General features: G+C 68.9%; 56 protein-coding genes, 2 tRNA genes and 2 pseudogenes (2 of these 60 only partly in view). 42 read left to right on the top strand and 18 right to left on the bottom strand.

The features are described from left to right. The 8 genes from AB0J93_RS25675 to AB0J93_RS25640 all read left to right on the top strand — a co-directional run. Positions 1 to 662, top strand: partial view of a cytochrome P450 gene (locus AB0J93_RS25675; protein WP_363924879.1) — the 3' end only. Its footprint begins 691 nt before the window's first position; only the last 662 of its 1,353 coding nucleotides appear in the window; the start codon falls outside the window, past its left edge; it ends in the stop codon at positions 660 to 662. Next, on the top strand, positions 662 to 1,561 hold the full coding sequence (locus AB0J93_RS25670; RefSeq protein ID WP_363924878.1) for a terpene synthase family protein: 900 nt from the start codon (positions 662 to 664) through the stop codon (positions 1,559 to 1,561). Before AB0J93_RS25675 ends, AB0J93_RS25670 begins: the two co-directional genes overlap by 1 nt. Further along, a complete protein-coding gene (locus tag AB0J93_RS25665) occupies positions 1,558 to 3,153 on the top strand; it encodes a prenyltransferase/squalene oxidase repeat-containing protein (protein WP_363924877.1) in 1,596 nt (531 codons plus the stop codon). Before AB0J93_RS25670 ends, AB0J93_RS25665 begins: the two co-directional genes overlap by 4 nt. Before the next feature lie 185 nt (positions 3,154 to 3,338). Continuing rightward, complete coding sequence (locus AB0J93_RS25660) at positions 3,339 to 5,729, top strand: nitrate- and nitrite sensing domain-containing protein (protein ID WP_363924876.1); 2,391 nt, start codon at positions 3,339 to 3,341, stop codon at positions 5,727 to 5,729. A gap of 17 nt (positions 5,730 to 5,746) precedes the next feature. Next, positions 5,747 to 6,157, top strand: coding sequence for a roadblock/LC7 domain-containing protein (locus AB0J93_RS25655; protein WP_363924875.1), 411 nt, complete (start codon positions 5,747 to 5,749; stop codon positions 6,155 to 6,157). 8 nt (positions 6,158 to 6,165) lie between these two features. Continuing rightward, positions 6,166 to 6,543, top strand: coding sequence for a DUF742 domain-containing protein (locus tag AB0J93_RS25650; protein WP_363924874.1), 378 nt, complete (start codon positions 6,166 to 6,168; stop codon positions 6,541 to 6,543). Next, entirely contained in the window at positions 6,524 to 7,132 is a 609-nt protein-coding gene (locus AB0J93_RS25645) for an ATP/GTP-binding protein (RefSeq protein ID WP_363924873.1), read from the top strand. The genes AB0J93_RS25650 and AB0J93_RS25645 overlap by 20 nt, the downstream gene beginning before the upstream one ends. 576 nt (positions 7,133 to 7,708) lie before the next feature. Continuing rightward, positions 7,709 to 8,107, top strand: coding sequence for a hypothetical protein (locus tag AB0J93_RS25640; protein WP_363924872.1), 399 nt, complete (start codon positions 7,709 to 7,711; stop codon positions 8,105 to 8,107). Between the two features lie 5 nt (positions 8,108 to 8,112). Here AB0J93_RS25640 and AB0J93_RS25635 read toward each other — a convergent pair whose 3' ends face one another. Both AB0J93_RS25635 and AB0J93_RS25630 read right to left on the bottom strand, forming a co-directional pair. Further along, positions 8,113 to 9,840, bottom strand: coding sequence for a hypothetical protein (locus AB0J93_RS25635; RefSeq protein ID WP_363924871.1), 1,728 nt, complete (start codon positions 9,838 to 9,840; stop codon positions 8,113 to 8,115). 108 nt (positions 9,841 to 9,948) lie between these two features. Continuing rightward, positions 9,949 to 10,281 (bottom strand): metalloregulator ArsR/SmtB family transcription factor, encoded by a 333-nt coding sequence (locus AB0J93_RS25630; RefSeq protein ID WP_363924870.1) that lies wholly within the window; start codon positions 10,279 to 10,281, stop codon positions 9,949 to 9,951. A gap of 63 nt (positions 10,282 to 10,344) precedes the next feature. Here AB0J93_RS25630 and AB0J93_RS25625 point away from each other — a divergent pair, with 63 nt between their 5' ends. After that, on the top strand, positions 10,345 to 11,472 hold the full coding sequence (locus tag AB0J93_RS25625; protein WP_363924869.1) for an NAD(P)/FAD-dependent oxidoreductase: 1,128 nt from the start codon (positions 10,345 to 10,347) through the stop codon (positions 11,470 to 11,472). Positions 11,473 to 11,508: 36 nt separating this feature from the next. Here AB0J93_RS25625 and AB0J93_RS25620 read toward each other — a convergent pair whose 3' ends face one another. Continuing rightward, a complete protein-coding gene (locus AB0J93_RS25620; RefSeq protein ID WP_363924868.1) occupies positions 11,509 to 11,883 on the bottom strand; it encodes a metalloregulator ArsR/SmtB family transcription factor in 375 nt (124 codons plus the stop codon). 715 nt (positions 11,884 to 12,598) lie between these two features. Between AB0J93_RS25620 and AB0J93_RS25615 the strand changes: the two genes are divergently transcribed. From AB0J93_RS25615 to AB0J93_RS25580, 8 genes and pseudogenes are all read left to right on the top strand, one after another. Beyond that, positions 12,599 to 13,993, top strand: a complete 1,395-nt coding sequence (locus AB0J93_RS25615; protein WP_363924867.1) for an NAD(P)-binding domain-containing protein — start codon at positions 12,599 to 12,601, stop codon at positions 13,991 to 13,993. Continuing rightward, the gene (locus AB0J93_RS25610) at positions 13,993 to 15,270 is read left to right on the top strand and encodes an MFS transporter (RefSeq protein WP_363924866.1); all 1,278 of its coding nucleotides are present in this window, start codon (positions 13,993 to 13,995) and stop codon (positions 15,268 to 15,270) included. The genes AB0J93_RS25615 and AB0J93_RS25610 overlap by 1 nt, the downstream gene beginning before the upstream one ends. A 227-nt stretch (positions 15,271 to 15,497) precedes the next feature. Beyond that, entirely contained in the window at positions 15,498 to 15,854 is a 357-nt protein-coding gene (locus AB0J93_RS25605; protein ID WP_363924865.1) for a hypothetical protein, read from the top strand. Beyond that, positions 15,851 to 16,747, top strand: coding sequence for a MerR family DNA-binding transcriptional regulator (locus AB0J93_RS25600; protein ID WP_363924864.1), 897 nt, complete (start codon positions 15,851 to 15,853; stop codon positions 16,745 to 16,747). The genes AB0J93_RS25605 and AB0J93_RS25600 overlap by 4 nt, the downstream gene beginning before the upstream one ends. Beyond that, on the top strand, positions 16,728 to 17,072 hold the full coding sequence (locus tag AB0J93_RS25595) for a rhodanese-like domain-containing protein (protein ID WP_363924863.1): 345 nt from the start codon (positions 16,728 to 16,730) through the stop codon (positions 17,070 to 17,072). The genes AB0J93_RS25600 and AB0J93_RS25595 overlap by 20 nt, the downstream gene beginning before the upstream one ends. Further along, positions 17,072 to 17,521 (top strand): MerR family transcriptional regulator, encoded by a 450-nt coding sequence (locus AB0J93_RS25590; protein ID WP_363924900.1) that lies wholly within the window; start codon positions 17,072 to 17,074, stop codon positions 17,519 to 17,521. The genes AB0J93_RS25595 and AB0J93_RS25590 overlap by 1 nt, the downstream gene beginning before the upstream one ends. Continuing rightward, entirely contained in the window at positions 17,518 to 17,787 is a 270-nt protein-coding gene (locus tag AB0J93_RS25585) for a hypothetical protein (RefSeq protein ID WP_363924862.1), read from the top strand. The genes AB0J93_RS25590 and AB0J93_RS25585 overlap by 4 nt, the downstream gene beginning before the upstream one ends. A gap of 112 nt (positions 17,788 to 17,899) precedes the next feature. Then, a pseudogene (locus AB0J93_RS25580) lies at positions 17,900 to 18,244 on the top strand (hypothetical protein); the annotation flags it as partial. 487 nt (positions 18,245 to 18,731) lie between these two features. Here the strand turns inward: AB0J93_RS25580 and AB0J93_RS25575 are convergent. Both AB0J93_RS25575 and AB0J93_RS25570 read right to left on the bottom strand, forming a co-directional pair. After that, positions 18,732 to 21,266, bottom strand: coding sequence for an FtsX-like permease family protein (locus tag AB0J93_RS25575; RefSeq protein WP_363924861.1), 2,535 nt, complete (start codon positions 21,264 to 21,266; stop codon positions 18,732 to 18,734). Next, a complete protein-coding gene (locus AB0J93_RS25570; RefSeq protein ID WP_363924860.1) occupies positions 21,263 to 21,973 on the bottom strand; it encodes an ABC transporter ATP-binding protein in 711 nt (236 codons plus the stop codon). Before AB0J93_RS25570 ends, AB0J93_RS25575 begins: the two co-directional genes overlap by 4 nt. 917 nt (positions 21,974 to 22,890) lie before the next feature. On the opposite strand from AB0J93_RS25570, the gene AB0J93_RS25565 reads away from it, so the two are divergent. After that, complete coding sequence (locus AB0J93_RS25565) at positions 22,891 to 23,553, top strand: response regulator transcription factor (RefSeq protein WP_363924859.1); 663 nt, start codon at positions 22,891 to 22,893, stop codon at positions 23,551 to 23,553. 254 nt (positions 23,554 to 23,807) lie between these two features. Here the strand turns inward: AB0J93_RS25565 and AB0J93_RS25560 are convergent, their stop codons facing one another. Continuing rightward, positions 23,808 to 25,196, bottom strand: coding sequence for a monooxygenase (locus AB0J93_RS25560; RefSeq protein WP_363924858.1), 1,389 nt, complete (start codon positions 25,194 to 25,196; stop codon positions 23,808 to 23,810). A gap of 2 nt (positions 25,197 to 25,198) precedes the next feature. Here AB0J93_RS25560 and AB0J93_RS25555 point away from each other — a divergent pair, with 2 nt between their 5' ends. From AB0J93_RS25555 to AB0J93_RS25525, 7 genes and pseudogenes are all read left to right on the top strand, one after another. Then, on the top strand, positions 25,199 to 26,620 hold the full coding sequence (locus AB0J93_RS25555; protein ID WP_363924857.1) for a phosphatase PAP2 family protein: 1,422 nt from the start codon (positions 25,199 to 25,201) through the stop codon (positions 26,618 to 26,620). Further along, the gene (locus AB0J93_RS25550) at positions 26,617 to 26,841 is read left to right on the top strand and encodes a hypothetical protein (protein WP_363924856.1); all 225 of its coding nucleotides are present in this window, start codon (positions 26,617 to 26,619) and stop codon (positions 26,839 to 26,841) included. The genes AB0J93_RS25555 and AB0J93_RS25550 overlap by 4 nt, the downstream gene beginning before the upstream one ends. 242 nt (positions 26,842 to 27,083) lie before the next feature. Beyond that, positions 27,084 to 27,731, top strand: coding sequence for a hypothetical protein (locus AB0J93_RS25545; RefSeq protein WP_363924855.1), 648 nt, complete (start codon positions 27,084 to 27,086; stop codon positions 27,729 to 27,731). Then, a complete protein-coding gene (locus AB0J93_RS25540; RefSeq protein ID WP_363924854.1) occupies positions 27,647 to 28,843 on the top strand; it encodes a glycosyltransferase in 1,197 nt (398 codons plus the stop codon). The genes AB0J93_RS25545 and AB0J93_RS25540 overlap by 85 nt, the downstream gene beginning before the upstream one ends. After that, positions 28,840 to 29,487 (top strand): DUF998 domain-containing protein, encoded by a 648-nt coding sequence (locus AB0J93_RS25535; RefSeq protein ID WP_363924853.1) that lies wholly within the window; start codon positions 28,840 to 28,842, stop codon positions 29,485 to 29,487. The genes AB0J93_RS25540 and AB0J93_RS25535 overlap by 4 nt, the downstream gene beginning before the upstream one ends. Then, a complete protein-coding gene (locus AB0J93_RS25530; RefSeq protein ID WP_363924852.1) occupies positions 29,478 to 30,020 on the top strand; it encodes a hypothetical protein in 543 nt (180 codons plus the stop codon). Before AB0J93_RS25535 ends, AB0J93_RS25530 begins: the two co-directional genes overlap by 10 nt. Beyond that, a pseudogene (locus AB0J93_RS25525) lies at positions 29,986 to 30,276 on the top strand (MMPL family transporter); the annotation flags it as partial. The gene AB0J93_RS25530 and the pseudogene AB0J93_RS25525, both read left to right, overlap by 35 nt. A 58-nt stretch (positions 30,277 to 30,334) precedes the next feature. Here the strand turns inward: AB0J93_RS25525 and AB0J93_RS25520 are convergent. The 5 genes from AB0J93_RS25520 to AB0J93_RS25500 form a co-directional block, all read right to left on the bottom strand. Further along, complete coding sequence (locus tag AB0J93_RS25520; protein ID WP_363924851.1) at positions 30,335 to 31,786, bottom strand: HAMP domain-containing sensor histidine kinase; 1,452 nt, start codon at positions 31,784 to 31,786, stop codon at positions 30,335 to 30,337. Continuing rightward, entirely contained in the window at positions 31,783 to 32,466 is a 684-nt protein-coding gene (locus tag AB0J93_RS25515; RefSeq protein WP_363924850.1) for a response regulator transcription factor, read from the bottom strand. Before AB0J93_RS25515 ends, AB0J93_RS25520 begins: the two co-directional genes overlap by 4 nt. Before the next feature lie 344 nt (positions 32,467 to 32,810). Further along, a tRNA-Arg gene (locus tag AB0J93_RS25510) sits at positions 32,811 to 32,883 on the bottom strand. A gap of 35 nt (positions 32,884 to 32,918) precedes the next feature. Next, positions 32,919 to 33,009, bottom strand: a tRNA-Ser gene (locus AB0J93_RS25505). 508 nt (positions 33,010 to 33,517) lie between these two features. After that, positions 33,518 to 34,291, bottom strand: coding sequence for a hypothetical protein (locus AB0J93_RS25500; RefSeq protein ID WP_363924849.1), 774 nt, complete (start codon positions 34,289 to 34,291; stop codon positions 33,518 to 33,520). A 52-nt stretch (positions 34,292 to 34,343) separates the two neighbouring features. Between AB0J93_RS25500 and AB0J93_RS25495 the strand changes: the two genes are divergently transcribed. Beyond that, complete coding sequence (locus AB0J93_RS25495) at positions 34,344 to 35,069, top strand: hypothetical protein (RefSeq protein WP_363924848.1); 726 nt, start codon at positions 34,344 to 34,346, stop codon at positions 35,067 to 35,069. 217 nt (positions 35,070 to 35,286) lie between these two features. On the opposite strand, the gene AB0J93_RS25490 is transcribed toward AB0J93_RS25495, so the two are convergent. Continuing rightward, entirely contained in the window at positions 35,287 to 36,057 is a 771-nt protein-coding gene (locus tag AB0J93_RS25490; protein ID WP_363924847.1) for a CPBP family intramembrane glutamic endopeptidase, read from the bottom strand. A 154-nt stretch (positions 36,058 to 36,211) separates the two neighbouring features. Between AB0J93_RS25490 and AB0J93_RS25485 the strand changes: the two genes are divergently transcribed. Further along, the gene (locus tag AB0J93_RS25485) at positions 36,212 to 37,333 is read left to right on the top strand and encodes a globin domain-containing protein (protein WP_363924846.1); all 1,122 of its coding nucleotides are present in this window, start codon (positions 36,212 to 36,214) and stop codon (positions 37,331 to 37,333) included. A gap of 159 nt (positions 37,334 to 37,492) precedes the next feature. On the opposite strand, the gene AB0J93_RS25480 is transcribed toward AB0J93_RS25485, so the two are convergent. Then, the gene (locus AB0J93_RS25480; protein ID WP_363924845.1) at positions 37,493 to 39,007 is read right to left on the bottom strand and encodes a peptide deformylase; all 1,515 of its coding nucleotides are present in this window, start codon (positions 39,005 to 39,007) and stop codon (positions 37,493 to 37,495) included. A gap of 357 nt (positions 39,008 to 39,364) precedes the next feature. Here AB0J93_RS25480 and AB0J93_RS25475 point away from each other — a divergent pair, with 357 nt between their 5' ends. Then, on the top strand, positions 39,365 to 40,081 hold the full coding sequence (locus tag AB0J93_RS25475; RefSeq protein ID WP_363924899.1) for a hypothetical protein: 717 nt from the start codon (positions 39,365 to 39,367) through the stop codon (positions 40,079 to 40,081). 12 nt (positions 40,082 to 40,093) lie between these two features. On the opposite strand, the gene AB0J93_RS25470 is transcribed toward AB0J93_RS25475, so the two are convergent. After that, a complete protein-coding gene (locus AB0J93_RS25470) occupies positions 40,094 to 41,761 on the bottom strand; it encodes a hypothetical protein (protein ID WP_363924898.1) in 1,668 nt (555 codons plus the stop codon). A 363-nt stretch (positions 41,762 to 42,124) separates the two neighbouring features. Here AB0J93_RS25470 and AB0J93_RS25465 point away from each other — a divergent pair, with 363 nt between their 5' ends. Next, entirely contained in the window at positions 42,125 to 42,835 is a 711-nt protein-coding gene (locus tag AB0J93_RS25465; protein ID WP_363924844.1) for a class I SAM-dependent methyltransferase, read from the top strand. Between the two features lie 117 nt (positions 42,836 to 42,952). Here AB0J93_RS25465 and AB0J93_RS25460 read toward each other — a convergent pair whose 3' ends face one another. Beyond that, positions 42,953 to 43,486, bottom strand: a complete 534-nt coding sequence (locus AB0J93_RS25460; RefSeq protein WP_363924843.1) for a YbhB/YbcL family Raf kinase inhibitor-like protein — start codon at positions 43,484 to 43,486, stop codon at positions 42,953 to 42,955. Between the two features lie 149 nt (positions 43,487 to 43,635). Between AB0J93_RS25460 and AB0J93_RS25455 the strand changes: the two genes are divergently transcribed. Beyond that, entirely contained in the window at positions 43,636 to 43,794 is a 159-nt protein-coding gene (locus tag AB0J93_RS25455; RefSeq protein WP_363924842.1) for a hypothetical protein, read from the top strand. Between the two features lie 12 nt (positions 43,795 to 43,806). Here the strand turns inward: AB0J93_RS25455 and AB0J93_RS25450 are convergent, their stop codons facing one another. After that, positions 43,807 to 43,995 carry a hypothetical protein gene (locus tag AB0J93_RS25450; RefSeq protein ID WP_363924841.1) on the bottom strand — a complete coding sequence of 63 codons (189 nt, stop codon included), beginning with the start codon at positions 43,993 to 43,995 and terminating at the stop codon, positions 43,807 to 43,809. A gap of 269 nt (positions 43,996 to 44,264) precedes the next feature. On the opposite strand from AB0J93_RS25450, the gene AB0J93_RS25445 reads away from it, so the two are divergent. From AB0J93_RS25445 to AB0J93_RS25430, 4 genes are all read left to right on the top strand, one after another. Then, a complete protein-coding gene (locus AB0J93_RS25445) occupies positions 44,265 to 44,495 on the top strand; it encodes a winged helix-turn-helix domain-containing protein (RefSeq protein WP_204009039.1) in 231 nt (76 codons plus the stop codon). Between the two features lie 410 nt (positions 44,496 to 44,905). Then, on the top strand, positions 44,906 to 45,583 hold the full coding sequence (locus tag AB0J93_RS25440; RefSeq protein WP_363924840.1) for a hypothetical protein: 678 nt from the start codon (positions 44,906 to 44,908) through the stop codon (positions 45,581 to 45,583). A gap of 32 nt (positions 45,584 to 45,615) precedes the next feature. Then, a complete protein-coding gene (locus AB0J93_RS25435; RefSeq protein WP_363924839.1) occupies positions 45,616 to 46,776 on the top strand; it encodes an XRE family transcriptional regulator in 1,161 nt (386 codons plus the stop codon). Positions 46,777 to 46,921: 145 nt separating this feature from the next. Continuing rightward, entirely contained in the window at positions 46,922 to 48,250 is a 1,329-nt protein-coding gene (locus AB0J93_RS25430) for a HEPN domain-containing protein (protein WP_363924838.1), read from the top strand. Here the strand turns inward: AB0J93_RS25430 and AB0J93_RS25425 are convergent. Further along, positions 48,247 to 48,942 carry an HAD family phosphatase gene (locus tag AB0J93_RS25425; protein WP_363924837.1) on the bottom strand — a complete coding sequence of 232 codons (696 nt, stop codon included), beginning with the start codon at positions 48,940 to 48,942 and terminating at the stop codon, positions 48,247 to 48,249. The genes AB0J93_RS25430 and AB0J93_RS25425 overlap by 4 nt on opposite strands. Then, positions 48,939 to 49,805 (bottom strand): GntR family transcriptional regulator, encoded by an 867-nt coding sequence (locus AB0J93_RS25420; RefSeq protein WP_363924836.1) that lies wholly within the window; start codon positions 49,803 to 49,805, stop codon positions 48,939 to 48,941. Before AB0J93_RS25420 ends, AB0J93_RS25425 begins: the two co-directional genes overlap by 4 nt. 598 nt (positions 49,806 to 50,403) lie before the next feature. Here AB0J93_RS25420 and AB0J93_RS25415 point away from each other — a divergent pair. The 8 genes from AB0J93_RS25415 to AB0J93_RS25380 all read left to right on the top strand — a co-directional run. Further along, on the top strand, positions 50,404 to 50,646 hold the full coding sequence (locus tag AB0J93_RS25415) for a DUF6284 family protein (RefSeq protein ID WP_363924835.1): 243 nt from the start codon (positions 50,404 to 50,406) through the stop codon (positions 50,644 to 50,646). Continuing rightward, the gene (locus AB0J93_RS25410) at positions 50,646 to 51,020 is read left to right on the top strand and encodes an RRQRL motif-containing zinc-binding protein (RefSeq protein WP_363924834.1); all 375 of its coding nucleotides are present in this window, start codon (positions 50,646 to 50,648) and stop codon (positions 51,018 to 51,020) included. The genes AB0J93_RS25415 and AB0J93_RS25410 overlap by 1 nt, the downstream gene beginning before the upstream one ends. Beyond that, complete coding sequence (locus AB0J93_RS25405; protein ID WP_363924833.1) at positions 51,017 to 51,892, top strand: ABC transporter permease; 876 nt, start codon at positions 51,017 to 51,019, stop codon at positions 51,890 to 51,892. The genes AB0J93_RS25410 and AB0J93_RS25405 overlap by 4 nt, the downstream gene beginning before the upstream one ends. Positions 51,893 to 51,983: 91 nt before the next feature. Then, positions 51,984 to 52,451, top strand: coding sequence for a DUF3307 domain-containing protein (locus AB0J93_RS25400; protein WP_363924832.1), 468 nt, complete (start codon positions 51,984 to 51,986; stop codon positions 52,449 to 52,451). Positions 52,452 to 52,473: 22 nt separating this feature from the next. Further along, positions 52,474 to 54,699: a cell division protein FtsK gene (locus AB0J93_RS25395; protein WP_363924831.1), complete on the top strand. Its 2,226-nt coding sequence runs from the start codon at positions 52,474 to 52,476 to the stop codon at positions 54,697 to 54,699. A gap of 142 nt (positions 54,700 to 54,841) precedes the next feature. After that, positions 54,842 to 55,090 (top strand): hypothetical protein, encoded by a 249-nt coding sequence (locus tag AB0J93_RS25390; RefSeq protein ID WP_363924830.1) that lies wholly within the window; start codon positions 54,842 to 54,844, stop codon positions 55,088 to 55,090. Then, positions 55,087 to 55,377 carry a hypothetical protein gene (locus AB0J93_RS25385; RefSeq protein WP_363924829.1) on the top strand — a complete coding sequence of 97 codons (291 nt, stop codon included), beginning with the start codon at positions 55,087 to 55,089 and terminating at the stop codon, positions 55,375 to 55,377. The genes AB0J93_RS25390 and AB0J93_RS25385 overlap by 4 nt, the downstream gene beginning before the upstream one ends. Further along, positions 55,377 to 55,631, top strand: partial view of a hypothetical protein gene (locus AB0J93_RS25380; protein ID WP_363924828.1) — the 5' portion only. 42 nt of this gene lie beyond the right edge of the window; 255 of the gene's 297 nt are visible here — the first part of the coding sequence; it begins with the start codon at positions 55,377 to 55,379; its stop codon lies beyond the right edge, outside the window. The genes AB0J93_RS25385 and AB0J93_RS25380 overlap by 1 nt, the downstream gene beginning before the upstream one ends.

Genomic DNA, 55,631 nt, shown 5'->3' with positions numbered 1-55,631 from the left:
ACGGCCAGCCGTTGTCCGAACGGCAGATGCGCGACGACCTGGTGTCGATGGTGGCCGTCACCACGGAGACGAGCTACGTCGTGTTGACCTGGCTCTGGCCGGTCCTCGCCAACCACACCGACGTCGCAGATCGGCTCTACGCAGAGGTCGATCAGGTTGTCGGTGCCGGGCCGGTGCGGGCGGAGCACCTGCCTCAGCTCACCTACACCCAGATGGTGCTCAACGAGCTCCTGCGCTTGTACCCTGCGGGTTGGATCGTCCCCCGACGCGCGTTGGCTTCCGACGTGCTGGGCGGAGTGCGGATAGACCAGGGCGCGACCGTCATCCTCTCCCCGTACGCCACGCAGCGGATGAAGGCTTACTGGGGATCAACCGCCGAATCCTTCGACCCGGAGCGCTTCGCTCCAGGCCACGCCGAGGCGGAGACCCGCCGCCGCCATGCCTACTACCCGTTCGGACTCGGCATGCACAGATGCCTCGGAGAACACCTGTTCAACGTGGAGGCTCTGTTGATCGTGGCGACCTTGATCTGCAGGTTCCGCTTCACGCTGACTGACCCGACAGTGCCCGCACCGCGGGTCGCCGCGTCACTCCGTCCTCGTCGACGAGTCGAGCTGACCCTGTCCCGCCGCGATCACTCCGTCATCAGTAGGAGCCACTGATGCACCCAGACACCCTGGCCGCCACGCTCGAGCACACCGCCGAACAGGGACGAATCTGTTCCGTGGCCGCGCGAGGGCAACGCGACCTGCAGGGCCGGGTCGCCAACTATCCCACGCTGTTTCCCGATCCTCCCGTCGATGCGGCCATGCTGAGCGCCCTGGCGCTGTCCACCGCGTTCATCGCCCCTTGGTGCACCGCCACTGAACTAAGAACCGCAAACCGTACGTCACTATGGGTGACAGCCGAGGACTGGCGGATCGACTCGGAGATCACCTCTCTGGAAGAAGCCACCACGACTGTCGCCGCCTGTATCGCGGTAGCGGCGGGCTCCGCCCCTGCCGACGACGACCAGCTCACGCAGTTCCTGGCCGACATCCGCGACGACCTCGCGACTACGCCACTGTTTCCACGCCTGGGTCACCTGTGGCAGGACGAGTTGCGCCGCATGCTCGACGCTGAATTGCGGGAGTGGCAGTGGCGAACAGACCGGAACTCGAGCAACGCCAGCCTGCCCTCCGCCAGTGACTACCTGGCCAACGCCGCCGGCTATGGCGCCACCTGGGTCAACATCTCCCATTGGATCGCCACCAACGCGGTGGAGACTGAGGATCACCTGACCGCGCTGGTCACGGCCAGCTACGAGGTGGAGAAGGTGCTGCGGCTGGTCAACGACCTGGCCAGCTACGACCGTGACGTCAAGGCCGGCGATCTGAACATCCTGATGTTGGGCGTCGACGAACACGAGGTGCGCCAGCAGGCAGTCGACCTGGCCGACCGCTGCCAGCAGCTGCTCGACCCGCTGGCCGAGGTCAGCCCGCAGCAGGTGACATACCTGCGGCGCGTGCTTGGTTTCACAGCCGGCTTCTACCACGGGACCGACTTCTGGGCACCCCGGTGACAACGGTCAACGGGCAGAGACCGACCGGAAAGACCGCAGCCGTACGTGGGCAGGTCCGCGACCTGGTCGCCGAGATGATGCGCGATCCGGCTGGTCGCACATCCCCCTCGCCGTACGAGACCGCCCGGCTGGTGAGCCTCGCCCCGTGGCTGGTCGGACACCGCGACCGGGTGCGCTATCTGCTCGACACCCAGCGGCCGGACGGCGGCTGGGGGCCGCCCGGAGGCTACGGCCTCGTCCCCACCCTGAGCGCGACAGAGGCCCTACTGACGGTCCTGCGGTCCAACCCACCAGCGGACATGGCGCGTCTCGCGCATGCCGTCGACCGTGCTCTGGTGACCCTGACCGGGCTCATGAGCGGCACCGGCCCGTTACCCGACACCCCGGCCCTCGACCTGATCGTCCCCGCACTCGCTGACCGCATCGATCAGCACCTCCACCACCCGGCCGTGCGTCCGCCAGCCGTGCTAGAGCGGTGGCAGCGCTCCACTCCGCTGGGCCTACCACCTGGCGTGACCCGACAGCGACTCACCGCCGTACGTCACCTGGTGGTCACTGGCGCACCGATTCCCGACAAGCTGCTTCACGCGTTGGAGGTCGTGGCCGACCTCGCTCCCGCAGCGGGCGGCGTCACACCAAACACCTCGGGCACGGTGGGCGCCTCGCCGGCCGCCACCGCCGCATGGCTCGGCAAGCCAGACCGCCCCGGCGGCCACGAGGCGGTGGCCTACCTGGAAGGCACCGTCGGTCGCTACGGCGGTCCCGTGCCGTGTGCAGCCCCGATCACCGTCTTCGAAAGGGCCTGGGTCATCACCATCCTGGCTCGCGCTGGCATCAATCTGACCGCGTCCACGGGGTTGGTGGACAGTCTGACCGCCGACCTGGGCGCGGCTGGTACGCCGACCGGCCCTGGGCTGCCGACCGACGCTGATACCACCGCAGTGACCCTGGCCGCGCTCGGCCGGCTCGGCATCCCGGTGTCAACCGACTGCCTCTGGCCCTACGAGACACCCGAGGGCTTCGCCACGTGGCCCGGTGAAGACGGTTTCAGCACCACGACCAACGCCCACGTGCTGGACGCTCTCGGCCAGCGACTGGCGGAACAGCCTGGCGCACAGCCTCGCCATCGCACTGCCGTTCGACGGCTGGTGGCGGCCCTGCTGGACCGTCAGGAACTGCAGGGCAGCTGGGCCGACCGGTGGCATGCCTCGAACTACTACGCGACTGCCTGCTGCGTGCAGGCCCTGGCAGAGTTCGGGGACCCGTCGACAGTGGCGAAGCCGCTCACTCGTGCCGTCGACTGGACGCTTGCCGCCCAGCGGACCGACGGCGGCTGGGGCACCTGGACGGCCACCGCCGAGGAGACGGCTTACGCACTGCACATCCTGCTAGCCAGCGACACCCGGGCACCCAAGGTGATTGACGCGGTTCGCCGTGGGCACGCCTATCTGTGTCGACACGACGGCACAACCGGTCCGGCGCTGTGGCATGACAAGGATCTGTACCAACCCACTCTGATCGTTCGCGCCACAGTTCTGGCAGCCCAGCACCACGCCGGAAGACTGCTGACCTCCCTGTCCGAATGCGCGTAGGTGTCCAGCGGTCACGGCTGACAGCAGTCGCCTCGGGACACCCAGTTCCTTTGTGGACGTAACCCATAGTGATGGTCTTGAGTCAATAGTCAGATAACTGCTAGCGTGCGTCGGTCTGCCTACACCGGCGGCTTGGTCGGCATGCCTCTGCCGACAAGTTCCTCTGCTCGGCATCGGACGGTTCAATGCGGTCTCGCAGCGCCAATCTGCGCACCAAGGTCATCGCGCTCCTCGCCTCGCTCGTCGCCCTCTGGGCATTCGCCGCCTGGGTCACCCTCCGAGACGGCGTCAACCTCCTTGGCGTTCAAGCGATCGACAGCCAGATTGTCTCACCCAGTGAGCCGCTGCTGCTGGACCTCCAGGTCGAGCGACGGCTCGCTGTCGCCTACCTCGGCGGTCCCAGTGCCGACCGGAAGAACGCACTCGACGCCGCCCGTCTGGCTGTCGACAAGAACGCCACAACCTTCAAATCGACCGCACGTAGCTGGCTGGCCCGACTGACGGCGGGTAGCGAGGCTGAACAACGTGTCGATGAGGCAATCGCCGAGCTTGATCAGCTGCCGGAGGTCCGCTCGTCCATCGACAATCGGTCGGTCGACCGGGCAAGCACCATCAGCACCTACAGCACGCTCGTTGAGTCGCTGTTCGCTATCTACGATGTCGTCGGCACGCTCGATGATCCCGAGATCCAGCAGGACACCCGGAACCTGATCGAGCTGTACCGCCTCCGTGAGATCATTTCGCAGGAGGACGCCCTGCTCACCGGCGCTCTCGCCGCCACACGGCTCACCGCCGGTGAACAGTTCCGGTTCACCGAGTTGGTCGTCTCGCAACGGTTCGTCGCGGATCGGACCCAGCTGAACGATTCCGACCAGGCCGCCTTCAACCAGGTCGTCAACGGAGATGCGTTCAGGAGCCTGCGTCAGGTCGAGGAGCGGGTGATCAGCGCCCGAGGATCGGCCCGTCCGGACGTTACCGCCGAGGAGTGGAACGAAGTCGCCGACGCCGCGTTGACTCATCTGCAGGAGATGGTTCTCGGTAGCGGCGACAATCTGGTGCAGCGCGCCGTCCCTGTCGCGGTCGGGGTGATCCTCCGGCTGGTCCTGGCCGCCGGCCTGGGTCTGCTCGCGGTCATCGCGTCGATCGTTGTATCCGTCACCACTGCGCGCGCTCTCGTGGCTCAGCTACAACGGCTCCGCGACGCGGCCCACCAGCTCGCCGACGAGCGACTCCCCGCAGTTGTCGAGCGCCTTCAGCGCGGCGAGAAGGTGGACGTCGCCGCCGAGGCACCGCCTCTCGACTTCGGCTCCGACGAGATCGGGCAGGTCGGCCAAGCCTTCAACGCCGTCCAGGAGACGGCTGTCCGTACGGCCGTCGAGCAGGCAGAGCTACGCCGCAACGTACGCGACGTGTTCCTGAACCTGGCCCGGCGCACCCAGGCCCTCGTCCACCGCCAGGTGACCCTTCTCGACGAGATGGAGCGCCGGCAGGAGGATGCCGACGAACTCGAAGATCTCTTCCGCGTCGACCACCTCGCCACCCGTATGCGGCGCAACGCCGAGAACCTCATTGTTCTCTCGGGCGCGACGCCCGGCCGTGGTTGGCGCCGCAACGTGCCCATGGTCGACGTTGCCCGCGCCGCCGTGCAGGAGGTGGAAGACTACACGCGGGTGAAGGTCATGCCATTCGGGTCGGTCGCGCTCGCTGGCCGGGCCGCCGGTGACATCATCCATCTGCTCGCCGAGCTGATCGAGAACGCCCTGACCTTCTCGCCGAAGAGCACGCCCGTCGAGGTACGCGGGCAACTCGTAGCCAATGGCTTCGCCATCGAGATCGAGGACAGAGGTCTCGGCATGGCCGAGGACGATCTGGCCGCCGCCAACACAGACCTCGCCACCGCCGCCGAATTCAACCTCGCCGACGCCAAGAAACTGGGACTGTTCGTCGTCAGTCGTCTGGCCGCCAAGCACCACATCGCGGTGCGGTTGAAGCCGTCACCATACGGCGGAACGACCGCAGTTGTGCTCATTCCCAAGGACCTGGTCACGACCGCCGATCCGATCGGCGCAACTTCCTCACCGGCTGTGGGCATGTCCAGAGACGCCGGCGCCGCCGGCGACGCCCAGCGCCTCACCACCGTCCGGCAGACCTCCCTGGCCGTCGCCGAGCCCGCACCTGTGCATGGCGAAACGATGGAACTGCCAGCGGTGCGTCCACTGCGTGCCGCCGCTGACGCCGCCGCCACCGTCACCGAAGGGCCCGTCAAGAGCGCGCCCAGTGTGAGGCAGCGGCCCGAACCTGCTGCCGAACACACCGAGCACACTGAGCACGGCCTACCCATGAGAGTCCGCCAGGCCAACATCGCGCGACAACTACGCGACTCATCACCAGGCCAAACACAGCCACCGGACGACGACGAGGCGGGGCGATCCCCCGACGATATTCGCAGGATGATGGCCTCCTACCAATCCGGCACCCGCCGAGGGCGCGATGACGCCGCACGTCTCGTCGACGCCGACGACGACGAGCAGCGCAACGCCGCCGACGACACGTCGGCGGCCGAAACCGACCGGTAAGAAAGAGGAACGGGCAAGTGCAGCAGAATTCCACGGGCGATCTGGCCTGGCTGCTCGACGACCTGGTCGGGCGCGTTAAACAGGCTGAGCATGCCATCGTGCTCTCCGCTGACGGACTGCTCATGGCTGCCTCCGCCCAGCTCAGCCGAGACGACGCGGAACATCTGGCCGCGATGGCATCGGGCATCCAGAGCCTCGCGAAGGGTGCCAGCAAGCGATTCGGCGGCGGACCCGTGCAACAGACCATCATCGAGATGAAGTCGTCGTTCCTGTTCGTCACCGCGGCCGGAAACAACGCATGCCTGGCCGTCCTCGCGGCCGAAGACACCGACGTCGGACTTGTCGCATACGAGATGGCAATGGTCGTTGCGCGAGCCGGCAAGTTCCTCGCCTCCCCGACCCGGCCGAGCCAGCACACCAACAACTAGGGGCCGCCATGACGATGCCCGACGAAGAACCGGTCTGGTTAGATGACGAAGCCGGGCCAGTGGTCCGGCCATACGCCGTTACCGGCGGACGGGCTAAACCAGCCAACAGCTTCAATGTGGTCGCTCTAGTCCTCTCGACCCGATCTGCCCCGCCATCCGAAGTGGGGATAGCACCAGAGCAGGCGAAGATCATTCACCTCTGCCAACGACCGCTTGCCCTCGCAGAAGTGGCCGCACATCTCAGCCTGCCCCTTGGCACCGTCCGAGTACTGCTAGACGGACTGATCGCTCAGGGATTCGTCCAGGTCAACGACCCTCGCCAAGCCGCCACCCTTCCCGACGACAGCGTATTCGAGGCGCTCATCAATGGACTACGTCAACTCTGAGCGGACGGGCCAAGCGACCCTTCCCACCGCCATCAAAATCCTCATCGCAGGTGGCTTCGGCGTAGGCAAGACCACCCTCGTGGGATCCGTCAGCGAAACCAAGCCCCTACGGACCGAAGAGGTGCTCTCCGAGCAGGGCGTGGGTGTCGATGACCTCTCCGGCGTCGAGACGAAATCGACAACGACTGTGGCGATGGACTTTGGCCGGATCACCATCAGCGAGGAACTCGTTCTCTACCTGTTCGGCACCCCGGGCCAAGATCGCTTCTGGTTCGTCTGGGACGAACTCACCATCGGCGCCCTGGGCGCCGTGGTCCTGGCAGACACCCGGCGGCTCGCCGACTGCTTCCCATCCGTCGACTACTTCGAGCGGGCGGGGCTGCCGTTCATCGTGGCCGTCAACTGCTTCGAGAATGCCCGCCGGTACAGCCTCGACGAAGTGCGACTGGCCTTGGACCTCGACCCGGACGTGCCAGTCATGTTGTGCGACGCGCGGCAGCGGCAGTCGTCAAAAGAGGTCCTGGTAGCGCTGATCGAGCATGTGAAGAGGCAAGGGCTGACCCGCAGACCTGAGCCGGTAGGTCATTGACGGCCGACCTGCCGCAACTCACCCTCGCACCCACCTGCGGAGTACCCGAACCAAGTCCACAGATGTCCCGCTGGTCGACGTTCGATCCGGCAGCAGGCCCGTGCCGCCTGCCCGCAGCTGTTCGGCTCCCGCACCGCAGCGGCGCTCCAGGCCCCTGGGATAGCCCGACGCCCAGCCTGCCAGGGTTGGCACAGGACGCCTCCCCGGTGGCACGGAATGACAACATCGTCGCCTCCACACGGCGCAAAATTTGATCGACGGGCAACGCCGAGGCTCGAGCGAGGATTCGCCGAGACGGGGGTCGACGGGGTCTCGCAGGCGCCGGATTCATGTGGCCGCTATCGCACACCGGCGCGTGGCCTGTCAGCAACGGTCCCCGCGCCGGGCGCACCACCTGGGGCGGGGACCGTGGCAGTCGACTGGATTCGGCCAGATTCGCCGGGGTCATGAAGGGGATCTGAGCCTGTGCCAACGCGGTGAACCACGGCCCCGGCCGGTCCAGCCACGCCTCCAGCGACGAGACAGCGCGGGACGCTTGGCGCAGCGGATTACCGTAGCGGTCGCGGATCAGCCGGAGTGCATGTCGTCACCTGCTGGAGGGCTGCGATGTCGGGGATCGAACTCATCGCTGCGGCATTGGCCGCCGGAGCCCTTGCCGGCGCCACCGGGGTGGCTGGTGACGCGGTGCGGCAAGCCTACGAGGCGCTGAGCGGCCTGCTCCGCGTCCGACTCACCGGTCGGCCGGGGGCCCAACAGGCCCTCGAGTTGCCCGAGCCCAACCCAGACCGATGGGTCGCCGCGATCGGCGATGATCTGGCCGCAGTCCGGGCCGATCAGGACGAAGACGTGCTCGACGCGGCTCGGGCACTGCTGGGCGTGACCCAACCACACGGCCGTCAGCAGGTGCACATCCACAACAGCAAGGGTGTCGTCGTCGGCCATGACAACACGAACTACTTCACGTTCAACGGCTAGCCGCGTCACCTGACCCGAATCGGATCGATCCGAGTAGTGCGGCTCCAGGTCACCGCCGGATCGATTCCTAGCGCCACTCCCACGCCATGCCTAATGATCAGTGCGCCGGCCCGCCCACGGACCTGGGGCTGGCGCGTCCGGGCAGCCAAGGCGGCAATCTCATCGCCGGAGACCAGTCTACTTACGTCGATCGCCCGCACGGCTTGTGCCACGGTGGTCGGCAGCCGGTGCCGGGCCTCCTGCGCACCCTGTGCGTTCTCCGGCGAGTCGTCGCGACATTGCGCCAGATCGGCCCGCACCTGCGGGTCGCGCAGTAGCGGTACGAGATTCACCGGACACGACGTCAATCGATGGACATAGGTCAGGTTCACCATGTTGCGGTCACCGACGGTGATGCCGGTGCAGTTCCAGACATTGGCCCAGAATCCGTGGTGCAGCGATGTCTCGGCCACTCCGCCTGTCGCCGGGCCGTGGTCGGACGTGTGCGTCGGGTTGAAACGCCAGGCCGACCAGTTGAAGACCGGCTCTCCGTCGTCCATCTCGATCAGTTCGGCCAGCTCGATGACGGGGCTCTCCACCACACAGAGGTGCTCGACATTCAGTCGATTGTGGGCGCCCCACATCACGCCCACCGAGTCGCGGACCTCCACCTCCATGACCGGTCCAGCCGGCATCCGTCCGTCGATGTGGCCGCGTGCATCCGGCGCGACCACCGCTTCTGGCAGCAGGCGTCCCGCCTCGGTAGCGAGCGCGTCGAGAGTCGCCGTCCATCCGTCGAAGCCGTCCCTGCCATCTGGCGCTGATCTGAGCTTGAGGACCTCGGCCAGCAGATGACTGACCGTGTGTAGGCACGAGTCCGGGTCGGCCAGCCGCAATGCGTCCAGTTCCTCGCCAAGATCGGGGTTGACGCGAACCACGGGCAGGTTACGTACGCGGTGGACCAGATGCTCGACTCGCGACATCCGCTGTTCCAGGAGCCGATGCCACTGCGTGGTGAGGTCCAGTTCGGCGACGACACCCGCAAGGGTCTCCTGTAACGCCGTGTCCACCAGGGCTGGATATGGTTGCTCACCGCGAGGATATTGGCTCTGGATGAAGCCCTCCCGCCGATGCGTCGGCACGGCTTCTTGGGGCCTATCCGTGTCCGGCGGGTGGCTGAGGTCCAGTTTCTCACCGTCGGCCGACGCGGACTCCTTCTCTGAGATCTGCTCAACTCGGTGGTGTGCCCGCCGTGGGTCGTCTGATCGGCCGTCGCGGTGGGCCTGTGCCGGCTTGGTCGCCACGCTGGGGATATCGTCGCCAGCTGCGAACTCCGCGGGGTGGGTACCGGGCAAGTCCTTGTTCTGGTCCGACCGCCTGCCGTCGACGGTCGGCGCGTCGCGCTCGTCGGTCCGGTTCGCAACCTCGCGATCGCCAGGCTCGTCCGCTGCTCCCAGGTTCTCGTCTGGCAGGTGGTCCGGTGCACCGTCGGCGGCCACGCGATGGTGCGACGGGCGACGCCAGTCAGGTGCCGTAATGCCACCGAGCCCCGACTCCGGGGGGTCATTCGGTGAACCGTGGGAGGTCAGGTGGCGGTGCAGCGGGTCGGAGAAAACGGTAGGCGCGACATCAATAGGCCGGAGCAGTGGTTGTTCTCCGTCGATGCCATACCGAGGTGAGGGGAGCAGCGGCATTTCTGGGTGCTTGGGCGTTTCCGGATCCTTGGGCTTTTCCGGAGAACTCGAGAATTCCATCGCCACCACACCCCTCACCCATCGATGTGCTTGCGTACCTCGACACTAGCTTGCGGCTGCACTGCAGTGCCGCCGTAGATCGGATAGCACGTCGGCCTCTCAGGGGTGTCAGCAGCAGGTGTTGAGGTACGACTGCAGATCCACCAGGGCGGCGAGGGCGCCGTCGCGGTCGGCCCGGTAGTACACCGTCTTGCCGTCGCGTCGGGAGGTAACCACTCCGCCACGCCGCAGCAGGGTCAACTGCTGCGACGCGGTGGCCTGACTGATGCCGACCCGCTCGGCCACCTCGCCGACGGAGATCTCGGCACCGCGGGCGAACAGCAACATGATCCGCTGCCGGGTGGGGCTGCCGAGGGCCTTGAGAAACTCCTGCGTCTGCGGCGCAAGTCCGAGGACGGCGCTCGGCAGCCCGGTCGGCTGGTCGTCGGCGGTCTGACTCATGGGCACACCCTTACCTTCCAGGCATCATATTGTCATTAAACGAAATGACGTTATGATCGAGACGTGGCTACTCAAGTTGATCCTGTGATCATCGTCGGCGGCGGCCAGTCCGGCCTCGCCGCCGCCCACGCCGCCGTCGCCGTCGGCCTGCGTCCGGTCGTCCTGCACGCCGGCGCCGAGCCGGTCGGCTCCTGGCCGGGCTACTACGACAGCCTGACCCTGTTCTCGCCCGCCCGCTACAGCGCCCTGCCCGGATTGGCCTTCGACGGGGATCCCGACCACTACCCCCACCGCGACCAGGTCGTCGCCTACCTGCGCCGCTACGCGGCAACTCTGGACGCCGAGATCCGCACCGACGTCCGCGTCGCCGAGGTACACCCGCACGCTGGCGGCGGGTATCTGATCCGTACCGATGTCGGTGACGAGATCGCCGCGGCCGGTGTCGTCGCCGCCAGCGGCTCCTTCGGCAACCCGTACCTACCCGACCTGCCTGGCCGCAGCGACTTCACCGGAGCCCTGCTGCATGTCGCCGACTACCGCCGGCCGGAGCCGTACGCGGGCAAGCGGGTCGTCGTCGTCGGAGCAGGCAACTCCGCAGTGCAGATCGCCTACGAACTTGCGGCGCAGGCGCACGTCACCCTCGCCACTCGGGAACCCGTCCGGTTCCTGCCGCAGCGCATCGGCGGTCGGGACCTGCACCACTGGCTGCGCGTCACCGGCGCGGACCGACTACCCCACCGGGTCCTCACCCGTCTGATCCGGCACGCTGCCGTGCTCGACACCGGCGTCTACCGCAGGGCCGTCACGTCCGGGCAGCTCGCACGCCGGGGCATGTTCACCGCCTTCACCCCCGATGGCGTCGTCTGGAGCGACGGCACGGCCGATGCGGTGGACACGGTCATCTTCGCCACCGGCTACCGCCCCGACGTGGGCTACCTGGAGCCTTTCGGCACCGTCGCGCACGGCAGGCCCCGACAGGTGGGCGGGCTCTCCACCACTCATCGAGGGTTGGCCTATGTGGGGTTGGAGTTCCAGCGATCCTTCGCCTCGAACACGCTGCGCGGCGTCAGCCGCGACGCCAGCCACGTGATGCGTGCCCTGGCCGGGCACGTATCCGGGCGACGCAGGCTGCCACGCTCGGCCGGCGTCCCGAGGTCCGCGCCGACCGGCCGGGTTGGCGCACCACGCTGACCTCTCCGAAGTGGGCGTCCCGCAGGGCGCCTGGCGTTACGACCCGGTCGGGTCGACAGTGAGCAGGGCCGCCAGCTGGCGCAGAATCTCCGGACGCGCCCGGTAGTAGACCCAGGTGCCGCGCCGCTCGGCCGTCACCAGGCCCGCCTCACGCAGCGCCTTCAAGTGGTGCGAGATCGTGGGCCCGGTCAGGTCGAACGCCGGCGTCAGGTCACACACGCACGCCTCACCACCCTCGGCGGAAGCGATCATCGACATCAGCTGAAGCCGCACCGGATCGCCCAGGGCCTTGAACGCGGGCGCGAGGACCGCGGCGGTCTCGGCCGGCACCCGGCCGTGCGCCAGCGGCGGGCAGCAGGGCGCTTCGGCGTTGAGGTCGATCACGGCGAGCGGCGCAGCTTGTTTCGACATGCCTCTAGGTTGACATCTCTCTAATCAGCGTGCAAGTCTCTGTTTAGACAGACGTCAAGACAAACGTCACCAGGAAGGAGTCGTCATGCCCGGAAGGCTCGGCGGCCATCGGGCAGCCCCGACGGAAGTGCCGTTCGCGACTCATGGGCCGAGATGCCCACCGCAGCCCAAGCCCAGCGCGCGCAGCGCCGCCACGAACATGCCAGCGCCACCGTCTACCCCCTGATCAGCTCTCGATATTCCGGAAGGGACACCCCTGATGAGCGCAAACACCCAGACCGCCGGCGATCCGGCCGCCGCCCACGCGGTCACTGGATCCGGCTCCTGCTGCGCAAGCCCCGCCCAAGCGGTCGGGTCGACCCTCCCGCCCGCCGGCGAGACGGCGGCTGCCGACCCCTGCTGCGGCACGGCGGAGGCCGCCGACGCCGCCGGCTCCTGCTGCGACGCAGAGGCCAAGGCCGAAGCCATTAACGCAGGACGGGGGTGCTGTGGATGACCCTCGGCCGTACCGGCAAATCTGCGCTGCCAGCTCTGCCGCCCGCGGATGGAGTCTGCTGATGGCCGAACTCCTCGTCCGCCCGATGACGGCCGATGGCGAGAGTGACCCTCCTCAGCCGTCGCAGCCCTGCCATCAGCCGAAATCCACCGTCGGCGCGGTGACCCGGTGGTCCGCGACACCCGCAGGTTCGATAATTCTCTACTTAAGGAGTTTCTGATGAGCGACCTGGACCAGCTGCCCGTCGCCGTCATCGGTGCCGGGCCGGTCGGCCTCGCCGCCGCCGCCCACCTGCACGAGCGCGCGCTGCCGTACACCGTCCTCGAGGCGGGCGACGGTGCCGGCGCCGCCGTTCGGCAGTGGGCTCACGTCCGCGTCTTCTCACCCTGGCGGTACAACATCGATCCGGCCGCCCGCCGCCTCCTCGACGAGGCCGGCTGGGTGGCACCCGACCTCGAGGCCCTACCCACCGGCGCGGACCTCGTCGAGAATTACCTTCAGCCCCTCGCGAACCTGCCGCAGCTCAAGCCACACCTGCGTTACGGCGCGCGGGTCGAGGCGATCAGCCGGCTCGGCTACGACCGACTGCGTACCACCGGTCGGGAGAATGCTCCCTTCCTGCTCCGCCTCACCGACGGACAGGAGATCCTCGCCCGGGCCGTGATCGACGCCTCCGGCACCTGGGACACCCCGAACGTGCTCGGCGCCTCCGGCCTGCCCGCCCAGGGTCAAACCGACGCCGCCGCTCACCTGGAACACGCGCTGCCGGACGTCCTCGGCACCGACCGGGCCCGCTTCGCCGGCCGACACACCCTGGTCGTCGGCGCCGGACACTCGGCTACCAACACCCTGCTCTCGCTCGCCGAACTCGCCTCCGCCGTACCCGGCACCGAGGTGACCTGGGCCATCCGATCGCTGTCACCGACGCGCACCTACGGCGGCGGCGACGCCGACGCACTACCCGCTCGCGGCGCGCTCGGCGCCCGCCTGCGCGCCCACGTCGACGCCGGCCATATCCGCCTGCTGACCGGCTTCTCCGTCCACGCGGTCACCCCCACCGACGGTCGGGTCGCGGTGACCGTTCGACGCGGCGACGCCCAGGAACAGGTCACGGTGGACCGGATCGTAGCCGCCACCGGCTTCCGGCCTGACCACGCCATCGCCGCCGAGCTGCGCCTGGACCTCGACCCGATCATGGGTGCCACCCGCGCCCTCGCACCGCTCATCGACCCCAACGAACACTCCTGCGGTACGGTCCCCCCGCACGGCGTCGACGAACTCGCCCACCCGGAACCCGGCTACTACGCCGTCGGCATGAAAAGCTACGGCCGCGCACCCACCTTCCTCATGGCCACCGGCTACGAACAGACCCGATCCGTGGTCGCCGCCCTCGCCGGCGACTGGCAGGCCGCCCGCGACGTACGGCTCGAACTGCCCGAGACCGGCGTCTGCAACAGCAACCCCGCCGACTCTGTCAGCGGCGGCCCAGCTTCCGAGCAGACCGGCAAGGGCCTCGCCACCGGCATCAGCGGCGGCCTACTCACCACACCGCTGAATCTGGTCGACACCGACGAGCCGGCAAGCGGCCAGACCGGCGGCTGCTGCGGCAGCTGATGACCACCACGATGGCGCCCGCCGACCCGACGGTGGGCGGGCGCCACGGGTGGCGCATTGTCGCCGCCCTCGCCATCACCTCGACCGTCGGCTACGGCACCCTCTACTACGCCTATGCGGTCCTGCTCGTACCCATGGCGGCAAGCCTCGAGACCTCGACCACCGCCGTCACCGGCGCACTGACCGCCAGCGTCCTCGCCGGCGCACTCATGGCCGTCCCCGTCGGCAGATGGCTCGACCGGCACGGCGGACGCGCCCTCATGACCGCAGGCTCGATCACCGCCACCGCCCTGCTGGTCGCCTGGTCGCAGGTCCAGGCCATCGGGCAGCTCTACGCCGTCATGATCGGCATAGGGATCACCGGCGCGATGGTCCTCTACGAACCCGCCTTCGCCGTCATCGTCTCCTGGTTCACCCCCGACCGACGCCCCACCGCCCTGCTCGCCGTCACCATCGTCGCCGGGTTCGCCAGCACCATCTTCATGCCCCTCACCGGTCACCTGACCACCCACCTCGGCTGGCGCGGCGCGCTGCTCACGCTCGCCGCCGTTCACGGCGTCGTGACCGTTCCCCTGCACGCCCTCTCCATCCGCAAACCGCCACCCGCCAGGACAATCAGCCCTTCGACGCGGCCGGACCACGCGCTACGGCGCGTCGTGGCGCGCGCAGCGATGCGGGACCCTCGGCTCTGGGTCCTCACCGCCGCCCTGATCGCTCATGGCGCGGCGACCAGCACCATCGGCGTTCATCTGATCGGCTACCTCACCAGCCGAGGCCACCCCGCCACCTTCGCCGCCACCATCGCCGGCCTGCTCGGCGTCCTGTCCGTCACCGGCAGACTCGCCCTCACCGCCGCCCGACGCCGAATACCGGTCACCACCATCGTCGCCGCGGTCTTCGTCATCCAGGCGGTCGCCGTTTTCGCCATGCCCCTTGCCGCCGGAACCCGCGTCGGAGCCGTCGTCACGGTCACCGGATTCGGGCTCGGCTTCGGCATCGCCAGCCTCGCCACCCCAGCCCTGCTCACCTACCGCTACGGCACCGCCGCCTACGCCACCATCGCCGGCCGACTCGCCGCCCCCGTGACCGTCGCCAAGGCCGCCGCTCCTCTCGGCGCCGCCGCCGTTCTGCACCTCGACGGCGGATACACCCTCCTGCTCGGCGCCGTGGCCACCTGCTGCGTCCTCGCCGCCACCGGCATGCTGACCCGCCCAGGCACCCGGAGCAGCAGCCCTCACGCGGATACGTCGCCAGAGGTATCCGGATCGCGGCGATGAGCACGGCGGTGGCGGGTGCACTGACCGCGTTGTGCACCATGCGCGTGAGGCCGACGCTGGTGACGGCCATTGCGGTGAAGATGGGGTTGCGGACGGCGGCGAACGCGCCGCCGGTAACTGGCCGGGTGTGACCTGCCGCATGACCCTTGCATTCGGTACCCAGGTACAGGCTTACCGTCGAGTGGACGGCGCGGCAGACCCACGCCGACCAGCCCGAAGGAGCCGCGATGTCGTTCATCGTCCCCGACGCCTGCACCCTGCCAACCGTGGAACAGCCGCTGCGGCTGGCGGAGTTCGACAACCTCTTCGCCACCGCCGTGCGTCAGGTCGAGACGCTCAACCCGAGCCACGCCCGGATGCAGCTGACCGGCCCGACCGGCCTGGAGGCGACCGTGCGTGACCTGACCGCCCGGGAGACCCAGTGCTGCTCGTTCTTCGCCTTCACCCTGACCCCGGGGCCGACCGACGACGGTGAGGCGCTGACCCTCGACGTCGCCGTGCCCGTCCAGTACGCCGACGTCCTCGACTCGCTCGTGCGGTCGGCCGGCGCGGCGGCCGGTGTGACGGTCGGAACGACCTCGTGACGGCGGGTCTGCTGAACCTGGCCGACCTGGCCGACCTGGCCGACCGGGCTGGCGTGCCCGCCGAGCGGCTGCGGCACTACGCCGAGGCCGGTCTGCTGCCCCCGGCGCGACGCGACGGTGACCGCCTCGGCTACCCGCCGGCGATGGCGCACACGGTGCGGCTGTTGGCCGGCGCCGAGACTCTCGGTATCGGCGGCGGCGACCTGGCCGGTCTCGCCGAGGCGTGGCAGGCCGGGGACTGCGCTGCGGCGCGCCACCGGCTCAGCGCTGCGGTCGATGCCCGGCTCGACACGGTGCAGGGCGAGCTGACCGGCCGCCTGGAACGCGCCGCCTCGCACGGGCCAGGCAGCGCCGGCTGGGCCGAGCAGACCCGGGCGAGCGTCACGCTCAGCGAGGACGCCGCCCGGCTGCAGGCCGCCGCCACCCTGACTGACGCCCCGCATACCGGTGCCTGCGACGAAGACTGCCCCTGCACGACGGCGGTCACCGTCGCCGGCAACGTGTACCGGTTCCCGACCGGCCCGGACACCGACGCGGTGGCGCTGGCGTGCGACCTCGCCGCCGACGGCGGCGAGGCCCACGACCGGGTCGGTGTCTGGCAGCAGACGCTCGCCCGGGTCCTGGGTCGTGACCCGCTGCCGGGCACCGCCACCGGGGTTGCGTTGCGGTTCCCGCTCGACGCCGACCTCGCCGCGACCCTGGCCCGCCTCGCCACGGCCGAGTACCGGTGCTGCTCGTTCGGCAGCTACACGATCGTCATCGACCACACCGGCCTGCCCTTGGAGGTGCGCATGCCCGCCGACGCCGCCGGGATGCTCGCCGCCGTCGTCGGCCTGCCCGATCCACCCGCACCAGCCACGAAGGAGACCCGCGGTGGACCCGATCAGCCGTGACGACCTGCAAGCCCCCCTCGCCGCCGGCGCTGTCACGCTCGTCGAGGCGCTGCCCGAGTCGCATTTCGACGCCGAGCATCTGCCCGGTGCGGTGAACCTGCCCGGCGAGCTCACCGCCGACCTCGCCGCGACCCTCGCGCCGGATCGGACGCGGAAGATGGTCACGTACTGCCCCGGGCCGTCGTGTGGCCGGTCCGAGGTCGCCGCTGCCGCGTTCTCCCGGCTTGGCTACCCCGACGTGCGCGTCTACACCGACGGCAAGGCCGACTGGGCCGGCGCCGGCCTGCCGTTCGAACGCACCCGCGCACTGCCGAAGGCCGCGTGATGATGTCCCCGGAGCGGGCCGGGCTGCGCACCGGCGAGGTCGCCGAACAGGCCGGCGTCAACATCCAGACCCTGCGCTACTACGAACGCCGCGGCCTGCTCGCCGAACCGACCCGCTCCAACGGCGGGCACCGGCTCTACCCGGCCGACACCGTCGCCCTGCTCAACGTGATCAAGACGGCGCAGCGCCTCGGGTTCACCCTCGACGAGGTCGCCGACCTGCTCGACGCCGGCCGTCGCCGACACCCCACCCCAGACCTGCGGCAAGGGGCCATCGACAAGATCGCCGAGATCGACGCGAAGATCGCCGACCTCACCGCCATCCGCGGCGCCCTGACCGAGGTCGTCGACGCCCGCTGCGACAGCCTCACCAACTGCACCTGCACCGACTGCCCGATCCCGTTCCTCACCATCGGCACCGCCCCGCCCCCGGACGGAGACACCACATGAACCAGCCCGTCCACACCGCCACCGCCCACCCGACCAACGGCCGTGCCCACCAGCACACGACCCCGCCGGTCGACAACATGCCCCCGACCCGCAGCAAGATCACCGGCGGGCTCGCCGCCCTCGCCTGCGCCGCCTGCTGCGCCATCCCACTGCTCATCGCCGCCGCCGTCCTCGCCGCCGCCCTGGGCATGTGGTGGCTGCGCCGCCGCCACCGGGGCTGGCTGCGGCTGCGGCGGATGCAGCTCCTGAGGCACGTCCGCGTGTGACACCGCCCCGTGCGGTGTCACACCACGCCACACCACGCCCGGGTCCGCGCCCACAAGCCGGTCCCCTTTCCAACGCTGACGGAGGTTCCATGACCCTCGCCTTACGGGCTCACTGCGACACGTTGCTCGACCGCCTCGCCGCCAGAAGTCCCGCCTGATCATCGCCGGGTTCGTCGCCGGCACCCTGTCGATCAACCTGGCCATCTGGCTGGCCGGTGCCGTCGGCGGCGGATCGTTCGACCACGTCGAAGACAACGGGAACCTGCACACCACCACCGCACCACAGGGCGTCATCAGCATGACGACGATCCCCCTGACCGCCGGCCTGACCGTGGCCGCGCTCCTCGCCGTCAGGTGGCCCGGTGTCCTCAAGCTCGCGCAGATCGTCGGCGCTGTCGCGGCACTCGGCACCATCGCCATGACGATCGAGGCCCGGTTCGACACCGTCAGCACCGTCGCCCTCTCCCTCATGCACATCGTGATCGCCGTGACCGTCGTGATCGCCCTGCAGACCATCACCCGCCGCCACACGACCCCCGATGACCCGCCTGCCCGGAACCCGGCGACGACAAAGGACGCAGTAGCGGGCACGACGTCGCCCGGGGCGTTCGAGCCCAGGCCCGACCGGCTGGTACGCGAATCTACGAGCGAACCCCGCTTTCACCTTCCACCTCAAGAACGGCGTCAGAGCGGACCTGCCGGCGCACGCGACCACCGTCACCGATCCCACGGAACGGGCCGCGGTCAGCGCAGCCATCGTCGACGACCTCAACCAGCCTCACGACCCTGGCACCGGCAGGCCGATCCGATTACAGGACTGGGCCGCAAGCAGGCTGATGCGGATCCACTTCGACTGAGCCGCCTCGCATCCCGTGACGCGACGACGCGAAGTCGTCGACCAGAGGCACGTATCGACCGCCCGGTCCAAGCGCACGACCTGCACATCAGCGGTCCCGGCCCGCCAACTCGAGCACGGGTACCCGGGAGACGCGGAACGCGGGCCACGCTGCAGCGACGACGCCGGCTGCGACCGCGACGACGAGCGTCGCTGCGAGGCGGGACCACGGTACGACGACGGATGGGATCTCCGTGCCACCGGTGACGTCGATCAGCGCCCAGCCGAAGCCGAATGCGACGGCGATACCGATCGATGCTGCCACGAACGACAGGAGTGCCACCTCGAGCCGCACGATTCGACGCAGCTCTCGGCGAGTCGCACCGACCGCTCGCAGCAGCCCGAGCTCTCCAGACCGTTCATTGATCGCGAGCGCCGTGGTGTTGGCGACTCCGAGGAGCGCGATGAAGCTCGCGAGGAGGAGCATCCCGTCGATGAAGTTCCGGAACGCGGCGATTTCGCTCCCGCTGTTGGCGACGTGTTCTGCCCGGGTCTCAAGGAACGATCCGGGCGTGGCTCGGACCAGCGCCCGCACGTCTTCCTCGGCGTCTTCGACCACTCCGTCGGCGACGTCGACGAACAACAGAGCGTCGAGCAGACGACCGACCGAGGCGTCGAGCGTCGCACGGTCGACGAAGTACAGAGGCGCTTCGAAACCGCCGGTGCTCCTCGCGACCACGGCAACGATCGGCGCCTCGAGTGTCGAGCGTTCGAACTCGATCGCCAGGGTGCCGCCGAGCAGCGTCGGGTCGTCGCCGACCACGGCCACGCCCCCCTCGCTCAGGTTGGCGAGGTCGCCGGCGATCGGGTCGAGGTCGAACGTGGTGGGCAGTGCCGTCGGGTCGATGCCGCCGACCGCCTCGGCTTTCCCTGCCACGATCCCTTCAGCGATCGACAGCGCAGCGACTGCGTCGACGTCGGGCAGCGCCGCGATCCGGCCGGCCAGGGTGGGGTCGATCGTCGGGAAGTCGGCGGTCGCCGACGTGACCACCAGGTCCGCCTGCAGCCCTTCACGAACGTCCGTCCCAACCGCGCTCGTCAGTGAGCTCGCGAAGATCGCGAACATCGTCACCATCGCGGTGCCGAGCATGAGCGCGAGCGCCGTCGACGCCGATCGACGGGGGCTCGCAGCCAGGTTGCCCGCTGCGATCGAGCCGCACACACCGGCGGCGCGACGGGCCACCCGAGCGCTCCCACGCGCTGCGGCGGTCACGATCGCCGGGCCGCAAAGCACGAGCGCCGGGACGATGGCAATGACGAGCACGGCCCACGTCGCGCTCGAGCGCACCACAGCCACAGCTCCTCCAGCGACCGCCACCGCGGCGAGCACGAGCCCGCTCGCAGTTCGCGCCGGGCTCACGACCCGGGGTTCCGCGGCGCTCTCGCGCAGCGCCTCGATCGGCGGTGTCGCCGCCGCGCGGCGAGCCGGGATCCATGCCGAGAGGATCGTTGCGCCGATACCGACGGTCGCGGCGACCGCGATCGAGGTCGTGCTTACGATCGACGGCCCGGTGAGCAACGTGATCCCGGCGAGTCCGACGAGCCAGCGCAGCGCGCCCACTCCCGCGACCCCACACACGAGGCCGACGAGCGTGGCGATCGTCCCGACGAGCGCCGCCTCGATCACCACTCCGCCGAGCAGTTGGCGTCGTTCCGCACCGATCGCACGCAGCAGCCCCGACTCCCGCCGGCGGCGGGCGACGGTGAGCGCGAACGTGTTGAAGATGATCGTCACACCGATCAACACCGCGACCACGGCGAAGGCCAGGAGAAACACGGTCAGGAACTGCAGCGGCGACGTCGCGGCGGCCTGCATCGTCCGGATGTGGTCGGGCCCGTCGATGACCTCGGCATCAGTCAGCGCCGACAATCGGCCGAGCACCTCGGCGCGGTCAGCACCCTCCGCGACGTCGACGAGCACCTCCGTCGGCGCCGCAGTGTCGAGCCAGGCGGACACCGCTTTGTCGGGCAACAGCACCGTTCGCTGCAACGGTGCCGCGTCCGCCGACGCGAACGTCGCGACACCGGTGATGGTCGCGTCGTACATCCCCGTCGTGGTCAGGACCTGTACGACGTCACCCGGAGCCAAGCCTGCGTCACCGGCGAGCGAGCGATCGACCATGATCTCTCCAACCTCGGTCGGTGGTCGCCCGCTCGCGAGCCGGAACGGATTCAGCGCCGGGTCGGCGACCCAGTTGCGACCGACGTCGCTCGCCGTGCCGGTTCCGACTGACGATCCGTCGACGACCAGCTTCGCGAAGCCGACCCATTGCGAGGCGGCCCGGTCGACGCCGTCGACCGTAGCCAAGCGCTCGGTGATGTCGGGATCCAGTGATCGCCGAACCGACCTTTCCGGGTCTCCCGGCCCTCCGCCGGGCTCGCCGAGAACGACGCCCTGCACCACGGCGTCCGTCCCGGCCAACGCTTCGGCGATGTCACCGGCCGCTCGGCCACGCATCGAGTCGGACAGCACCAGCGTCGCGACGAGGAACGCCACCGACAGCATGATCGCCGTGCCCGTCAGTACGAACCGACCCCGACTCGCGAGCACGCTTCGAGCCGCACTCCGCATCATCTGGCTCATCGCCCCAGGCCCTTCATCACGTCGATCACCGAATCGGCCGACGGGTGATCCATCACGTCGTGCACTCGGCCGTCGACCACGAACACGACGTGGTCCGCCCACACAGCGGCGTTGGGGTCGTGCGTGACCATCACGATCGACTGGTGATGCAGATCAACTGCTGATCGCAGGAATCCGAGGATCTCCTGCCCGGACCGGGTGTCGAGGTTGCCGGTGGGCTCGTCGGCGAAAACCACCTGCGGCTGGGCGACCAGCGCCCGGGCGACGGCAACGCGCTGTTGCTGGCCACCCGAGAGCTCCGTCGGCCGATGATGCATGCGATCACCGAGGCGCAGCAGCCCCACGACCTGATCGAGCAGTGCGACACTCGGCCGGCGCCCCGACAACGTCAACGGCAGGCAGATGTTCTCCTCGGCCGTGAGCGTCGCCACGAGATTGAACGCCTGGAACACGAAACCGATCCGTTCTCGGCGCAGCCTGGTCAACTCGCGGTCGTCGAGGGCCGACAGATCGGTGCTGCCGACGAATGCGCGGCCCGACGTCAGTTGATCCAGCCCGGCGGCGCAGTGCATCATCGTCGACTTTCCCGAACCCGAGGGGCCCATCACAGCCGTGAACTTCCCCGCCGGGAACGCGATGGTGACGTCGTCGAGCGCGACGACGGCCGACCGGCCGGAGCCGTACCGCTTGACGGCGCCGACGAGCATGGCCGCAGCGTCATCAGCGTCGGCTGACAGCGCGCTCCCGGACTGCCGATCGACGACCGTGGAATCTGGACGTGAGGACACGAGACCTCCGATAAATGGTTGATCAGGGTTTTGCAAGGAATTCCAGATACCGTGCTCAATGAGATCGGTGGTGCTTCACCGCTTTGTCGTCGTTGCCCAGGCCGGGTTCGGTGTGCAAACAGGCCCGGCGGCACCCGCAGATGTCTCCTGGAGCAGGTCTGCCTCACCGCTTGATGTCCGGACGCGGCGAGCGATCTGGGTTGGGAGCTGGCGCGTGCTGTCCCTGTTCACAGTGCCGGTATGCCGGTTCGGCGAGCGGGTTTGGTGGCGCGGGCGTGCACGCCCGTTACCACGACCGCCGCCAGCGCAACCCACGAGCCAATCACCAACTACGGCACCCACCGGCCTACCAACCGACCGGCCGGCGCTCCCCGGACGGCGCTGCGTTGGCCGCCATCACTACCTAGCTCCTACACACGGATTACATCGCTTATCTGATGCCGACTTTCCTACCGAGCGAACCTGAGACGACTGTTAAAACGACGCTCAGGCCGGTCGGCCGAACCAGGTGTCAGCACACGCACCAGCGTGAGGGCCGCGAGATCCTGCCCAAGGCAGACAAGGCCCAGGCGACACAGAGCACCAGGTCCTGCTGATGGCGGTGGGAAAGATCGCCCCGGTCCACCCAGACGTGTGGGAGTACGACGTCGGCGCATGCGCACCCTACGTCACTGGTCTTAACAGTCGTCTCAGGTTCGCTCGGTATGAAGGGGCGACGCGGGTCTCGGCCCCGCCGGCATGGCCGAACGTGCCGCGCTCTACGGCGGCACGTTCAGCGCCGGACCCGCACCGGACGGCGGCTGGAGCGTCCACGCGACCCTGAAAGGCAGCCATTCATGATCACTGTGCTCGTGGTGGAGCCCCAGCCGCTGCAGCGCTTCGGGTTTCGGATGCTGCTGGAGAGCACCCCCGACACCGAGATCGTCGGCGAAGCCGAGAACGGCGCCGAGGCCGTTCGGCGGATCACCGAGCTGCGTCCCGACGTGGTGGTGATGAACATTCGCATGCCGGGCGTCGACGGGATCGAGGCCACCCGGCGCATCGTCGCCGCCGGCGGACGGTCGCGGATCCTGATGCTGACGTTCGACGTGGACCGGTACGCGCTCGCCGCGCTGCGAGCCGGGGCGAGCGGTTTCCTACTCAAGGACACCCGCCCGGAGGAGCTGCTCGCCGGCATCCGGGCCGTCGCCGCCGGGGACACGGTGATCGCGCCGGCGCTGACTCGGCGGCTGCTCGACGCCTTCGTCGACCGGCTCGACGATGACCTCTGCGGCCTCGTGCGGCAGGATCCCCGGCTTGACTCCCTGACCGACCGCGAGCACGAGATCCTCGTCGCCATCGGCCACGGCCTCACCAACGGCGAGATCGCACAACGGTTCACGCTGTCGGAGTCGACGGTGAAGACCCACGTCGGGCGGGTCCTCGCCAAGATCGGCGCACGGGACCGCATCCAGGCCGTCACCCTCGCCTACGACCTGAGGCTCACCCGGCCGAATTAGCGCTTCATCTCGCGCGTCCCTGAGGGGCGCGATCGTAGTTCCCAGCCGCACCGCTCCGGGCCGATCCGCTCTGGGCCGATCCGCTCCGGGTAATCGACCGCTCCGCTGTCGGGTCCACGTGCAGCCGCCCACGTCACCGCCTGCCCGACCGCCGCGACGCCGCACGGGTGTGAGTTCGGTGCGGACGTGTGTGAGCTCAGAGCTGTCTTTTCGGCTTGTTGACCTCAATGAGCTCACACACGTTCGACACTTCGTCAGGACTTGCGGGGGGAGACCGTCATGATGCCGATGCACATCTCGTCGCTGGTGCCGTCGCCCCACACCACGTAGCGCGGCGGCAGCTTGCTCAGCTGCGGCACGCGTTTGCGCAGCTCCGCGTCGTGCGTGCACGTCACCCGCAGCGTGTCCCCCGGGCCAATCTCCACCGGCGACGGCAGCTTCATCAGCCGCTGGTTGTCGAAGTCGAACTGTGGCACGTCCAGCACGACCTTGGCCTTCGGCGTGCCCGGGTTGAGTTCGACCTTTATCGCCCGCCCGAGCATGTGCATGTGGCCGAAACCGGCGAACAGCGTCATCGGCGCCTCCACCTCGTGGTCGCAGGTCTGGGTGTCACCGGGCTTCGGCGCGCCGCCCTGGTTACACTCCTCCACCTGACGGTCCGCCATTTCGCCGACCTCCGACCCGAACCGCTTCGTCACGTCCGCGATCGAGGTCGCCCGGTCACAGAGCGGACCCGACTCGTCGGCGGCGCAGGGCAGGTCGGTCGGCGCATCGAGTGACCACGTCTCGAGTTCCCGGGTCTGCGGCGTGCCGTCCGTCAGCCGCAGCCGCACCGCCGAGCGGTCCGACCCGGCCGGCTTGCCGTCGGTCGCGAGCAGGTTGTAGTGGATCTGCAGGATGAGCAGGCTGCCCGGCTCCAGCTTGTGGCCGGCGTCCTGGTCGAGCAGCGTCTCCGTGGCGCCCGGCGCCCAGGTGTCCACCCACGCCGCGTCATCATCTTCTACCTCGGCGCCGGGCACGCCGGTCCCGCCGAAACACTGCCAGCCGGGGCCGGGGGTCTTCGCGTCCTGCTCGCGCACCACGGCAGCGGCGCCCGGCGGCACCGCGTACACGATGGCGTGGTGTGCGATGGCGACGTTCTCCGGCGTGAACTGGGTCCCGGTCAGGAACGCCGCCTTGGTCAGGCCCGGATCGATCATCTGGCACCGGTACTCGTCCGTGCCGCCCTCCGGCGGCGCGGGCGTGTATGCCTCGGCCATCTTCAGGTCGACGAACCGCTCGCCGGCGCGCAGCGGCTGCGGTGGAGCCGACGACCCGCCCGCGTGCGCACTGTGCGATCCGGTCGCGGCGGGCGCAGAACGGTTGTCGGCGTCCGACCCGCAGGCGACGACAGCGAACGCCGTCGCCAGCGCCATGGTGGCCGCCCCGCACCTCCGCAGTGGACTGTCAAGCTTCGTCATAGCCTGAACGCTAGGCCCGATTCCGTCCTGTTTCGTCGTACTGCGGTCGTCATCCTCGGCAGAGAGGCGGTACCACGGTGCCGCTTCACCTTCGCCGCCCGCACGTCCATTAATCGTCGTCTCAGATTCGCTCGGTACGAAGCCGGCATCGAATAAGCGATGTAGCTCGTACCTGGAGGCCATCGATGGCAGCCGACGCGGCGCCGTCCGGGGAAGCGCCGCCCGGTCGGCTGGCCGGCCACTGGGTGCCGCTGCTGGTCGTCGCGATCGGGCTCGGGTTCGGGCTGCTGGTGCTCCTCGTCCGGTTACACCTGGAGCCGGTGGCGAACGTCGACCGCGGTGTCGCCCGGGAGCTCAACGAGGTCGTGTCGCCCCGGCCGTACCTGGTGAACGCGCTCAACGGGGCAACGCGGCTGGGCGGGCGGCCGGTCATGTTCTGGCTGGTCGGCGTCGCCGCGCTGCTGCTGCTGGTGCGTCGGCGGGTCCGCCTCGCCGTCTACCTGCTGGCCACCACCGTCGGCGCGCTGCTGCTCGACCCGTCGGTGAAGTCGCTGGTCGGCCGGTTGCGCCCGGTGGTCGAGGTGCCGGTGGCGATCGCGCCCGGCAACAGCTTCCCGAGCGGGCACGCGCTCGGGTCGATGGTGGTCTACGGCGCGCTGCTGCTCGTGTTCCTGCCCGCGGTGCGCTACCGGAAGCTGTTCACGGCGGCCATCGCGCTGCTCGTGGTCGCGATCGGGGTGACCCGGATCGCGCTCGGCGTGCACTGCCTGACCGACGTGCTGGCCGGCTGGCTGCTCGGCGCGCTGTGGCTGAGCGTCACGGCGTACGCGTTCCGGCTGTGGCGCCGCGAGGCGGGGCACCCGGTGGCGCCGCTCGACGACGGCCCGGAGCCGGAGGCCGCCGAGGCGATCAACCCGGTGCCGGACTCCAGCCGCCCGATCCCGCACCGGTGGGTCAAGGCCACCGAGATCCTGACCGGCTGGGTGTTCACGTTCGGCATCCTGTACGTCGTCGGCTACCTGTTGACGAACCACACCGAGGGCACCTGGCTGGGACGTTTCGACGACGGCGTGGTCCGGTGGCTGCAGACGTTGCGCACGCCCACCCTGGACGACGTGAGCTGGGTGTGGAGCAAGGCCGGCGACACCAGCGCCATCCTGGTCATCTCGCTGGTGTTCTGCACGATCGCGTTGGCCGTGTGGCGGCAGTGGCGACCGGTGGTGTTCCTGGTGCTCACCATGGTCGGCGAACTCATCCTGTTCCTGTGCACCGCGGCCAGCGTCAAGCGGGACCGCCCGCCGGTGCCGCAGTTCGACAGCCCGATGCCCACGTCGTCGTTCCCGTCGGGGCACATCGCCGCGACGATGTGCATCTGGGTGGCGATCGCGGTCCTGATCATGGACCGAGTGAGCAGCCGGTGGCGCTGGTTCGCCGTGGTGCTCGCGGTGGTAATGCCGGCCGGTGTCGCGCTGTCCCGGATGTACCGCGGCATGCACCACCCGACCGATCTGCTCGGCGCCGCGATCCTGACCGCGCTCTGGGTCGGCCTGCTGTGGTGGGTGCTACGGCCGAACGTGCGGGCGGCGCCGGCCGAGATGCGTACGTGACGCTGCGCTTCGTCACCTGGAACATCAAGACCGGCGGGATCGACCGCGGACGCGTGGACCGCACGGGTCAACACCGTCACCGCGCGCACGGACCAGGTGGACGTCGACACGTTGCTCATCCGGCCGACGGCTGCGTCGCCTGGACTTCGTCTGCCGGGCAGGACCTCGACGCCACCGCCCTGATGCGTGCCCTGGGCACCTGGTTCGGCCGCCCGGCGTGAGCGCCGCATTAACGGTCGCCTCAGATTCGCTCGGTATCAGTAGCCCTCAGACAAGCGACGTGACCCGTACCTAGGGGGCTAGTGATGACAGTCAACGCAGCGCCGCCCGGGCAAGCGCCGGCCGGCCGGTTGGCAGGCCGGTGGGTGCCCTGGTCGGTGATCGGATTCCCTACCACGGAGCTACATCGGTCGGCCCCGCGCAGGGACGACCGGTCGGGAACCCTCGGCCGAAGCTTCTCGGCATGGATCTGACACAGGCCGTGCTCGAGCACCCCTACCTGGTGCTCGGTCTCTTCGTGCTCATCGAGGGGCCGGCCGCGACGATCACCGCGGGCACCCTGGTCGGCGCCGGCGTTGCGGCGTTCTGGCCGATCTGGGTGATCGTCGCGCTGGCCGAGGTGGTGGGCGACAGCCTGCTCTACCTCGTCGGCCGGTCGGCCCGGCGGCCCTGGGTGGCGTCCCTGCTGAGCAGGCTCAAGGCGACGGTGCTGCTCGACCGGCTGGCCAGGATGTCACTGCCGCGGCTGGTGATCACCGCCAAGCTCGTCGACGTCTTCGCCCTCCCGGCGTTCGTGTCCGCGGGACTCGCCGGGCTCCCGTACCGGAGATTCGCCGCCTGGGTGGGCGCCACCGCCGCCGTACGCGGCCTGGTGCTGATCGGTCTTGGCGCTCTGCTCGGCAGCCAGCTGTCCGGCCTGCTCGCACTGCCCGGCGGCATCTTCCTGCTCACCGCGGTCGTCGCCGTGCCGGTCGCTGTCTTCCACCTCGTCATCAAGCGACACCACCGACGAAAGGTAGTTGTCCCATGCGCATCCTCATCGGTGCCGACACCTACGCCCCGCACGTCAACGGGGCGTCCTACTTCGCCCAGCGCCTTGCCGTGGCACTGACCGCCCGGCACGACGTGCACGTGGTCGCGCCGTCGACGGACACCCGCAACCATGCCGGCATGTCCAGCGACGGCGTCGTCGAGCACCGCGTGCGGTCCTTGCCGGTGCCGGGCCACTCACGTTTCCGGTTCTGTCCGCCACTGGGGCTGCGCGCGGCAGCCCGCCGGATCCTCGACGAGGTCCAGCCCGACGTGGTGCACGTGCAGAGCCACTTCCCGCTGTGCCGGGCGCTGGTCGACGCGGCGCGCGAGCGCGGCCTGTTCGTCATCGCCACCAACCACTTCATGCCCGAGAACCTGATCCACTACCTGCCCATCGGCGACGCTGGCCGGACGAGGGCGCACGCGTGGGCATGGCGCGACGCCGCCCGGGTGTTCGCCAAGGCAGACATCGTCACGGCCCCGACCCCGTACGCCGCCGCGCTCGCCGTCGTCTCCGGTGTGTCCGAGCCGGTCCTGCCCATCTCGTGCGGCATCGACCTCGCCCGCTTCCGCGAGCAGGCGCCCGCGGCCGAATTCCGATGGGCCTACAGCCTCGCGCACAAGCCCACCATCACGTACGTGGGCCGGCTCGACGCCGAGAAGAACCTCGACGTCGTGATGCGGGCGTTCGCGCTGGTGCGGCGCTCCCTCGACGTCCAGTTGCTCCTGGTCGGCACCGGATCCGAGGACCGGACGCTGCGGTCGCTCGCCGGGGAACTGGGCGTCGCCGAGCATGTCACGTTCACCGGCTTCATCCCTGACGAGGACCTTTCCTCCGCATACGCGGCGTCGACGGTCTTCGTCAACGCGGGCACCGCCGAGCTGCAGAGCCTGGTCACGCTCGAGGCGATGGCCAGCGGAAGGCCCGTGATCGGCGCCGATGCCGCAGCCCTGCCCCACCTCGTACGGGACGAGGAGACCGGCTACCTGTTCCCGCCCGGCGACGTTGTCGTGCTCGCCGAGCGACTGCTCACCGTGCTCTGCGACCCGAAGCACGCGGAAGAGCTGGGGCACCGGGCTCGTGCCGTGGCCGAGCAGCACGACCAGACCCGCACGGTGTCCGCGTTCGAGCAGCTCTACCGGATCCGGCCGGCCCGTGAGGCGCCCGCGCCCGCCGAGGTCGCCGCATGACAGCGACGATCGTCCGGGCGGGCACCTCCCGCTGGTACCGCAACGTCCAGCTGAGCCTGGGCCTGGGCACAGCGGCCGGAGCGGGCCTGCTGCTGGTCGGCGACGTCGACCCGGTGGACCAGATGGTCAGCGAATCGATCCGGACCGTGCCGGGCACCGTCCTGCTGGCCCTGTCGGCGTGCGGGCTCGCGGCAGCCGGCGCATGGCTCCTGGCCGGCGCCCGGCGCGTGCTGCCACCGGCCTGGCCCCTCACCGTGCTGCTGTCGGTTTGGTGCGTGTCCCTGCTCGCGGTGGTGGTGTTCCCCACGAACCTGCCGGGGACTGAACCGGGCGTCGCCGCCGGGCTGCATCGCATCGGCGCGGCGTTGATGGCGGCGCTGCCACCGCTCTTCGCCCTGCTCATCGCCAAGCGTGCGGGGCGCGGGGCCGACCCGGCCCGGATCCGCTGGCTGCGCGCGGCCGGGTGGTCCGCGTTCGCCGCGTGCGTCGCGTTCGCGGCGATGAACGGGCCGGCGGTGCTGCTCGGCCAAGGCCTTCTTCCGTTCGCGGGCCTGGCCGAACGGGTTCTGCTGGCGCTCGTGCTCGTCGTAGTCGGGCTCTGCGCCTGGGTGCTCGAAGGGGAGGAGCGGTCCCGATGGATCTGATGGCCATGATCGAGAACGCGATGACCTCTCCGGTGATCTATCTGGCGATCCTCGCGCTGGCGATCCTCGACGCGTTCCTGCCGTTCCTGCCGTCGGAGTCGGTCGTCATCGCGGCGGCGGTCTTCGCCGTGTCGGGCATCCCGTCGCTTCCGCTGATCATCGTGCTCGCCGCGCTGGGCGCCTTCGTCGGTAATCACATCGGCTACCTCGGCGGCGCCGCCTTCGAATCCAACTCGATGCTGGGCCTGACGGTCGGCCTCGGTCTCGCACTGTCCATCACCGCGCTCGGCGAACTGGTCCGCTACGTGTTGCGCCGCCGCCGAGCGGCGACCGCGCCGGATGACCGCGCTCAGGGTCCGCATCCGCACGCTGACGTGGGTGTTCAGGTTGTCCCAGACCAGCACGATCGGCGCGTCCAGCCGTTGGTGGGCTTGGTCCAGGAACGCGATGTTGTCGTCCTAGCTGAAACTGCCACGCTCCCCGCTGCGGTGCAGCCGGGTGCGCCACATCAGCCGTCCACCATCCCGGTCTGAAGCAGACGAGCCCGGCGATCGTCTACCTGCTCGTCAAGGGCTTCGGCATCACGGTCAACGACCAGAACGCGGCGCGGCGACGACCATCGTCGCGTCCGCTGCCACCGTGATCGCCGGCCTGCTCTGTCAGCTCGTCACCGACCTGAACAGCACCAGCGGATTGGGCCCGATCGGTGCAGCCGGCATCCAGTGCGCGCTGGTGGCCATGCTGCCACTGTTCCCAGCAGTGCTCGTGGTGCTGCCCGACAGTGAGCGCCGCGGGGCCATGCCTGAGGGCAGCCGTCCCTTGTCCTACGCCGCCGGGTGGGGGCGGATCAGCGCACCGCGCTGTCCTCCCCGGCCGCGCGGCGCGCGATCGAGGCGGGCGGAGTCGCGGGCGGAAGGTCGACCCGGAGCAACGCGCCACCGCGCGCGGAGCGGGCGACGCTGGCCCGGCCGCCGTGGGCGTTGACGACCCGCTGCACGATCGACAGCCCGAGACCGGATCCTGGCAACGCCCGGGCGCTGTCGGCACGGTAGAACCGGTCGAACACCCGCGGTACGTCGGCGGCGTCGATGCCCGGCCCGGCGTCGTCGACCTCGAGCACCGCCGACGCGCCCTCGGCACGGAGCCGGACCTGGACCGGCTGGTCAGCGGGCGACCACTTGCCGGCGTTGTCGATGAGGTTGAGCACCGCCCGCTGAAGCGCAGCGGGACGGCCGCTCACCCACAAGGAGGTGAGGTCAAGCGCGATCTCAATGTCGGGCACGCGGGAACGCGCCCGGGTCGCGGCGGCCACCACCACGTCGGCGAGGTCGAGCAGCTCGGTGTTTTCGTCGCTGACGTCACCGCGGGCCAGGTCGGTCAGCTCGGCGGCAAGGGTGCTCAACTCGGCCACCTGGGCGCCGAGATCGTTGAGCAGGCGGGTCCGGCTCTCCGCCGGCAGTGCGCTGTCCAGGGTGCCGCGCCGATCGAGCCGGATCAGCAGCTCGACGTTGAGGCGCAGGCTGGTGAGCGGGGTCTTGAGCTCGTGGGCGGCGTCCTCGGCGAGCAGCCGCTGGGCCTGCCGGGAGTCCCGGAGCGCGGCGAGCATGTCGTTGATCGACTGGATCAGCCGCCGGATCTCGCCACCGCCTTCATCCGGGATGTGGGCGTCGAGATCCCGGGTGTGCGCGACACGTTCCGCGGCGGCGGTCAGCCGGTCGATCGGTGCCAGCCCGGTCCGCGCCACGGTCCGCCCGACAAGGGCACCACCGACCACGCAGAGCAGCCCGATCAGCAGCATCCCGAACCCGAACTGGTTGACCGGGCTGTCGTCAACGACGCGGGCCACCTGGACCGCGCCGTCGCCCGCCCGGAGTGTGTAGATGACGTAGCCGTCCTCGTCGCTGTCGTTCGACTCCATCAGGTCGGCCAAGCCGCCCTGCGCCACGCGCCCGGCGTGCTCGCTGACCGGGGGCAGCGCGGGTTGGCCGGCCGGCGTCCGGGTCGAGCCGTCGGGCAGGATGACCCGCACCAGCGGACCGGATCCGGGATACGGCGGTAGCGGAACCTGCGCCAGACCGGCGCGCTCAGCGGTCGCCACCAGGACGCGGGAGTCGGCGCGCAGCTGATTCTCAGCGGTGTCCCGCAGCTGCCAGTCCAGCAGCTCACTGGATACCTGGAAGGCCATGAACACGCTGACGGCGATGGCCGTCGCCGCGATCACTGTCAGCCTGGTCCGCAGCGACCGCCGGCGCCACCATCGGGTCAACCGGCGCAGCTCCCGGCCGGCGGGCCTGCTCACGGAGGAGTCTCCCGCAACGTGTAACCCAGGCCGCGCAACGTGTAGATCAATCGTGGCTCACCCTCGGCCTCCAACTTGCGCCGCAGATAGCTCACATATACCTGGAGGTTGTTGGCGGTGGCGCTCATGTCGAAGCCCCAGATCGCCTCGAACAGCGCGTCGCGGGTCAACACCCGAGTCGCGTTGCGCATGAGGACCTCCAGGAGGGAGAACTCGGTCCGGGTCAGGCGCAGCGGCCGCCTGCCCCGCCACGCCTCGAACCTGTCGGGATCGAGCCGGACATCGGCGAACGACAGGATCTGCGACTCACCGTCGCCCGGCGTGCGCCGGCGCAGCAGGGCCCGCACCCGGGCCAGCAACTCCTCGGTGGCGAACGGCTTGGGCAGGTAGTCGTCGGCACCCGCGTCCAGCCCCGCAACCCGGTCGGAGACCTGGTCACGGGCGGTCAGCATCAGCACCGGCAGATCCCGACCCGCAGCCCGCAACCGCCGGCAGGTCTCCAACCCGCCGAGGCGGGGCATCATCACGTCGAGGATCAGCAGATCCAGCGTTTCACCGCCGACCCCACCGACCTCGTCGAGCACGGCGAGACCGTTGGCGACGGTGCTGGTGTCGTAACCCTCGACCTGGAGCACCCGCTCCAACGACTCACGGATGGCCGCGTCATCATCCGCGATCATGATCCGCACGCCGGCCCGCCCCCTTCCAGTCGATGCCTTGCTGCTCATGGTCCCCGACCAAGCTGAGGCCAGGATTAGCGCTTCATAGCCGCACACCGCACCCGAGACAAGATCCGCAAAAACGGCCGCCCAACCGACCCCAGCCCCGACCAGCGGCACGTACTCCGACCTCCAAGGCATCCGCGAAGCGAAAGAAGCCGCAGGTCAAGCAGCCACCACAGGACGTACGGTCACGGAACGTGATGACACCCGAGTGGCACCCACGTCACACCCACCGTCCACAGAGGTGGACAACAGAAAAGGTCCGAGCCGCGTTCCCGCAGCCCGGACCCCTTATGATCTTGCGCGCCCGAAGGGACTCGAACCCCTAACCTTCTGATCCGTAGTCAGATGCTCTATCCGTTGAGCTACGGGCGCTGGTGCTCGGCCAGTCTACACACCCGGCCTTCGCGCGGAGACTCCGGGATTCGAACCCGGGAGGGGCTTTAAGACCCCAACCGCATTAGCAGTGCGGCGCCATAGACCAGACTAGGCGAAGTCTCCCAGGTGGCCCGCAGACCACCGCGCCCGAGGATACAGGCCGCGCCCGGCCGGGAGCAAAGCGACTACCGGAACGAGCCGCAGCGAGGGTCCGGGACGTCTCCCGCTGTGCGTTGCTGTGATCAGGACTACGCTCCATCGACATGCAGGAGCAGCCGCCCAGCGAGCAGAACCGCCGTGAGCCTGCTGAGGGAGCCCGCCGACGCTCCCCGAAGGCGACCTTCACGCCGCCTCCGGCGCCGGCACCGCCGCCCCCGGAGGAACAGGAGGACTCCGTGGGGTCCCGTCCTCGACGGTCGAAGGCGGCACCGAGCGTGCTCTTTCAGCCGCCACCGACGCCAGAGCAGCCGTTACCGCGCCAGTCCGGGCCGGCCGCATCCGGGCCTTCGACCGCCCCGGTGCCACCTTTCACTGGCGGCACCGGGGCGACGGGGCCGAGCGAGCGCCCGGCGTCGCCGGCCGCCGGGAAGGTTGGCGACGCGACGTCGATACCTGCGTCGCGTCGCCGTGGTCACCCCGGCCGGGCGGCGGCAGCGGGTTCGGACTCCGCTGAAGCGGACGTGGCTCCGGCTGACGCCCGACCCGCCCGCCGGAAGTCGACCACGAACAAGGCACTGCCGACGCAGGTGAGGGCTTCCGAGCCCACGGTTGGATCTGCCGGTTCCGGTATCGAAGATTCGACGGTCGACGACCGGCCCGTCGACACCGTGAAGACGAACACCGGGACTGCCGACAGCGAAACGACCGTCCGGACAAGCGATACCCGCCCCGTCGACACTGGCAAGGCTGACGCCGAGCAGATGGACGGCGAAGCGGCCGGCCCCGGAAAGGCTCCGGCGCGGAAAGCGGCTGCCAGGACGACAGCGGCGCGAAGAAGGGCCGGGGCGAGCGACGAGAAGGCACCGGTGCCGACCAGCGAGGCGACCGGCGTCAAAAAACCGACGCGGAAGGCCACGCGGCGAACGGCAACCAGCGCGGCTACCCGCCCGGGCGAGGCTGCTCCGACCGCTACCGAGACGGCGGCGGCCGCTACCGAGACAGTACCGGTCAAGGCGGCCCGGAAAGCCACGAAGAAGGCTGCCCGTAGAACGGCCACCGCTGAACCGGCCACCAGCGCGACAGCCACCAGCGACACGACCACGAGCGACACGAGCGACACGACCAACAGCGACACGACCGCCAGTGAGACGACCACGAGCGGACCGGTCACCGGCGACACGACCACGAGCGGAACCACCACGAGCGGAACCACCACGAGCGGAACCACCACGAGCGGGACGGCCACGGACAGGGCGGTTGGTGAGCCCGGGTCCGGAGTGCCGGGCAGTGTCGTCGTGGTGCCTGCGGCCGGGGCCGTACCGCTCAGCGACAGCACCGGGCGCGGCATTTCGGGGCGTACGCCGGAATCGGAGCTGGGGGTGCTCGTGGCGCGGGTGGTCGACCATCCGGGCTTCGCTCCGGAGCTGCTGGCCCTGACCGCGGTGGAGGTCCTCGGACCCGGTGCGGCCGAATGGGTCCGGCGGCTGCGGGAGTTGTACCCGGGGGCGGGTGCGGACGGGCTGGCCCGGCTGGCCACCCGGCGCTTCGTCCGGCAGGCCGGCGTCGGTGGGGCGACGGCCGCGTTGACCGGGGTCTTCGCACCGGTGGTCGAACTGGCGGCGGTGCTCTGGTCGCAGGCGAACCTGGTGCTGCACCTGGCGGCGGCGTACGGCCATGATCCGGCGCATCCGGATCGGGCGGCGGAGTTGTTGACGCTGACCCAGGTGCACCCGGACGTGGCGAGCGCGGGGTCGGCGGTGGCGGCGGCACGGGCGGCGCAGGGACCGGAGGAGGAGCCCGGACTCCGGGCGGTCGAGGCGGCCTGGCGACTGGCGGCCCCGCTGGCTGCTCAGGCGGGTGGTTGGCTGGCGCTGCGGCTGGTCTCCCGGCTGCTGCCGGGTACGGCGGCGTTGACCGCGGCGGCCGGCAACTCGGCGGGGGCCGAACGCCTGGCCGCCCGAGCCGCCACCCTCTACCGACCACCCCGCCGCCCCGTCAGCGAAACGCCCACCTCAGCCCACTGACCGACTGCCCGTGAGCCGTGAGCCGTGAGCCGCCGACGAGAGCCGGTTGACCAAGGAGCTTTCGTCACGACACGCCGGTCGGGCAGACGCAAACCTCTTGATCGACTACGAGGGGCCGCACGAGGGCTGCCGAGGGCTGCACGAGGGGCTGCACGGGGGGCTGGCGGGACGGAGGGTGCCGGGGAGCTGCGGCGAAGCGCGGGCGGCCAGGGGCCGGTCAGAGCCAGGTGAACCATTCTCGGGGTAGCAGGGCGTAACCGAGGAAGGCGACTATGTCGAGCAGGGCGTGGGCCACGATCAGTGGCATCACCCGGCGGGTACGCAGGTAGAAGAGGCTGAACACGACCCCCATCACCGCGTTGCCGATGAACGCGCCGAACCCCTGGTAGAGGTGGTACGAGGCGCGCAGTAGCGCGCTGGTGGCGATGATCGCGCCGACCCGCCACTGGAGCTGGCGCAGCCGGGTCATCAGGTAGCCGACCACGATCACCTCCTCCAGGATGCTGTTCTGGAACGCGGCGAGGATCAGCACCGGCACCGTCCACCACAGGTCGGGCAGGGCCGCCGGCACCAGGGTGGCGTTGATGCCGAGCTGGGCCGCCGCCCAGAACAGTGCCAGGCCGGGGAGTCCGATCAGCGCCGCCAGCCCGGCGCCCCGGGCCAGGTCGGACCTGGGCCGTCCGGCGTCCAGGCCGAGGGTCCGCACCGGATCGCCGGGGTCCCGCGCCAGCAGGTGTACGGCGAGCAGCACCGGCAGCAGCGCGAAGACGATGCCGAGCAGCTGGTACGTCAGGTCCAGGTAGGGGCGGGCCGACGCGGAGGTGTTCAACGCGGCGGTCTGCCGCGACAGGCCGCCCTCGGCAGTCAACTTCGCGATGATCGACACGGCGGCGTAGACGGCCGACTGCCCGAGGGACAGGCCGAGTACCAGCACCGTCTCGGTGCCGAGCGTCCGGCGGGACACCGGGCGGGTGAGCTCAACGGTCACCGGACCACTCTGCCCGACCGGAGGCGTTCGGGTGACACCCGCCCTCCGGCGAGCAGCCCTCACGATGCGATCGCACATTCTGTGCGACCTTCATACACGCTCCGTGGAGATTCTGTCTGGGCCCGATCCGCCGTCAGAAGAAGGAGCGCCCCCGGTGGACAACTTCGCGCGGCTGCTGAAGGAGAGCTGGACCCTGGTCGAGGAGGACCGGGTCCGGATGAGCGGTCACTTCTACGCCCGGCTATTCCTCCTCGACCCCGAGTTGCGCAGGCTCTTCCCGGTGCAGATGACCGGCCAGGGTGACCGGCTGCTCGAAGCGATCATCGCGGCGATCCACACGGTGGACGACCCGGAGGGCTTCGACGAGTTCCTCCGTGCGCTCGGCCGGGACCACCGCAAGTACCACGTCGAGGCGGCCCACTACGACACGATGGGCGTGGCGCTGTTGGACGCGTTGCGCAGCACTGCCGGCGACGGCTGGAACCTGGAGTACGACCAGGCGTGGCGGGACGCGTACGCGGCGATCGCCGAGAGGATGCTCGCCGGGGCGGCGGCGGACAACGACCCACCGTTCTGGCACGCCGAGGTGCTGACCCACAAGCGGTACGGCCCGGACACGGCCGTCCTCACCTGCCGGGCGCTGCAACACCCGCTGACCTGGAAGGCGGGTCAGTACGTAAGCGTGGAGGTGCCGCGCCACCACCCCCGGGTGTGGCGGACGTACTCGATCGCCAACGCGCCGAACGACGACAACGTGCTGGAGTTCCACGTGCGTACGCCGGCCGACGCCGCCGGTTGGGTCTCCGGCGCGTTGGTCCGGCGGACCGGGCCGGGCGACCTGCTGCGGGTGGCCGCGCCGATGGGGTCGATGACTGTCGACCGCTCGTCCGAGCGGGACATTCTCTGCGTCGCCGGTGGCGTCGGGCTGGCCCCGATCAAGGCGCTCGTCGAGGAGTTGGCCGGTTACAACCGGGCCCGTTGGGTGCACGTCTTCTACGGCGCCCGGACCGAGGCGGACCTCTACGGTCTGGACCGGCTGCGGGAGCTGGTTGCCGCCCACCCGTGGCTCTCGGTGACTCCGGCGTGCAGCGACGACCCGGACTTCGACGGCGAGCAGGGCGAGATCTCCGACGTGGTGGCCCGGTACGGGCCGTGGACGACGCACGACTGCTTCGTCTCCGGTTCGGCACCGATGGTCCGTGCCACGCTCCGGGTGCTCGCCGCGGACGACGTACCGCCGCAGCGGACCCGGTACGACACGTTCGGCAACCTGTAGAGCTTTGCTCCCCCCGAACCGGGGCGCGTGCCCCTGCCCCCTGGGGCACGCGCCCCGGTCCCCCCGATCGGGCGGCCCGGCACCGCCCCGCGCCACCTCGCCCGTCCGGCCGTCGTTCCCACCCGGGCGGGCGGGGTCGCGCACCGGAGTCGAGCCCGGTCAGTAGCGCCACGGGTGGCCGGATTCGCGGTACTCCTCGATTGGCACCAGCGGCACTCCGGGTGCCATCCGGTCGACGTAGAGCCGGCCTTCCAGGTGGTCGATCTCGTGCGCGACGAGCCGGGCCATGCCGAACTCGAAGGACGTGATGATCCGACCACCGTCGAACTGCGCGTGTTCGACGTCCAGTCGCAGCGGTCGCGGCACCAGACCGCGATGGTCGAAGAAGGAGAGGCACCCCTCGTACTGCTCGTCGGTGTGTGGTGCCGCGTCGACCACCCGGGGGTTGAGCAGTACGACCGGTTCGGCGGTGCGGTCCGGCGGGCGGACCACCGCGGCAGCCCGGTCGATGTCGAGCTGCGGGGCGGCGATCCCCACCCCCTTGGTGAAGGGGTGCAGTTCGTCCAGCCGGGCCAGCGCGGTGACCAGCCGGTCGACGACCTCCCGGGCGACCGGTTCCTCGCGTGGCAGGTCGAACGGGCGAGCCGGCTGCCGCAGCAGGTCGGCGCCGCGCTGCACGATGCCGAGCCCACGCATCCGGTCCGACGGTCGGACACGCCCACTGTCGGCGTCGGGTTCCGGTTGCGTCCGGAATCGCCACTGCAACCGGTACCGGGCGTTAAGCGGCGGCTCGTCGGTCGCCCAGTCGAAGATCGCCCGATCACCCTCGTCGCTACGGGTCACCGCCGTCCGCAGCGGGCCCTCCTCCGCCGAGAGCGAGGTCTCCGCGCCCCAGACCTGTGGATCCAGTGCCACCGGCAGGTCCAGGCGTACGGCGAGGTGCCGGGTCGGTACGCGGACCGCGCGCTGGAACCACGGCCCCCACTTGTCCTGCCCGACGGTGTACGCGTACTCGATGGTGGCGCGGCGGCCGGGGTAGAGCGGGAAGCGGCGTTCGCCGTTCTCGAAGAGCAGCCAGATCTCCTTGAACGCGTCCCGGTCGTGCTTGGCACGCCAGTGCATGGCCTCGCGCTCGCCGGACTCCTCGCGGCACGCGACCAGTTGCAGCTCGGCGAAGCTGAGCGGGTGTTCCCGGTGGTGGCGGTTGGAACGGCCCGGATCGCTGGGGTAACGGTCCACGGCGACGCGGATCAGGTAGCGGGTGACCGGCTCGACACCGGCGTTGTACAGCTCACGACGGATCACGCAGCGGTAGGCGTCGTCGGTGTGGGTGAGGACGGCTGTTTCGCGTTCGACGATCAGACCGGTGCCGGGGGGCATCCACTGGCCGGGCAGGCTGGCTTCCCGGTGGCTGCGTTCGCTGCGGGCGTGGCGGAGGTCGTCGTACTCCCGGAAGCGCTGCCAGATCGCGCCGCTGGCCTCCAGGACGGCCTCGGCGCGGCGGGCGAAGTCCTCCGTCGGTCGGTGCCGGCGTCCCTCGACGTGACTGACGTACGAGGGGTCGAATCCCATCAGGGTGGCGAGTTGTTTCTTGGACAGCCCCCGCTCCGTCCGGTGCCGGGCGAGTTCGGCGGCGAAGGAGTCGGCAGCCCGATCGAGCGGTGAGGTCGTCATCAGCTTCCTCGTGGCCGGGAGTACCAAGTTTCACGTTGAGTCGCCGGCCGCACACACATCTGGCACCTAGTCGACAGGAACCTTGACTGTTGAGTGATTCATACCGATACTGCCCCGAGTCCCCAGGTCGACACCGTGCGTAGTTTTCATGCTGCCCGTGACCCGGGTCGCCCACCTCATCCCACCGTCGGGTTCCGCTGCGCCCAAAAGTGTGGTTAGGCTAGCCTTAGTGCAAGCCATGGAAGCTTCGGATCGGGTGGGTCAGGTGACGCGGGGGTGGATCAGGTGACAGCGGTGCTGCCCCTCCAGGACCCGGCCACCACACCCCTGGCCCCGGTCACCGCGACCCTGCGGGCCATGTTCGGCACCGACGATCTCCCCGGGCTGGCGCCGGGCCTGCTGGTCGTCGACGAGGCCGGTTGGGCCCCGGCGACCACCCTGACCGGTACGCGACTGCCGGAACTGCTCGACTCGGCCGCCCGGCTCTGGGGTGGCACCCCACATGCCTCCGCCGCGCTGGCCTGGAAGGCGTACAGCTACTGGGCGGCGCTGCCGGTGGTGCTCGGCTGGGCCGCCGCTCGGCGGGTGCCGTTGCTCGACCACACCGAGACGCTGATCCACTTCGTCGACCGACGCGCCCTGGTGACCGTCGGACTACGCGAGTCGATCCCGGTCGCGGTGCTGCCCAACGATCCGCTGGCGCTCGCCGGGCTGCCCCAGGTCCGAGTGGTGGCCGACGAGCGGGAGCTGCTCGCCGCACTGCGCGCCACGCTCCTGGACGGGCACCTGTCGCCGGTGGTCTCCGCGATCCAGGGCGAGGTCCGGATCGGTGCGCGTACCCTCCTCGGCTCGGTGGCCTCCGGCATCGCCCACGGGCTGCTCCGTGCCGCCGACGGCTTGCCCGGTTCCACGGTCGGGGCGATCGACACACTGCTCGACGCGCTCGGCCTGGCCGACCTGGTGGAGCTGGTGCCCGGGCCGAACGGCGAGCCGATCGTCCAGCGCCGCACCTGCTGCCTGGCCTTCACCCTGCCCAAGCCGAAGGTCTGCCAGGGCTGCTGCATCCGCAGTTGAGCTGCCCGTCGCTCATCCCGTCAGCGGGCGCACATCCCAGATCCAGACGCCGCCGGCGTACCCGGGCTCGATGCCGGTCAGCTCGGTCATCCCCGTACGCAACGCGTCGGCGTGCTCGTGCGGCCCGAGGATCACCACGCCGGCCCGCCAGTACCGCAGGTCCTCCACCGCCTCCCGGCGGGTCTGCTCGCTGATCGGCGGCACCTCACCGGTGCGCCGGATGGTCTCGAAGAAGTTGCTGGTGGGCCGAGGGGGCGCGGAGAACAGGGCGACCCGGTCCCGGCCCGGCCGGGTGTCCGGGCCGAGGAAGTAGCCACGGGCGATCGGCATCTCCTGCCGGGTACGGGCGGACCAGCGCAGCGGTTCGGCGTACTCGGTGTCGGGCAGCGGCAGGGTCACCACGCTGCGCCCGCCGGCCAGGTAGGGACGCCAGGCGCCGGAGGTGACGAACTCGGGGACCGGTTCGAGCTGTTTCGTCGGCAGCGGCGTGGGCAGCACCGGTACCAGCGCCATCGCCAGCCCGGTCACCGCGGCGAAGCGGATCTGCGACCGGCGGTCCGGATGCCGGGCCGCCAACTCGCGGACCTTCTCCGCGCCGTACGCCAGAATCAGCCCGATGATCGGGGTGATGGCCAGCGCCCAGCGGGTCGGCACCACCGAGTGCAGCACCGGCAGGTCCTCCAGCAGCGCCCACGGCCCGGGTACGCCGGTTCCGCGGCGGTCGAAGCGGATCTCCCGGCCGAGCGAGAGCACCGCGAAGAGCAGCCCGAGGACGGCCAGGCCGATCACCACGGCGTTGCGCCGCAGCCACCACACCAGCGCCATCACGAGGATCACCAGCGGCCAGCCGAAGAAGGCGTTCTCCTCGGTCGGGTTCTTGGCCAGTCCGGCGGCGCTGCGGGCGTCACCGGCCAACGACTCGCGGGAGTAGGCGAAGAACGAGGCCAGGTCCGTGGAGTAGCCGCGGATCAGCCGAGGCAGCCCGTGGTAGGCGCCGGGACCGAAGAACTGCACGTACAGCGGGTAGGCCAGCAGCACGGCGGAGACGAAGGCGGCGATGCCGAGCCCGGCGGAGAACGGCCGGACCCGGGCCCGCAGCTCGGGCCGACCGATCACCATCGCGACGATCACCACGGCGAGGCCGATCGCGGTCATCAGCAGGATCTCCAGGTTCAGGAACGCCTGCCAGACGATCACCAGGGCCAGCAGCAGACCGTTGCGCAGCCAACGCCCGGGTTCGGCGAGCCGCAGGGTACGCCAGATGATCAGCGGCACCACGTACTGCGACACGATGTTCGGATGCGCGTTGGCGTGGGAGACCATGGCTGGCGCGTACGCGCAGAACGTCGCGCCCAGCCAGGCCGGCCAGCGCGAACCGGGCACCACCACGCGGGAGAGCAGGAAATACCAGGCGGTGGCAGTGGCGATCATGCCGAGGGTGAGAAAGAGCAGGAACGCGGCACGGGTGCCGAACAGCACTGTTATCGGTGTCATCGGCAGCGAGACGGACAGAACCGACGTATTCGCCATCAGATTGACCGATTCCGGCACATTCATCCGGTCCGACGAGAACGGATAGGTCAATTCCGTGACAACCCGGGCACCGTGCGCGAGCATCCATTCGAACTGCGCCATGTCGGTCGGATTGTCCCGAATGCCGTCGTCGGGATTGAGCCACATCCTGGCGGTGATCCAGAAGCCGAATGCGGCGAAGCTCGCCACCGCCACGGCGTCCTTCCACCAGCCACGCCCGCCGGACACGCGCCCCGGTCGGGCCGCAGCACCCCCCGCCTCGGACTGCGCGTCAGGTCGGCCCGAATCGGGAGTAGTCATAACAATTCGGAGCGTAGTCGGCCAATGTCGCCAGCGTGCGGGGTTCCGGCCACTGGCGTAGTATCGGTCGAGTTCGCTGGCCACCACCGATCGTGCACCTACCCCGACCGTTAATCGGCTATCGCGGGCCCCGATATCCCCGCCGTCCGGGCGGATGGTTCACTCAGTCGGTCCCGGCGCGGGTCGAGTCGTATCGTGAGGAATCGACGCATGGCAGAAATCACTGGGGATCAGCGCGTGCAGTCCGAGGTCCTGGAGGGCCTCGCCACGGCGGTCAATCACCGGCGCTGGTTCGTCGAGCTGGCCGTGCCCTACCTGGGTGACAACCCCATCGAGATCGGTAGCGGCCTCGGCGACTACGCCCTGGAGTGGAGCGAGAACTTCCCCCGGTTCACCGCCACCGAGGCCGACCCGGACCGCCTCATCGCCCTCAAGGAGCGCCTCGCCGACCGGCCCTCGATCGAGGTACGCCAGATGCTGCTGCCCAACCCGGAGCGGGGTGACTACAGCGCCGCGGTCTCGTACAACGTGCTGGAGCACATCGAGGACCACGTCGGAGCGCTGCGCAGCATGGGCCAGTTGGTCCGGCCCGGCGGAGCCGTCGTCATCATCGTGCCGGCGTTCCAGTTCGCGATGAGCCCGGCGGACATCGCCACCGGCCACGTCCGGCGGTACACGAAGAAGACCCTCGCCGACGCGATGACCGAGGCGGGCCTGCGGGTGGAGAAGATCCACTACGCGAACGCGCTCGGCCTGATCGGCTACTTCATGGCCACCAAGGTCTTCCGCCTGATGCCGAAGGAGGGCCCGATGGTGAAGGTCTACGACACCCTGGTCCTCCCCGCCACCAAGGCCGCCGAGCAGCTCGTCCGCCCGCCCTTCGGCCAGTCCGTCTTCGCCGTAGCCCGCACCCCCGCCTGAACCCGCTCCCCACCCCCGAACCCGCCCCGTTGATCATGAGGTTAGCGGCACTTTTGAAGATCGAGTCCGCCGCTAACCTCATGATCAACCGAGGATGGGGGCCGGGACCGGGGTGGGTCAGCCGGCGATCTGGTAGGTGGGGCGGGTGGTGGCTCGGGCCAGGGTGTGGAAGGCCAGGTTGAAGCCGACGTAGGCGGGGGTCGCCTCCGGTGTGACGTCGAGACGTTCGACGTCGAGGGCGTGCACCGCGAAGACGTACCGGTGCGGACGGTCACCGGGCGGCGGCGCGGCGCCGCCGAAGCCGTGCTCCCCGTAGTCGTTGCGTACGGTGAACGCGCCCTTCAGATCGTTCTCGGTCGCGCCGCGCGGCAACTCCGTCACATCGGCCGGCAGGTTGACAAGCACCCAGTGCCAGAAACCACTGCCGGTCGGTGCGTCCGGGTCGAAACAGGTCACCACGAAACCCTTGGTCTCCGCCGGGAAGCCCGACCAGGCCAGATGCGGCGAGACGTTGTCGCCACCGGTGCTGCCGTGCGCGTGAGCGGCGTCCATCGGCTCACCGTTCTGTACATCGTCACTGGTCAGCGTGAAGGAGGCGACGGTCGGCAGCAGCTCGTACGGGTCCGGAGCGATGGGACGTTCCAGGGTCATCGACACAGGTCCTTCCGGTGGAAGTGGTGTTCTGCGCCCCTTTCATACCCTGTGACGCGCTGACATTCGACAGAACCGGCCCCAAGTCCGCCGTAACCGAGAGCACCTCACAGCGGTTGTCACCCTGCAACATCTAGCGAAGGAGTCTCTTGGCCGGGGTCTGGCGTGACTTCATCACCGCCGTCATCGATGCCGTGCGTCGCCGTGACGAGGCGGCCCTCAGCGACGAACGCCGCCGGGCACTGGACCGGCTCGCCGACGAGAAGATCCGCGAGGAGAAGGAGAAGCGCCCGCCGGAGAGCACCTGAGGCGGGTGGCAGTCACGTCGACCGCGCCGCTTCGTCGGCTACCGTCACCCACTCCTGCTCCCACGCCTCCATCACTGGCCCTGCCCACTCCAGATCCGGGCAGCCGGCCGGCCCGCATACCTCGCACTGACCGTCGCGATGGCGGCTCAGGACGACGCCCGCCGCCACTGCCACCTTCAGCATCCCCACCTCGTCATACATGGACGCCACGGGATACACCCAGCGATTCCGGCCACGAGCATGACTAGAACGATGCCGGCGACAATCCAGCCGGCAACGAGTTGCCTACGTGCGACGAGTTGAGGTGAGGCCGGAATCGGGTAGCGATCGCCGTCCGGGATAGGTGGCCGGCCACCATAGATCGGATGCGTACCGTCGGGTCTGCGCTTGTCTCAACCTCAGTCAACACAGGCGTCATAGTGCGCGTGTTGGGCTGGCAACCTGAAAGGGCCGACGAGAGGTGGCCCGCCATGAACCACCGCCGCAAGCCGCTGTACGAACAGGTCGTGGACGACATCACCACGTCGATCCAGGCCGGGACGCTCAAGCCCGGCGACAAGCTGCCGTCGATCGCCCAGCTCACCGTCCAGTACGGCATCTCCAACACTATGATCAAATTCGCCCTACGGATCCTCGGCGAACGCGGCCTGATCGAGACCCATCAGGGCAAGGGATCCTTCGTGGCGTCTCCGCCGCAGTGAGGGCGCCGAGCTTGCCCCGCTTGCCGCTCCCAGCGACAGGATCGGCCCTCAAGGCCGGCACCCCGGACAGACATAGCAATCGGCCAGAAGTGCGCTTCCAGTACGCGCGGAGGGTGTGGGATTCGAACCCACGAAGACATTGCTGCCTTACCGGTTTTCAAGACCACGAAGCTCGTGGCTCTGACCTGCCGATGTGCGGCCCATCGCCTACCCCACGACACGGATACGGCACGCGATCGGCCAGGCCAGAGCCGCAGACGTGATGGCCTGAGGCCCCACCCGCCGTGGATCTTGACGCGAGTCGAACGCATGTTGCATAGTTGCGGCCAGGCGGGTGCGACACGCCCAGCGGGGTTCCAAAAACTTGCCCTCGGCTGAGGTAGGTTTTTTGGAACCCCTGAGGAGGAGCAGTGACCAAGGTTTGGCGCGTCGGCACGGAGGCGAACCAGAGGTTGGAGACCCTGGGTCTGGATCCTGACGACCTGCTGACGCCGATCGACCTCGCGATCGGCGACGCTCGCTCATGCACCGCGCTCGATGCCCCGAGCGCTTCGGCCTTCATCTTCTGGAGTCGGCTCAACCGCTACTTTCGGGAGGGCGTCAAGCCTAAGCAGTGGTTGGCAACGAACGCTGATCAGATCTTGCGGGCCATCAACCCGACCCGGGATTTCGCTTTGACCGCAGTGAGCGGCTCCGGAGCCATCGGCGATCCCCACGGCAAGGTACGTACGAAGAACCCGAAGGGCGCTGCCTTCGCGAGCCTGGTGAAGGTCAACAGCCGTTTGTTCGGTCCTTCTCCGCAACCGGTGATTCCTGGCTTGCGGCTCGCCAGCGATGACGCTGTCCATGTCCGCGCCAGTGCTTTCGCGGACATGCCGCTTTGGGTCCTTCTCTACCGACGCCATGGAGAAGAGTTACACGCCGAACTTTCGCTTCCGACTGACATCAACTGCAAGACAGTGGCGGAGTGGGAAGAAAGAATCATGCTTGAGCCGGTTCCTTATCCCGGTGGCCCGAATTCGCTGGACATCTTCCTGGATGAGGAAGAAGACCAGGACGACCTCGACATCGCGGTGGACTGGCGCTGAAAGATGGCCTAACTAGCAAGGGGAGACTTTTAATGGCAACGCCGTCGCGGCTCGTGCTTGCAAGAAAGAGGCGACGGATGACCCTTGCCAGTCTTTCCGCAGCCGCCGATATATCCGTGCGCAGCCTCACGGCATACGAGAATGGGCATAAGCAGCCCAGTGCCAGCAATCTGGCCGCGCTCGCCTCCGCCCTACACGTGCCTGAGAGCTTCCTAACCGGCCCCATGGCCGAGGAAATCCCTGTCGAGGCCGTTAGTTTCCGCGCTCTATCAAAGATGACGGCTCTAGACCGGGATGCGGCTCTAAGTGCCGGTAGGGTTGCTCTACTAATCAACGAATGGATAGAGAAGCGCTTCCGGCTACCCGCCGCTAACCTGCCGACCTTCCCGCATCTCACGCCCGAGGAGGCTGCTGAGCGCCTGCGGGCAGAATGGGGACTCGGAGAATCCCCCATTCCTAATGTCTTGCACCTACTTGAGGCGAATGGAATCCGCATCTTTTCTCTAGCGACAGATTGCCAGGACGTAGATGCGTATTCCTTCCGACATCAAGGAAAACCCCTTATCTTCCTAAACACGAGCAAGAGCGGTGAGCGGGGAAGATTCGACGCCGCCCACGAACTAGGCCACCTTGTTCTGCATTCGGAGCACCGGATTCCGCACGGGATTGAGGCCGAGGAGGAAGCGCAAGCTTTCGCGTCCGCATTTCTGATGCCACGTGCCGATGTGTTGGCACACACCGTTCACAACATGACCCCTGAGCAGATCTTAGTAGCTAAGCGGCGCTGGAAGGTAGCCGCGATGGCGCTGACATACCGGTTGCATTCTTTGGGAATGCTGTCTGATTGGAAGTACAGGGTTACAGCCAAGAGGCTGTCCCAGCTAGGCTACCGACGTTCAGAGCCGAACGGGATTCCTAGGGAGACCTCTCAAGTTATCCGCAAAGTGTTTCGGCTACTAGTACATGATGCGGGCGGCTGGAGACCACTCCTTGAGGAACTTCAACTTTCCAGGGAAGAACTAAATAAGCATGTCTTTGGCCTCGTTCCAGTTGCCCTCACAGGAGGCGGCCAAAGGACACCAGCGCGCCCCACGCTGGAACTGGTAAGACCTGGAAGGCCAGCCAGCCGGACGACCGACCGAGAGACTGATGATAGTTATGCAGCAGACGATAGTCGCGCCAGTTGGCTTTGAGGTTGGACGTCCGGTCATCGACAGTTAAGAAAATGTCAACCGCGCCTCCGTTTAGAGGCAGCCACCGGCGTGGGGCGGACGAGTGCAACACTATTAGGCATGCACACTTTGGGATCGTGAACGATCGCCGACCTAGAAAGCCAATATGACCGACCACGAGTTTATAGGAAAGTTCTGGATTGATACCGATTCGGTTGGCCTCCAGCGACCAGGGGTTCTCCGTGTCGGCAATGGTTCGACACCTGTGCTCTTGGTGGATGGTGCACTCACGTCGCTAATGCAAGCCGTAGGAACATCCGGTGCGGGCGACACGCTCGTTACTCGGTATGAGCCCGTAAGTGACTTCACTCCGCGCACAATTCACGGCATAACGGCCGATGGCACCAAGATAACGCTGCTGCATGCGCAGACTCGTCGGTACTTCGGCGGCCTTCTCCCCGATGAACAGTCCGAAGAACTTCAGGCTATCCGTGTTCTAATTGGTGAACACGTCCGAAATCGGGACCACCCATTTTCAGGTATCCGAGTCGCACTCCAGTCAGCTCACGCCATGCTGTCCCCCCTTTGGCCGAACCGGACCCCCCTTGAAGACGGGGGCACAGTTCACTTAGAGGAGGACGCAGGGACGGTTTGGCTTGTCCTGCAAGACTTTGCGCCACAAAGCTTGAGCGTCTTAGATCGCCGTTACCTGCGGCCACTTTGCACTCTACTTAGCCTCGGAATAGGCGACGCAGTCGGCCTGCTGGCGGTCCAAGTTCGAGAGGATTCGGCAAGTCCTTGGTGGCCGATTCACAGCAAGGCTCACGAGCCCTATGACCTTCCGATACGTCACGGAACCCTGCTTCGCAAGGGCGATATTTCCGCGACTGTCGTCGCTACGTGGCTCGGTAAGGCAGAAACTTTGGGGCCTCTGCCCCCGGTTGTTGCCCGGGGGACGCGGGGCTCAACCGTTCTCGAAACGCAGGTGCTGGAGTTGACTACAGTCGCTGAGGGCTTGCACCGTCGACTGCGGCCGGACGCGCTGCGGTTCTCGGATGATATCGGCAGGGCTGTCCGCGATGCGGCTGCAGCGGCGGCGGAAGAAATACGAGTTGGCTCTGGGGAGGCAGTCAAGGGATTCCTAGCCTACGTTCAGGAGATTGGCTACGGCCAACGATTGCTTGACTTGGCGGAGATGACCCGACCCGTTATCCCCGAGGTAACGGGACGAACTAGCCGCTGGAAGACGGCTGTGTACAACGCCCGGAATGACTTTGCTCATCGAGCCCGTCCGGACTGGTTTGATGACTCAGACTATGACCAATACGTCACGGTGGCGCTATCTGTTCAGTGGCTCCTGAGAACGATCCTGCTTATCGAAGCTGGCATTCCAGCAAGCCTTTTACACGCACGATTCCAGGAGCATGAAGAGTACCAGTTGTTCCTTGAGCAGGCGAAGGTCTGGCAGCCGCGCATCTATGGGACCAATAATTAATCACCAGTAAGCTCGATCAGCCACCCGGCTATTTCACCCATGCTGGTGATCACCACATCTGCCCCTGCTTCGCGGAACGCCTCAACCTTCGGTGCCTTATTCGCATAGCCGACAACCAGGACCCCTGCAGCCCTCGCGCCCTCGATGTCCGACAGCGAGTCGCCGACGAGTACGCACCGGTGCGGTGACTGACTGAGTGCATACACGGCCTGCAGAATCGGGCCGGGGTCCGGCTTCATTCGGGACGGATCAGCGTATGCCCGACCGACCACCGGCGACACGTACGTGGCGAGCCGGTGCGCTGCCAGGTACGCGCTCACCGCGCCGGCTGAGTTGTTGCTAACCACCGCCACCGGCAATCCGGCCTGCCGTGCCGCCACGATGACTTCCCGTCCGTACGGCGTGGGTTCGGCAGTCTCGACGGCGCGGCGTTCAGCCGCACAGAGTGCGTCTTCTACCGCCTGGGTGACGGCCTGGTCGCCAGCCGCGCCGGTGCGGCGTAGCACTTCAAGTGGGTCCGGCTCGCTGGCGAGTTCCGGCGGCACGTCGACCCCGTGCCGCCGCAGTACGTCGACCAGTTCGGCGGCAACCTGCGAAGCGGGATATCCAGCGAAGATGCTGCACACCGGTCCGTCGAAGTCGAGTAGCAGTGCATCGACCTCGCCGAGCAGTTGGCCGAGGTCGGCGTTCATGCGTCGTACCGGTAGGCGATGGTCGACCACACTGAGTCGAACCATTGGCGGGACGCCTCCACGAACTGTGTGCCGTGTGAGGTGTCGTCGTCGGTTACGGCGTAGTGGAACAGCGGCACGTCCTTGCCCATCAGGTCATAGATGGCCATCGGCTCACCCTTGACCGATACGGTGCGCTCTACGACGGGATAGAAGCCGTAGAAGACCTCTTCGTTATTCAGGATGTAGAGCTTGAACAGCGGGGACGCTCGGTGCATCCGCACCTCAACGGTGGTCGACCGGATTAGGCCGAGGTCGCCTAACTCGGTGACCTGATCGATGATGCCGTCTGCTGCTCGGCGGGTGATTCGCTCCGCGCGTTCGCGTACCGCTGGGTCGTCGGCCTGTGTCTCGGCCCGTGCCGGCAGTGCCATCGGTGCGGTCATGTCGGAGATGAGGACCCGCACGGCGATCGTCTCCGGTGCGAGTCGACCGACACGCACCTTGTCGAGCGCCTCGGCGAGCGCGTCGCGCAGCGTCTCGCCGGAGAACCCGGCGAAGTCGATGCTGACATGAGGCCGGTCGAACGCTGCTTCGATGTGCGGACGCAGCTCGACGGCTCGCTGTGTCTGCGCCCGGACGAACGCGCCGCTGCCCTGCCGGGACACGATCAGCCGCTCTGTCCGGAGCAGGTCTAGGGCTCGTTTGACCGTCTCTCGCGCCACGCCGTAGCGGGTGGCTAGCTCGGGCTGCGACGGCAGCTTGTCACCGGGGGCGAGTCGGCGCGTGAGGATGGCCGCTCGCAGCTTGTTCGCGATCTGCTGTGACGCCTGTTTCGGGTCGTCGGGATCTAGCTCGCCGAGGAAATCAAGGTTCTCGCTCACAGGATCACACTAGCGCTGACTAGCCAAGTTGGGAAAGTTCGCCGCGCCCTCTTGACCTGACTAGCCAAGCCGGCTTACGTTCATCTCGTCACACCTGGCTAGCCAGGAGCGACAAGCCGGTTGGTTGCTGCGTCGGCGTTGCGGCTTTGGCTGCGGCGCTCGCGAACGAGCCGCCGTGTGGCCGTCCATTGAGAACTTCACAGCAGAAGCGCCGCGTTTGATCTGGCTTGCGGTATTCCCGCCTTGAGTCACACGGTGGCCGACCTCGGTAGATCCCGAGCGAGCGGGCCGAGCGAGCCGGATCTTGGCGCGCGGAATGTCTTCTGCCTCTTCGCATCTGCACCTGTCCCGGGGTGGGATGTCGCGCCGCTCTAGCGCGGCCTCACCCCGGGCTTTCCCGTCTTGATCCCCGCTTGTGGAGGTGAGCCGTCATGACCGTGAGCGTCTTCGCTGCCGTTCGAGTGACCACCCGCAACAGCGCCGTTTGGCGCACCTGCCACCGCTGCGGCGGGCTCGCCCCGCTGGCACCCGACGAGCGTCACTGCCGCTCCTGCCGGCCCGTGTTGCGCTCTCGCCGTTCTGGAAGGAACCGATCGAAGTGATCACCCACCTCACCACCGCCGAGCCGACCGCCGCCGACCTGGCCGCGATCGACACCGAGTGGCCGCTGATCGCCGCCGAGCTGGACAAGCTGGACGCCGAGATCACCCTCATCTACGCCGAGGACCACGGCGGACCGTCGCCGCTGGACTGGCGCAGGCTGCGCCGGGCCGAGGCCCGCGTGACCCGCGCCGCCGCCGACCTCGCCGACCGCAGCACCGACCCGCAACGCGCGGCCTGATGTCCCGCATCCGCGCCGCCTACTACGACCCAGACGGGACGCGGTACGGCATCCCGACATTCTGGTGGCGCGGCGCACCGCCGGGTTACGCCACCCGCCGCCAACTGCGCGCCGCCGGCCTGCGCCCGGGTAGTCAGCCGATCGCCGCGCAGATCCTCTGGCGCGGCGTCGGTGGCACCCGCACCGCCTACCTGTACCGGGTCGACCTGGCCCGGCCGAAGCGCACCGCCACCCCCGCGCAGCTGCGCGCGATCCGCGCGGCGTTGACCGCCCGCCGCACCTGCCCGACCTGCGGCACGGTGCGCCCGTACTGCATCCCGCGCTCGCTCGGCGAGTGCGTCGACTGCGCCTACCCGATGGAGGAAGCAGCATGACCGCCCCCACGATCAACGGCACGAAGTATCCGCAGCCGGTAGAGGCACTGCTGCCGGCCGCTCGCGCGCTGGCACTGCCGGACGGGCAGGAGTTCCCGTCCCGCAACCGGCTGATGCGCGAGTTCCGCATCGGCGCGCCGAAGGCCGATGACCTGTTGGCCCGGCTGCGGGCCGAGCACGCCGACCGGACCCGCAGCGACACCCTTCGCTCGGCGATGGCCGTCCGGGGTGCGCTGCTGGCACCGCAGGCCGACACCGACGCCCCGGCTGCGCTCCGGTTGGACTACGCCGAGCCGATCGGCCCGGACCCGGCACCGGTACCGGTCGTGCCCGAGCACACGCCGCCGCCCGCCGAGCCGGTGAAGATCCCGCCCGTCGTGCCGCCGGCCGAGGTTGGCGCGGTCGGTCACCCGGACACGCCCACCCCGCCCGCCACGGGCAAGCCGGCCCGTCCGGCGGTGGTGTGGCCGGTGATCCTGCTGGCGCTTCCCGCGTTCGTGGCGATCTGGTCCGGGTGGGTCGGGCTCGGTGGACTCACCGGGTTCGGGGTGGTGCACCCGCTGCCCGGTATCGCCGACGGGTTCGCCATCAACACCGCGATCACCCTGCCGATCGGCGTGGAGACGTACGGCGCGTACGCCCTGTACGTGTGGCTGTCCGGCCGGGTACCCGAGCGGGCACGCCGGTTCGCCAAGTGGTCGGCCATCGCCTCACTGCTCATCGGCGCGCTCGGCCAGGTCGCCTATCACCTGCTCGTCGCCGCCGGAGTACAGGTAGCCCCGTGGTGGATCACCACCGCCGTTGCCTGCCTGCCGGTGGCGGTGCTCGGCATGGGCGCCGCCCTGGCGCACCTCGTGCGCTCGCACGACTAGCCCCGCCCGGCAGCGCAGCTCACGGCCTAGGAACCTCGCTGCGCTGCCGGTCTCACCCCTCAACCCTCACGGACCTTGGGAGAGAACACCCATGCTCGCAGATCCGACCGGCGCGCACGCCGCGACGTTCGCCGCCGTCTTCGCCGCTCTCTACGTCGCTCACCAGGTGGGCGACCACTGGATCCAGTCGCAGCACCAAGCCGACCACAAGGGCCTGCCCGGCTGGCCGGGCCGCCTCGCCTGCGCCGCTCACGTCGCCACCTACACCCTCACCGCCCTGCTCGCGCTGGTGTTCCTCATCGCCGGCACCGGGCTGCGGCTCGACCCGTGGGCGGTCGGCGTGGGACTGACCGTCTCGGCGGTATCGCACTACATCGCCGACCGGCGCACCCCGCTGCGCCGCATCGCCGAAGCGCTCGGCTCGGCCCGCTTCTACGCCCTCGGCACGCCCCGCCCCGGCCACGACGACAACCCCTCGCTCGGTACCGGCGCGTACGCCCTGGATCAGTCCTGGCACGTGGCATTCCTGTTCGTCTCCGCCCTGCTGATGGCCGCCTGACCCACACGACAGGAGAACGATCATGGCTAGCCCCAACCCCCATGACGATGACCATTTCGACCGGCAGACCGCTGAGGCGAACCTGACCGACCACGCCACCGGCCCGGACGCCGAGGTGGTGGACCTGGACGACGCCCGCGCTCGCCGGCAGGGTTCCGTCACCCCGGACGGCGGTGACGGCAGCGACCTGGACGACGATGGCGAGGACGCGGAGAGTGTTGCCGATGACCCGGACCGCGACGGTGGGCCGGTTGACGCCGCCGAGGACATTCCCCGTGATGTGCTTGCGCGGCAGCGTCAGCGGCGGCCAATCCTGGCTGATTGGGCGCGTTCGTGGCGCGGCTTGCGGGCCGCTGTTCGGCATCAGAGCAAGGACGCCGGTTACGTGGCCGCGTACCACACGGTGCGTCTGCCGAAGTACGCGGCGAAGACTGCCGTCTACGCCCCGTTGGGGCTGTTCCGGGGCGTCGGTCGGGCGTTGCATTGGGCCAGTGCCGAGGAAGGGAACTGGCACTTGCGGCAGGCCGCCGCGTCGCGGGGTGACGCGGACACGTGGATGAAGCTGGATGCTCGCCGGCAGCGTCAGACCGTGTGGCGGTGGTGGGTGCTGGCCGGCGCTGCCGGGGCAATGGTGGCCGGTGCGATCGTGCTGGCGCTCGGTCCCACGTGGTGGCGGTGGGTCGCTCTGCTGGCGGTGCTGCCGCTGCTCGCCACACTCGGCCGTCCGGCGGACAAGCCGCTGACCGACCGAGTTTCCGAGAGCACGCGGTATCGCAAGCTCACCGCCGAGCTGGTGCGCCGGGCGTTGACGTCGCTGCAACTGCCGGCCATCAACTCCGCGGTGGCCAAGGACGCGAAGGCGATCAGCTTCCCGGTGGACATCCACCGGGACGGCCCCGGCCACCTGGCGGTGGTCGACCTGCCCTACGGGGTGGAGGCGTCCGAGGTGGTCGCCCGGCGGGGCAAGCTGGCCTCGGCGATGCGGCTTCCGCTGGATCAGGTGTGGCCCGAGACGGCACCCGGCCACACCGGACGCCTCGCTTTGTGGGTCGGCTACGAACCGGCGTCGCAGATGACCCCGCCGCCCTGGCCGCTGCTGTCGACCGGGGCGAAGGTCGATCTGTTCAAGGCGTTCCCGTTCGCCACCACGCCCCGGCTGGACACCATCAGCGCGGAAATGATGTTCCGCAACTGGCTGTTCGGTGGCCAGCCCGGATCGGGTAAGACGTTCGCGCTGCGGCTGTTGCTGCTCGCCGCGTCGCTGGACCCGCGTGCGGAGATCCGAGGCTACGAGTTGAAGGGCGTTGGAGACTTCGCCGTGCTGGAGCCGGTCATGAGCGAGTACGGCAACGGCTTCGATGACGACACCCTCGCCCGGTGCGCCGCGTTCATCGACTGGCTGTACGAAGAGTGCCGCCACCGCTCCAAGCGCATCGAGCACTACGCCCGGCTTGGAAAGGCCCCGGAGAACAAGGTCACCCCGGAACTGGCATCGCTCAAGGGGTCCGGCCTTCACCCCCTCGTCGCCTGGTTCGATGAGCTGCAAGAGCTGATGACCAGCAAATACGGCAAGGACGCCGGAGAGAAGTTGGAAAAGGTCATCAAGCTCGGCCGAGCGCTCGGCGTGATGATCGCGATCGGTACGCAGATCCCTGACAAGGACAGCTTGCCGACCGGCATCAGCCGCAACGTCAACTCCCGGTTCTGCCTGTCCGTGGCTGACCAGACCGCGAACGACATGATCCTTGGTACCTCGGCCTACAAGCAGGGGCTACGCGCCACGGTGTTCGTGCCCGTCGATGAAGCAGGGTGGGGCATCCTGCGCGGCTTCGGCCCGAAGGCGTCGGCGGTGAAGTCGTACTACGTCAACACCGCCACCGCTGCTCAGGTGGTCACCCGTGCCGTCGCGCTGCGACAGTCGGCCGGGACGCTGCCCGTGCCGGACGAGCAGACCCGGCAGGTGGCCCCGATCGCCGATGTCCTCGGCGACCTGGCCCGAGTGTGGCCGGGGGATGAGAAGTCGGCGTGGAACGAGACGCTGTGCGGTCTGCTCGCCGAGCTGCGACCCGACGTCTACGGCGGGTGGGAAGCCGCGCAGCTCACCACCGCGCTCAAGCCGCACCCGTCGATCAAGGTCGCCGATGTGGGTCGGCGCATCGACGGCAAGTCGGTCACCCGGCGCGGCATCAAGCACACCGACCTGCTCGCCGCGATAGCGGAGCGTGACCGCAAGCGGTCGGCTGACTGACCACCCCGGAGCGTGCTAGCGCTAGCGGCCCGTGCTGCTAGCGCTAGCACCCCCGCTAGCACCCAATCCGAATCATGAGCTGCCATCTAGCGGATAGCAGCTCACGGCCCTTCACGCCCGAAAACCGGCCCAGGAGGCTGTCATGGACCCCCTGACCACCGCCGCTATCACCCTCGCCACCATCCCCGCGCTGATCACGCTCGGTTACAGCATCCTGTGCTGGGTCGCGCCGTTCAAGACCTGCCAGCGATGCGCGGGCACCGGTCAGACCACCACCCGCTTTCTGCGTCGGCCGCGTGCCTGCCGCCGCTGCGACCGGGGCATGAGGTTGCGCACCGGACGGCGCGTCTACAACGTCCTTCACCGGCTACGCGCTGAGGCGCACCGATGAGCCGCCGGAACGCCGGTCACACCTACTGGTGCGCCGGTGGCCACCGATGCGGCCTCGGCGAACACCGCTCCGACGAAATCGTGGTCGACGCTGGCCACGCGCGGGCAGTGCTGGTCCGCGTGCGGACCGCCGCGGGCCGCGACCACGCCGAGGTGCGCGTCAGAGTGGCGCTCGCCCCGACCGAGCAGGCCGCCCGCCGTCAGCTGGTCGGCCTGCTCGGCGACGTGCGCCAGGCCGTGACCCGCGCGGCGATCGCAGCGCGACCCCGGCCGAGGCGGGCCGCGTGATGGCCGGGCCGCGCCGCGACGGCGCTTCACCCCGCGATGCCCGACTGTCCGGGCTGGAGATCTGGCTCACCGGCACCCCGGCCGAGCTGGACGCCGCCACCGCTGCTCTTACTGCCGCCGGGCACCGGATCGCCCAACGCGGCACCCGCCGTCCGCTGACCGGCGCTGATGCCGGTCGGTGCCGCCTTTACCTGCGGCTGTCTGTCGCCACCGCTGCCCGCCCGTCCGGCCGCGCCCCGGCCACCTCAGGCGCG

It is taken from the genome of Micromonospora sp. NPDC049374, assembly GCF_040677165.1.
Taxonomy (GTDB): Bacteria; Actinomycetota; Actinomycetes; order Mycobacteriales; family Micromonosporaceae; genus Micromonospora.
Note: the sequence above shows the minus strand (reverse complement) of the source record. Positions and strands in the feature narration are given on the sequence as shown.

What these genes read in the sequence shown, in the direction of transcription:
- AB0J93_RS25535 (WP_363924853.1), top strand. Translation starts at nt 28,840, where the DNA reads ATGACAGCGACGATCGTCCGGGCGGGCACCTCCCGCTGGTACCGCAAC.
- AB0J93_RS25435 (WP_363924839.1), top strand. Translation starts at nt 45,616, where the DNA reads ATGGCAACGCCGTCGCGGCTCGTGCTTGCAAGAAAGAGGCGACGGATG.
- AB0J93_RS25565 (WP_363924859.1), top strand. Translation starts at nt 22,891, where the DNA reads ATGATCACTGTGCTCGTGGTGGAGCCCCAGCCGCTGCAGCGCTTCGGG.
- AB0J93_RS25405 (WP_363924833.1), top strand. Translation starts at nt 51,017, where the DNA reads ATGACCGCCCCCACGATCAACGGCACGAAGTATCCGCAGCCGGTAGAG.
- AB0J93_RS25615 (WP_363924867.1), top strand. Translation starts at nt 12,599, where the DNA reads ATGAGCGACCTGGACCAGCTGCCCGTCGCCGTCATCGGTGCCGGGCCG.
- AB0J93_RS25660 (WP_363924876.1), top strand. Translation starts at nt 3,339, where the DNA reads ATGCGGTCTCGCAGCGCCAATCTGCGCACCAAGGTCATCGCGCTCCTC.
- AB0J93_RS25545 (WP_363924855.1), top strand. Translation starts at nt 27,084, where the DNA reads ATGGATCTGACACAGGCCGTGCTCGAGCACCCCTACCTGGTGCTCGGT.
- AB0J93_RS25540 (WP_363924854.1), top strand. Translation starts at nt 27,647, where the DNA reads ATGCGCATCCTCATCGGTGCCGACACCTACGCCCCGCACGTCAACGGG.
- AB0J93_RS25605 (WP_363924865.1), top strand. Translation starts at nt 15,498, where the DNA reads ATGTCGTTCATCGTCCCCGACGCCTGCACCCTGCCAACCGTGGAACAG.
- AB0J93_RS25570 (WP_363924860.1), bottom strand. Translation starts at nt 21,973, where the DNA reads ATGCTCGTCGGCGCCGTCAAGCGGTACGGCTCCGGCCGGTCGGCCGTC.
- AB0J93_RS25385 (WP_363924829.1), top strand. Translation starts at nt 55,087, where the DNA reads ATGAGCCGCCGGAACGCCGGTCACACCTACTGGTGCGCCGGTGGCCAC.
- AB0J93_RS25395 (WP_363924831.1), top strand. Translation starts at nt 52,474, where the DNA reads ATGGCTAGCCCCAACCCCCATGACGATGACCATTTCGACCGGCAGACC.
- AB0J93_RS25645 (WP_363924873.1), top strand. Translation starts at nt 6,524, where the DNA reads ATGGACTACGTCAACTCTGAGCGGACGGGCCAAGCGACCCTTCCCACC.
- AB0J93_RS25515 (WP_363924850.1), bottom strand. Translation starts at nt 32,466, where the DNA reads ATGATCGCGGATGATGACGCGGCCATCCGTGAGTCGTTGGAGCGGGTG.
- AB0J93_RS25480 (WP_363924845.1), bottom strand. Translation starts at nt 39,007, where the DNA reads ATGACGACCTCACCGCTCGATCGGGCTGCCGACTCCTTCGCCGCCGAA.
- AB0J93_RS25575 (WP_363924861.1), bottom strand. Translation starts at nt 21,266, where the DNA reads ATGAGCCAGATGATGCGGAGTGCGGCTCGAAGCGTGCTCGCGAGTCGG.
- AB0J93_RS25630 (WP_363924870.1), bottom strand. Translation starts at nt 10,281, where the DNA reads ATGAGTCAGACCGCCGACGACCAGCCGACCGGGCTGCCGAGCGCCGTC.
- AB0J93_RS25445 (WP_204009039.1), top strand. Translation starts at nt 44,265, where the DNA reads ATGAACCACCGCCGCAAGCCGCTGTACGAACAGGTCGTGGACGACATC.
- AB0J93_RS25475 (WP_363924899.1), top strand. Translation starts at nt 39,365, where the DNA reads ATGTTCGGCACCGACGATCTCCCCGGGCTGGCGCCGGGCCTGCTGGTC.
- AB0J93_RS25390 (WP_363924830.1), top strand. Translation starts at nt 54,842, where the DNA reads ATGGACCCCCTGACCACCGCCGCTATCACCCTCGCCACCATCCCCGCG.
- AB0J93_RS25530 (WP_363924852.1), top strand. Translation starts at nt 29,478, where the DNA reads ATGGATCTGATGGCCATGATCGAGAACGCGATGACCTCTCCGGTGATC.
- AB0J93_RS25465 (WP_363924844.1), top strand. Translation starts at nt 42,125, where the DNA reads ATGGCAGAAATCACTGGGGATCAGCGCGTGCAGTCCGAGGTCCTGGAG.
- AB0J93_RS25670 (WP_363924878.1), top strand. Translation starts at nt 662, where the DNA reads ATGCACCCAGACACCCTGGCCGCCACGCTCGAGCACACCGCCGAACAG.
- AB0J93_RS25560 (WP_363924858.1), bottom strand. Translation starts at nt 25,196, where the DNA reads ATGGCCTCCAGGTACGAGCTACATCGCTTATTCGATGCCGGCTTCGTA.
- AB0J93_RS25555 (WP_363924857.1), top strand. Translation starts at nt 25,199, where the DNA reads ATGGCAGCCGACGCGGCGCCGTCCGGGGAAGCGCCGCCCGGTCGGCTG.
- AB0J93_RS25635 (WP_363924871.1), bottom strand. Translation starts at nt 9,840, where the DNA reads ATGGAATTCTCGAGTTCTCCGGAAAAGCCCAAGGATCCGGAAACGCCC.
- AB0J93_RS25650 (WP_363924874.1), top strand. Translation starts at nt 6,166, where the DNA reads ATGACGATGCCCGACGAAGAACCGGTCTGGTTAGATGACGAAGCCGGG.
- AB0J93_RS25425 (WP_363924837.1), bottom strand. Translation starts at nt 48,942, where the DNA reads ATGAACGCCGACCTCGGCCAACTGCTCGGCGAGGTCGATGCACTGCTA.
- AB0J93_RS25585 (WP_363924862.1), top strand. Translation starts at nt 17,518, where the DNA reads ATGAACCAGCCCGTCCACACCGCCACCGCCCACCCGACCAACGGCCGT.
- AB0J93_RS25610 (WP_363924866.1), top strand. Translation starts at nt 13,993, where the DNA reads ATGACCACCACGATGGCGCCCGCCGACCCGACGGTGGGCGGGCGCCAC.
- AB0J93_RS25590 (WP_363924900.1), top strand. Translation starts at nt 17,072, where the DNA reads ATGATGTCCCCGGAGCGGGCCGGGCTGCGCACCGGCGAGGTCGCCGAA.
- AB0J93_RS25620 (WP_363924868.1), bottom strand. Translation starts at nt 11,883, where the DNA reads ATGTCGAAACAAGCTGCGCCGCTCGCCGTGATCGACCTCAACGCCGAA.
- AB0J93_RS25400 (WP_363924832.1), top strand. Translation starts at nt 51,984, where the DNA reads ATGCTCGCAGATCCGACCGGCGCGCACGCCGCGACGTTCGCCGCCGTC.
- AB0J93_RS25430 (WP_363924838.1), top strand. Translation starts at nt 46,922, where the DNA reads ATGACCGACCACGAGTTTATAGGAAAGTTCTGGATTGATACCGATTCG.
- AB0J93_RS25470 (WP_363924898.1), bottom strand. Translation starts at nt 41,761, where the DNA reads ATGTGGCTCAATCCCGACGACGGCATTCGGGACAATCCGACCGACATG.
- AB0J93_RS25450 (WP_363924841.1), bottom strand. Translation starts at nt 43,995, where the DNA reads ATGTATGACGAGGTGGGGATGCTGAAGGTGGCAGTGGCGGCGGGCGTC.
- AB0J93_RS25460 (WP_363924843.1), bottom strand. Translation starts at nt 43,486, where the DNA reads ATGACCCTGGAACGTCCCATCGCTCCGGACCCGTACGAGCTGCTGCCG.
- AB0J93_RS25410 (WP_363924834.1), top strand. Translation starts at nt 50,646, where the DNA reads ATGTCCCGCATCCGCGCCGCCTACTACGACCCAGACGGGACGCGGTAC.